Source organism: Micromonospora vulcania (genome assembly GCF_042658605.1).
Lineage (GTDB): Bacteria > Actinomycetota > Actinomycetes > Mycobacteriales > Micromonosporaceae > Micromonospora > Micromonospora vulcania.
This window is the reverse complement of the sequence record NZ_JBHSQS010000007.1, coordinates 286,244-343,914: the sequence shown is the minus strand read 5'-3', so window position 1 is coordinate 343,914 and position 57,671 is coordinate 286,244. Positions and strand designations below refer to the sequence as shown.

Below are 57,671 nucleotides of genomic sequence, written 5' to 3'. Positions count from 1 at the left end.
CTCGTCGCCGTCGGTACGGATGCACACCTCGGTGGCCACGTCCCCGAACAACGCCAACGCGTACGCCCCGTCGACGAGGTTCCCCGCGTAGTGGGCGTGCGAGTACGGCACATACCGCCGGTGCCGCACCGTCAACCCGAGCCTGGAGTCGGTCATGCCGTCGCCTTTCGTTGTGTGATCAGGGCGTGCACCAGGTAGCTGGCCACCTCACCCGGCGTGGTGCCCCGGCCGAAGATCCGGTCCACACCCAACTCGTCGGTCATCGTCTCGTCGAACCGGGGACCACCGACGATCAGCAGCGGTCGCCGTCCCGCCGGCATCGCCTCACGGAACGCCGCGGACATCTCCCGGGTGTTGTGCAGGTGCGCGTCGCGTTGGGTGACGACCTGCGACACGAGCACCGCATCGGCCTTCTCCACCCGGGCGGCCTCCACCAGCTCCGGCACGCTGACCTGCGCACCCAGGTTGACGACCTTCAACTCCCGGTAGTACTCCAGGCCCTTCTCCCCCGCGATGCCCTTGACGTTGAGGATCGCGTCGATGCCCACGGTGTGCGCGTCGGTGCCGATGCACGCGCCGACCACCGACAGCTTGCGGCGCAGCCGCTGCTTGACGACCGTGTTGACCTCCCTGGCCGACAGCAGCGCGAAGTCCCGCTCCACCACCTGCACCGCGTTCAGGTCGACCAGGTGGTTGACCCGCCCGTACACGACGAAGAACGTGAACTCGTCGCCCATCGGTTTGGCGTGCACCACCATCGCCGGGTCGATGCCCATCCGGTTGGCCAACTGCACGGCCGCGCCCTCGGCCCGCTTGTCGTGCGACACCGGCAGGGTGAACGACACCTGCACCATCCCGTCGCCGGTGGTGTCCCCGTACGGCCGCACGATCGCCTTCTCGCTCACGCCGCCGCCTCCAGGATCTCGGTGGCCGGGTTGTAGTAGTCGGCCTCGTGCGCGGCGACCCCGTCGAGGCCCTTGCCGCGGTCCGCCGGCCGCTTCATGATCCCGAAGGTGCCCTCGGCGATCGCCGTCAGCAGCGTCTGCTCACCGATGCGCTCCAGCAGATCCAACGCCTCACCGAGGACCTGGTTGGCGCGGCGCCGGATGAACCCGCCCGCCGCCGGCACGAAGTCCTCGTGCAGTCCACCGGCCGCGCCCAGCACGTACCGCACGTTCTGCAGGGCGATGTCCCGATCGGACAGCCACGGCGTCACCACCGCCTCGGTCATCATCCCCACCAGCAGAATGCCCTGCCCGGTCAGCGCGCCCGCCAGGTTGAAGAACCCGTCGAGCAGGTTGCCCCGGAACACGTCACCGGTCATGTGCTTGGTCGGCGGCATCCACTTCAGCGGCGCGTCCGGGAACAACTCCCGGGCCAGCAACGCGTGCGCCAACTCCAACCGGAACGACTCGGGCACCTCCGGGTTGATCTCGAACGCGTGCCCCAGCCCCAACTGCCAGTCGGCCAACCCCGCCTCGTGCGCGAAGAACTCGTTGAGCAACTGCGACACCGTCACCGTGTGCGCCTCGTCGACCGCGTCGGCGGTGGTCAGGTAGTTGTCCTCACCGGTGTTGATGATGATTCCCGCGCGGGCGTGGACCTGCCGGGAGAACCGCTGGTCGACGAACGTGCGGATCGGGTTGATGTCGCGGAACAGAATCCCGTACATCGAGTCGTTCAACATCATGTCGAGGCGTTCCAACCCGGCCAGGGTCGCCATCTCCGGCATGCACAGCCCGGACGCGTAGTTCGTCAACCGCACGTAGCGGCCCAACTCCTTCGACGAGTCGTCCAACGCCGCGCGCATCAGCCGGAAGTTCTCCTGCGTGGCGTACGTCCCGGCGAACCCCTCACGGGTCGCGCCCTCGGGCACGTAGTCCAGCAGCGACTGCCCGGTGGAGCGGATCACCGCGATCACATCCGCGCCGGCCCGCGCCGCCGCCTGCGCCTGCGGAATGTCCTCGTAGATGTCCCCGGTCGCCACGATCAGATAGATCCACGGCCGCTGCGCCGGATCACCGTGCCGCTTGACCAGGCGCTCACGTTCGGCCCGCCGACGGTCGATCCGCCGTACCCCCGCGGCGACCGCCCTGCGCGCCGCGGACCGTGCCGCCGTGGCCGCCCTGCCGGTGGGCGCAGTGAACCGCACCGACCCGGCGGCGGCCTTCTGCGCCAGCAACGTCAGGTCCGTGCCGCCCTCACGCGCCAGCGCGTCGAACACCGGCGCCGCCACCCCGTGACCCAACCCCACGTCCGCGACGACCGCGTCGACGAGCCGGTTCACCCACGGAATGCCGTCCGGGTCGGCGCCGGTGACCCCGGCCAGGCGCAGCACCGCCCGCTCCACCGACACCGTGGTGTGGCTGCGCGCCAGGTCCACCACCGGCTGCCCGGCCCGACGCGCCAACTCGCGCGCCCGCGCCACCAGCACCGGATCAAGATCAAGCTTTCCGGTCACGCCGTCGCCCCTGCCCCACCGATGATCCGACCGCTGCCGTGCCAGCCGGTTCGCTCGCTCCGCTCGCTCACGACGACCCTTCCTGATAGATGACCTCACCGCGCAGCACCAGACGCCGGCACACCGGCAGCGGCGTCGGATCCTGCGGACCCCGCAGCTCCGGATCCTCGGCCAGCAGCACCGGCAGACCCCGCTCCACCCCGGCGGGCGTCGACCACACCGCGAACGTCGCCGGCGCACCCAACGCCAACACCCCCTCGACGTCCTGGTGCACCGCCCGCCACCCGCCACGGGTGTGCGCGGCGAACGCCGCCCGCACACTCATACGCTGCACCGGGTTGTGGTGCGCCGCGGCCGCCCGCACCGACCCCCACGGATCCAACGGCGTCACCGGCGAATCCGAACCGAACGCCAACGCCACACCCACCCCGTGCATCGCGCCCATCGGGTTCGACTCCAACGACCGGTCCAGACCCAGCCGCGACTCGTACATCTGACCCGCGCCACCCCACAACCGGTCGAACGCCGGCTGCATGCTCGCCACGATCCCGTACTCCACGAACCCCGCGATCAGCCGCTTGTTCATGATCTCCGCGTGCTCGATGCGGTGCCGGCCGGCGCGCAACCGCTCCACGCCCAACGTCCGTGCCGCCCCCGCGAAACCCTCCAGCACCGTCCCGATCGCCGCGTCACCGATCGCGTGGAACCCGCCCTGCATGCCGTGCGCCGCACAGTCCAGCAGATGCTCACGCACCTGCTGGGCCGACAGGTACCCGTGCCCACAGCCGTCACCGTCGCCGTACGGCTGCGACACGTGCGCCGTACGCGAACCCAACGCCCCGTCGGCGAACAGGTCACCACCGGCACCCACCGCGCCCAGCTCCCGGGCCCGCGCCGCGCCACCCAACTCGCCCCAGTACCCGTACACCTCCGGCAGGCCGCCACCGGAGATACCCAGCAGACCGGTGAAGTCCTGCTCGTCGGAAATGTCCGGACCACCGCACTCGTGCACCGCCGCGATCCCCAGCGACGCCGCATGCGCCAGCGCCACCCGCTGCGCCGCGACCCGCTGCGCCCGGCTCACCGACCCCTGCGCCGCCGCCCGCACCACATGATGCGCGTCGCGCCGCAACCACCCCGACGCGTCGAAGCCAGCCTCCGTCGCCGCCTGCGGGCACTGGGCCAGCAACGCCGTCGACACCAACGCCGAATGAATCGACGCCTGCGACAGGTACACCCGCCGGCCACCGGCCGCCCGATCCAACGCCGCCGCGTCCGGCACCGCCGGATCCGACCACGTCGACTCGTCCCAGCCATGCCCCAGCACCACCGCGTCGCCCGGCAGACCCGCCGCGAACGCCGCCACCGCGTCCAACAACTGCGCCGCCGACCGCACCCCGGACAACTCCAGCCCGGACAACGCCAACCCGGTGTCGGTGGCGTGCACGTGCGCGTCCACGAACGCCGGCGTCACCAGCGCACCACCCAGATCCACCACCCGGTCGGCGGCCGGCGCGTCACGATCGGTCCCCAACCAGGCAATCCGCCCATCGGAGACCAACAACGCCGTCGCGCTCGGATCGGCAGGACAGTGCAGCACACCGCCGCGGTACAACGTCGAGGGGTTCGTCATGACCTCAGTCTGCCGCCACCCGCGCCGCGAACAGCCGACGCACCCCCGGCTCGGTGCGCAGCAGCCCCAACGCCAACTCCGCGTGCCCCGGCACGTACCCGTTGCCCACCAGCATCGTCACGTCCGCGGCCAACCCCTCCGCGCCCAACGCCGCCGCCGCGAAGCTCGTCGCCATCGAGAAGAAGATCACCGTGCCGCCGTCCGCGGTGGCCAACACCGCCCCGTGCTCACAACCCGGCACGTCCACGCAGACCACCGTGACATCCGCCGGCGCACCCAACGCGGTCGTCACCGCCGTGGACACCCCCACCGGATCCCGCGCATCGGCCAACGCCACCACCGACGCCAGACCAGCGGCCGTCAGCGCGTCGCGCTCCGCCGCCACCGGCACCACCCCGACGGTACGCGCGGCGCCCGCCCGCCGCGCCGCGGCCAGCGACAGCGAGCCGCTCTTACCCGCCCCACCGATCACCGCCACCCGCACCGGCGTCGCATCACCCGCCCGGCGACGATCCTCGACATAGCGCGACACCACCCGCGTGGTCAACGCCGGCGCCCCACAGACGTCCAGCACCGCCAGGGACAACTGCGGATCCTCGTCGTCCGGCAGCACCGCGGCGATCGACCGCGCGAACAGGATCGCCCACCCGTCACACGGCACCTGCTCACTGAGCCCGTCCCAGCGGGCCAACCCGTCGGTCACCACCAGCGGAGTCAGCGTCAACGACACCAGCGACGCCACCCGCTCACCCGGCTTGAGCCCGAGCGGGGACCGCCGGCCCGCCTCCTCGACCGTGCCGATCAACATCCCACCGGAACCGGTCACCGGGTTCTGCATCTTCCCCCGCGCCGAAATGATCTCCAGTACCTCGGCGCGCACCGCGGTGCCGTCCCCGCCGTGCTTCTCCGACAACTGTCGGAAACTCGCCGCATCCAGGTTGAGCCGCTGCACCCGGATCCGCACCTCGTTCGGCGCGATCGCCGCGGACGCGTCCAGCCGCCAGGCCGCCTGCGGCAGCACCCCCGCCGGTTGCACGACACGGTGCAGTCCCACCGGTGACGTCACGCCGACCTCCCCTGTCCAGCCGCCCGAAGCCCCGGTTGGGGGATCGCGTCGCGGGAAAACTTCCGGCAGACTAATTTCTTCACCGAATATTTTCCAGTAGCCTTCGGGTCCGTTGATCAGCCGCAGCACCAAGGAGGGGCCGTGACCCAGACCCAACCGGTTGAGACCATCGCTCAACCCCGTCACGCCCCGGTCGCCGCACCGACCGCCGGGCAGCCCTACGAATACCGCCGCCACCCCCTGGTCGAACCCGACTGGACCCGCTTCCCCGGCTGGCGCCACGTCACCCGCGACCAATGGGAATCCGCCCAGTGGCAACGCGTCAACTGCGTCAAGAACATCAAGCAGCTACGCGCCGTCTTCGGCGACCTCATCGACGACACCTTCTACGCCGACCTCGAGGCCGACCAGAAGGCCCTGGCCACCATGTCGATGCTGGTACCACCACAAATGATCAACACGATGGTGCCGTTCGCGACCCCCACCACCGACGCGCTACTCGCCGACCCCATCCGGCGCTACATGATCCCCGTCGCCTCCGACCGACGCACCGACTGGCCCTCACACCCCTACGCCAGCCGCGACAGCCTCCACGAACACGACATGTGGGTCGCCGAAGGACTCACCCACCGCTACCCCACCAAAGTCCTCGCCGAACTGCTCTCCACCTGCCCCCAGTACTGCGGGCACTGCACCCGCATGGACCTGGTCGGCAACTCCACCCCCGCCGTCGACAAACTCAAACTCACCCTCAAGCCCGTCGACCGCTACGACGCCCACATCAGCTACCTCAAAGCCCACCCCGGCGTCCGCGACGTCGTCGTCTCCGGCGGCGACGTGGCCAACGTCCCCTGGCGCAACCTCGAGTCGTACCTCATGCGGCTGCTGGAACTGGAGACGGTCCGCGACATCCGGCTCGCCACCAAAGCCCTCATGGGCCTGCCCCAACACTGGCTGCAACCCGACGTCGTCGAGGGCCTGGAGCGGGTGGCCCGCACCGCCGCCCGCCGCGGCGTCAACCTCGCCATCCACACCCACGTCAACCACGCCCAGTCGCTCACCCCACTGGTCGCCAAAGCAGCCCAGACCGCCCTCGACGTCGGCGTCCGCGACGTCCGCAACCAGGGCGTCCTCATGCGCGGCGTCAACGCCACCACACCCGAACTGCTCGACCTCTGCTTCGCCCTACAAGGCGAAGCCGGCATCCTGCCGTACTACTTCTACATGTGCGACATGATCCCCAACGCCGAACACTGGCGAGTCCCCGTCTGGCACGCCCAACAACTCCAGCACGACATCATGGGCTACCTACCCGGCTACGCCACCCCCCGCATCGTCTGCGACGTCCCGTTCGTCGGCAAACGCTGGGTCCACATGCTCACCGACTACGACCGCGACCGCGGCATCTCCTACTGGACCAAGAACTACCGCACCTCCATCGAGTCCGCCGACCTGGAGGCGCTCAACAAGCGCTACGCCTACTACGACCCGATCGACACCCTGCCCGACAGCGGCCAACAATGGTGGGCCGAGCACCACGACGACTGACCCACCACCCACGACACCCCCGGCGAATCACCAACCCGGGGGTGTCGCGCCATCCGCACGACTAGCGTCCACCACCATGGGACACCCACGCCCGGAGCCCGACACCAGCCCCGCCGAACGGGTCACCCCCATCGAAGTCTTCTTCGACGTGGTCTTCGTCCTCACCATCACCCAGCTCACCGGCATCCTCGAAGAACACCTCAGCTGGGCCAACTTCGGCCGCGCCGTACTCATCTTCGCGCTGCTCTGGTACCTCTACACCGGCTACGCCTGGCTCACCAACCACGTACCACCCCGACAGACCACCACCAAACTGTTCCTCCTCGCCGGCATGGCCGGCTTCCTGCTCACCGCCGTCGCCCTACCCGACGCCCTCGCCGACACCGGCCTCATCTTCGCCATCGGCTACCTCGTGGTCGTCGTCGTACACCTCACCCTGTTCCTGCACTCCGACGTCCGCGCCGGCGTACACCGACTCGCCCCCTACAACCTCGGCGCCGCCCTGCTCGTCCTCACCGCCGCCGCCTTCACCGGCCCCGCCGTACCCGCCCTCTGGGCCGCCGCCGTGATCACCCAGGCCGCCCTGCCCTACCTCTTCCCCCGGCACTCCTGGATCGGCATCGCCGACACCTTCCACCCACGCCCGGCGCACTTCGTCGAACGACACGGCCTGATCGTCATCGTCGCCCTCGGCGAATCCGTCGTCGCCACCGGCATGAGCGTCCCCACCGACCACCTCACCGCCGGCACCGCCAGCGCCATCGTGCTGGCCCTCGCCCTACCCGCCGCCCTCTGGTGGACCTACTTCACCGACCTGCGACCCGCCCAGACAGCCCTGAACAACGCCGCCCCCGCCGCCCGCAGCCGCAGAAGCGAAGGGGCCTACGTCCTCCCCCACTTCCTGCTGCTCCTCGGGGTCATCGCCACCGTCGCCGGCGTCCACGCCGCCGTCGCACACCCCGGCCAGCCCGCCCACCCCGGCGCCGCCCTGGCCCTCAGCGGCGGCGTCGCACTCTTCCTCACCGGCGTCACCGCCACCCGCCGCGCCCTGCGCCTACCCATCCCCCGCAGCCGGCTCCCCGCCGCGCTCGCCGTACTGGCCACCATCGCCGTCGGCGTCACCCTCCCCGCCACGGTCCAGCTCGTCACCGTCACCGTCGTGCTGGTGCTGATGCTGCTGACCGACGCCCGGCACGCCGACCGGTCCGGCCGGGAGACTGCATAGTCGCTCAGGCGGCGGCCAGCACCTCGGACAGCGGCGCCGGCACCAGGCCCCGCTCCCGCAACCCGGCCAGGATGTACGGCAACGCCTCATCGGTCATCGCGGCGTTCGCCTCGGTCACATGCATGATCACAACCGAACCCGGGCGTACGTGCTCCAGCACCGCCCGCACGATCGGCTTCCACGCGGTCGCGAAAGGATCACCACTGACCACGTCCCCGTCGACCACCGTCACACCCAACGGCGCGAGCGCGTCCAACGCCGCCTCGTCGTGACAGAGCCCCGGGAACCGGAAGTACCGCGTCTGCCGACCCCCGTACGGCTCGATGACCCGGAACGTCCTCGCCACGTCCTCGGTCATCCCACCCGCCGCCACCCGGGGCAGGTCGTAGCAGTCGCCGGTGAACGCCAGATGCCCGTACGTGTGATTGGCCAACTCGAAGCGCGGATTCCCGGCGATCCTGCGGGTGAGATCCGGATACCGCTGCACCCACTTGCCGGTCAGGAAGAACGTCGCCGGAACCTGCTCGCGCTCCAACCGATCCAGAATGCGCAGGTTCGCGTACGACTTCACCCGGCCGGTACGCAGGTTGTTCAACATCCCGTCGGTCATGTCCGCGTCGAAGGTCAGCGCGACCCGATCACCGACCCGCGGCCCGTGATCCACCACCGGCGGTCGGCTCCCCAGCAGCGTCGCCCCCGGAAGCGTCGCCGGCGACTCCGGCGGCGCGGCACTACCCGACGAGCCCGCCGTCGCAACCGGTTGGCCAGACGGGCCAGGAATCGGCGGCACGGCCTGCGGCTGAGCCCGGGAAGGCGGGGTCGCACACCCGGCGGCGCCCAGCACGGCCGCCACCACCAGCACGCCGACCAGCGCGCGAAGCCGACATCGGATCACGCCGCCGATCATGGCAGACGTGAGGGCTCCTCACTGCCCCGTGGGCGGCGCCCTCCGGTTCAGCAAGATCCGCCACAACAACCAGGTTGTAGTGGCCTCGGGCGTGCGTGAGGCCACTACAACCTGGAAACTGCGCGGGTCCCGAGCCGCCCACACGGCGCTACGTGCGCGGGGCGTACATGATGACCGCGACACCGAGCAGGCACAGCGCCGCTCCGGTCAGGTCCCACCGGTCCGGGCGGAACCCGTCCACGAGCATCGCCCAGCCCAGCGAGCCCGCCACGAACACCCCGCCGTACGCGGCCAGAATCCGACCGAAGTGCGCGTCCGGCTGGAACGTCGCCACGAAGCCGTAGCACCCCAGCGCCACCACCCCGGCGGCGATCCACCACAGGCCCCGGTGCTCCCGCCAGCCCTGCCAGACCAGCCAGGCACCACCGATCTCGGCCACCGCGGCCAGCGCGAACAACACCAGGGAACGCAGCACGGTCACCCCGCGACCCTAGCCGGAACACACGACGGGTCCCCGGGCGAACGGTGCGCCCGGGGACCCGTGGACCGCTCAGGTCACTTCGTGAAGGAGTCCTTCACGTTGCGGCCCGCGTCCTTGACGTTCTGACCGGCCTGCTTGGCGCGCGCGTCGCTCTGCTGGCTGGCGCCCGCACCACGCATCCGCTCGTTGTCCGTCACGTCGCCGATCCGCTCTCTGGCAGCACCGGCAACCTGCTCGACCTTGTTCCGTGCCTTCTCGGTGAAGCTCATGGCGCCTCCTCCGTCTGGCGAGTGTCCCGGCTTGCTTGCCCGGCTGGCCGGGGCCGAAACGTGTGCTGCGGAGCGCACACCGCGTACAGCGTCCTAGGACAATAGTTTGGAAGGGTGGGCCGGTCGGCGCGGGGCGTCACACCCGCTAGAGCGTCCTAGGAAGATAGGTTGTGTGGTTTGCCGGGCAGCCCCGAATGCCGCCTGCTCCGCAATGGTTAACTGGCCGCATGGGAGAGCTCCTGCTGATCCGGCACGGCGAGACCACCTGGAGCGCCAGCCTGCAGCACACCTCGTACACCGATCTGGAGCTGACCTCCGCCGGCGAGCGACAGGCCCGCACCCTCGCCGCGTTCCTGGCCGACCGGCGGTTCGGCACCGTGCTCGCCAGCCCCCGCTCCCGGGCACTGCGCACCGCGCAACTCGCCGGGCTCACCGTCGACGCCGTCGACGAGGACCTCAGCGAGTGGGACTACGGCGAATACGAGGGAATCACCACCGCCGACATCCACCAGGACCGACCGGACTGGAACATCTGGACCGACGGCTGCCCCGGCGGAGAGTCACCCGACGAGGTGGGCGAACGGCTCGACCGGGTGCTGGCCCGGGTCACCCCACTGCTCGACCAGGGCAACGTGGCGCTGGTCGGCCACGCCCACAGCCTGCGTGTGCTCGGCGCCCGCTGGATCGGACTGCCGCCGTCCGGCGGCGGGCGACTGCGGCTGGACACGGCCACGGTCAGCGCGCTCGGTCACGAGCACGGACGACAGGTCATCCTGCGGTGGAACCAGCCGGCTCCTCCGGCACCCGGGACCGCGACCGACTCGGCGGCGCGGCACTGATCTTCGGCGGCCGGTTCTCGTACGGGGTGGACAGCACCACCGTGGTCCGGGTCGTCACGTTCGCCGACGTACGGATCTCCTGTAGTACCCGCTCCAGGTCGGCCGGGCTGGCCACCCGCACCAGCAACAGGTAGAAGTCCTCCCCCGCCACCGAGTAGCAGGAGTCGATCTCGGGCAGGTGGGCCAGCCGCTCCGGCGCGTCGTCCGGCTGCGACGGGTCGAACGGCCGGATCGCCACGAACGCCGTCAGCGGCAGGTCGAGAGCCTCGAAGGACACCCGGGCGGCGTACCCCTTGATCACCCCGCGCTGCTCCAGCCGGCGCACCCGCTGGTGCACCGCGGACACCGACAGCCCCACCCTCTCGGCCAGGTCGGTGTACGACAGCCGGCCGTCAGCGGTCAGCGCGGCGACGATGGCCTGGTCGATCTCCTCCACGGCGAGCAACCTACCGGGAAAAACGCGCGACGGCGACGACGTGCCCACGGCACGGCGCGGCCGGCGGCCACGATGGACCCACCGCAGCCGCGCCGCCACGCACCGTCGACGCCGCTCAGCCCTTCGCCAGCGCCCGGGAGATGACCAACCGCTGGATCTGGTTGGTGCCCTCCACGATCTGCAACACCTTGGCCTCGCGCATGTACCGCTCGACCGGGTGGTCCGAGACGTAGCCCGCGCCGCCGAGCACCTGCACCGCGTCGGTCGTCACCCGCATGGCCATGTCGGTGGCGAAGAGCTTCGCCTTCGCCGCCTCGATCGAGTACGGCCGGCCGGCGTCGCGCAGCCGCGCCGCCGCGAGGGTCAGCGCGCGGGCGGCGGAGATCTGCGTGGCCGCGTCGGCGAGGGTGAACCCCAACCCCTGGAAGTCGATGATCGCCCGACCGAACTGCTGCCGCTCCCGGGCGTACCCGATCGCGTAGTCCAGCGCGGCCTGGGCCAGCCCGACCGCGCAGGCCGCGATGCCCAGCCGGCCGGAGTCCAGCGCCGACATCGCGATGGTGAAGCCGGCCCCCTCCCCGCCGATCAGCCGATCGGCCGGCACCCGCGCCTCGTCGAAGGCGATCTGCGCGACCGGCGAGGACCGCAGGCCCATAGTCCGCTCGGCCGCCTGCGGGGTGATGCCGGCGGTGCCGGCGTCGGCGAGCAGGCAGGAGATGCCCTTCGGGCCGGGCCCGCCGGTGCGGCAGAAGACGTTGTAGAAGTCCGCCGTCCGGGCGTGGGTGATCCACGCCTTGGTGCCGGAGACGAGGTACGCGTCGCCGTCGCGGACCGCCCGGGTGTCCAGCGCCGCGGCGTCCGAGCCGCCCTGCGGCTCGGAGAGGCAGTATGCGCCGAGCAGCTCGCCGCCGAGCAGGTCCGGGAGAAGCTTGCGCTGCTCGTCGCTGCCGAACGCGGCCACCGGGTAGCAGGACAGGGTGTGCACGCTCACCGCCTCGGCCACCGCGAGCCAGCGGCTGGCCAGGATCTCCAACACCTGGAGGTAGACCTCGTACGGCTGGGCCGCGCCGCCGTGCTCCTCGGGGTACGGCAGGCCGAGCAGGCCGGACCGACCGAGGGTACGCAGCACGTCGCGGGGGAACTCGGCGCGCTCTTCGAAGTCGGCGGCCTTCGGCGCGAGCTCGCGGTCGGCGAGCTCGGTGGCGAGGTCCAGCAGGTCGTGGGCCTCGTCGGTGGGGAGGATCCGGTCGACAGTCATAGCGCGATGAGCTCCGTGGGGGTGGTGTTGAGCCGCTGCACGCCGTCCGTGGTGCAGACGACGATGTCCTCGATACGGGCGCCGTGCCGGCCCGCCAGGTAGATGCCCGGTTCGATGGAGAACGCCATCCCGGGCTCCAGTGGCCGGTCGTTGCCGGCCACCACGTAGGGCTCCTCGTGACCGTCCAGGCCGATGCCGTGCCCGGTGCGGTGCAGGAACGCCGGGCCGTAGCCGGCGGCGGCGATCGGCTCCCGGGCGGCGGCGTCGACGGCCGCGCCGGTGATGCCGGGCCGCACCGCCGCCACCGAGGCGCGCTGGGCGTCGTGCAGCACCGCGTAGTAGTCCACGAACTCGGCCGGGGCCGGGCCGCCGGCGACGTAGGTGCGGGTGCAGTCCGAGCGGTAGCCCGACGGCATCGTGCCGCCGATGTCCACGACCACCGGTTCGCCGACGCCGATCGGCCGGTCCGAGGTGCCGTGGTGCGGACTGGCCCCGTTCGGGCCGGCGGCCACGATGACGAAGTCGACGGTGACGTGCCCGGCGGCCCGGATCGCCGCGGCGATGTCGGTGGCCACCTCGGCCTCGGTGCGCCCGGGGCGCAGCCACTGCCCCATCCGTCGGTGCACCTCGTCGATCGCCGCGCCGGCCTCGGCGAGCGCCGCGACCTCGGCCGGGGACTTACGGATCCGCAGCTCGCGCAGCACCTCGCCGGCGAGCCGCTGTGCCGCTCCGGGCAGCGCGGCGCGCAGCGCGAGGACCTGCTCGGCCCACATCCGGTCGGCGAGGCCGACCGCCGCGAGCGGGCCGTCCAGGGCGGCCACGACCAGGGGGTACGGGTCGGTGCCGTCGGGGTGGTCGACGATGCGTACCCCGGTGGCCGGTGCGGGTGACGCTTCGGCGGCGGGGCGCTCCAACCTCGGCACGATCAGCGTCGGTGCGCCCTGCGCGGGCAGCACCAGGCAGGTCAGCCGCTCCCCCGCGTGGGCGTCGTAGCCGGTCAGGTAGCGCAGGTCTGAGCCGGGGGTGAGCAGCAGGGCGTCCAGGCCGGCGGCGGCGGTGGCGCGCTGCGCGGCGGCCAGCCGGTCCGGCGGGTACAGCTCGTCGATTCCCACCCGGCCAGCTTAACGGTCGTTTGGGGATCGCCGGGAGTGGGCGCCGCTCCGGATCATCGACGCACCGGCCTGCGAGGCGATCTGGGGAAATTCATCGGTGTTGATTGACGCGGACAGTTAACACTCTTTAAGATTTGGCTGCCTCGAGGCCCACCCGTCCCTGCGTCCCCGCACCGCCCGCCCGCGAGAACCCTGCGCGGACGGCGTCGTCCCCCGCCCACGGGAAGGCCTTCCGATGTCCTCTCCACTGCGCCGCGCCCTCGCCGCCGGCACACTCGCGCTGGCCACGGCCACCGCCACCCTCACCCTCGCCCCCACCGCCGCGCAGGCCGTGGTGCTGCCGAACAACTTCAAGAGCGTCGGCTACATGCCCTCCTGGGCCGGCAACATCAACACCATCCAGTACGGCAAGCTGACGCACATCAACTACGCCTTCATCCTGCCCAACGGCGACGGCAGCCTGCAGGGCGTGGACGGTGGCCGGCTCTCCTCGCTGGTCTCGCAGGGGCACGCCAACAACGTCAAGGTGTCGATCGCGGTCGGCGGCTGGAACGACGGCAACGACTCCGCCTTCGAGGCGCTGGCCGGCAACGCCGGCAGCCGCACCAACTTCGTCAACAACCTGGTCAACTTCGTCAACCAGTACAACCTGGACGGCGTCGACATGGACTGGGAGTACCCGGACCCGGGCACCTCGGCCAACAACTACACCGCGCTCATGACGCAGCTGAGCAGCGCCCTGCACAGCCGTGGCAAGCTGCTCACCGCCGCCGTGGTCTCCGAGGGCGGCACCATGCAGGGCGTGCAGACGGCCGTGTTCGCGCAGGTCGACTGGCTCAACATCATGGCGTACGACGGCGGCAACCCGCACTCCAACTACGACTGGTCGATCAACAGCGTCAACCTGTGGAAGGCCCGGGGCCTGCCGGCCAGCAAGGCGGTGCTCGGCATCCCGTTCTACAGCCGCCCCGTCTACTACAACTACTCGTACCTGGTCGGGTTGGACCCGGCAAACGCCAACCGGGACTGTGCCAATGTCGGCGGGTCGCAGCAGTGCTGGAACGGCATTCCGACGGTCAAGCGCAAGACGCAGTGGGCGCTGACCAACGCCGGCGGCGTCATGAACTGGGAGCTGTCCCAGGACACCTCCGGCTCGACCTCGCTGCTCAGCGCGATGTACGACACCATCATGGGCGGCACCACCCCGCCGCCGACCGGTCGTACCGGCCCGATCACCGGGATCGCCGGCAAGTGCGTCGACGTGGCCTCGGCGAGCACCGCCAACGGCGCCGCCATCCAGCTGTGGACCTGTAACGGCACCAACGCGCAGACCTGGACCGTGTCCAGCGACAGCACGCTGCGCGCCCTCGGCAAGTGCGCCGACATCACCAGCGGCTCCACCGTCAACGGCGCCAAGGTCCAACTGTGGGACTGCAACGGCAGCGGCGCCCAGGTCTGGCAGGCACAGTCCAACGGCACGCTGCGCAACCCGCAGTCCAACAAGTGCCTGGACGCCACCGGCAACAGCTCCGCCGACGGCACCCGACTGCAGATCTGGGACTGCTTCGCCGGCGCGAACCAGCGCTGGACCCTCCCGGCCTGAGACACCCGCGCGGAGGGGCCCCGGGAGCGGCCCCTCCGCGCGTCGGCCGTTCAGACCGACTGGCGCTCGCGGACCAGGTCGAGCATCTCGGTCACCGAACCGGCCGGATCGGTGACCGGGAACTGCACGGCTCGGATCACCGCCGTCGGGTCGATGAGCAGGGTCAGCCGCTTGAACCGGGTCATCCCACCGGCCCGGAAGACCGGCAGCAGCAGCCCCGCGCCGAGCCGGCCGTCCTGGTCGGACAGCAGCGGGAAGGGCAGCTCCGCGTACGCGGAGAAGTCGGCGAGCTGGTCCGGCCGCTGGGTGCTGATCCCGTAGACCCTTACACCGGCCGCTCGGAAGTCCGGGTATCGGGTGGCGTAGGTGGTCGATTCCAGGGTGCAACCCCGGGCACCGGGGATCTCCGCCCAGCCCGGCGGGTAGGCGTTTGCCTGCGGCGCGTACGCCCCGGGGAAGAGGTAGAGGACGCTCCACGCGTCCGTCGCGGCCACCGCGACCGGCTGACCGTCGGGGCCGGGCAGGACGATCTCGGGCAGCCGCCGCCCGACCAGCTCGTGCACCCGGCGCGCCTCGGCAGAGTCGGCGTCGGCGGTCGCGGTCAGCTCACCGTCACTCATCAGATGCCTCGTTCCCCAGTCCTGTAGTGCGATCAGCACCGGCAGCAGCCCCGCACCCTTGGCCGTGAGCAGGTAGTCGAAGCGCGGTGGGCGCTGGGAGTACGCCCGACGCTCCAGCACACCGTGCTCGACCAGCGCGGCGAGGCGTTCGGTCAGCGCCCGCCGGCTGACACCCAGCTCGCGCTGCAACGCGTCGAAGCGGGTCGTCCCGCCAGCGACGTCACGCACGATGAGGAACGTCCACCAGTCCCCCAGTACGCCGAGCGCCTGCGCTATGCCGCAGTCCGCATCGGCAAGATCCTCTCGCCGCACCCGCTTCCTCCGTCCTTCCCCGCACGACTATAGTCCGTTCCAGTTTGGAACGCACTGGCACGGCGAACGGGGGCAGGCGACATGAACGTCGGTGAGCGGGCCGGGGTGTTCTGGCGGTGGTGGACCGCCGGCACGACCAGCATGGTCGGGTCGGCGGTCGGCGCGGTGGCCCTGCCACTCACCGCGCTCACCGTGCTCGACGCCACGGCCTTCCAGATGGGTCTGATCGCCGCGGCCAGCTACGTCGCGTGGATCGTGATCGGCCTGCCCGCCGGCGTCATCGTGCAGCGCCTGCCGCTGCGCGGCACCCAGGTGGGCGCCGACCTGGCCCGTGCCCTCGCCGTGGCGTCCATCCCGCTGGCCTGGTGGTGGGGCCACCTCACGGTCACCCACCTGGTCATCGCGGCGCTCGTGGTCAGCTTCGCCAACGTGCTGTTCGACGTGGCCAACTCGACCTTCCTGCCCAGCATCGTCGAACGCGAGCAGTTGCAGTCGCGCAACAGCCTCACCTCGGCCACCCACGCCGCCACCCTGCTCAGCGGCCCGTCCCTCGGCGGCCTCGCCGTGCAGGCACTCGGCGCGGTGCCCACCCTGCTCGTGGACTCGGCCAGCTACCTCGTGTCGGCGGCGCTGCTGCGTACGCTCCCCGCGAGCCGCGTCGACACGCCGGACCGCTGGCCCCCGATCGGTGACCTGATCCGCGAGGGCTGGCGCTTCGTGACACGCCACCCGGTGATGGGACCGAGCATGTGGGCCGCGACGGCGATGAACTTCGTCTGCGGCGCACAGTTCGCGCTGCACCCGCTCTACCTGGTCCGCGACCTGCACGCTCCGGCCGGACTGGTCGGAATGCTGCTCGCCGTCGAGGGCGTCGGCGCGTTGGTCGGCGCGGCGCTCACCAACCGGATCACCGCCCGGATCGGCACCGCCCGCGCGCTGGTCGCCGCCGGGTTCACCACGGTCGCCGGAGCGTTCCTGATCCCGTGGGGCACCGGCTGGTTGGCGTACGCCGCATTCGCCACCGGCAGCATCGTCTTCTCCCTCGGCACGGTCGTGCTCAGCGTGACCACCCGCACCTACCGGCAGATCGCCAGCCCGCCCGACCTGCTGTCCCGGGTGATGGCGACCGTCCGCTTCGTCTCCTGGGGCGCCATCCCGGTCGGCGGGCTGGTCGCCGGCACGCTGGGCGGCCCGCTCGGTGCCCGCGCCACCCTGTTCGTCTTCGCGGCGACCCTGGTGAGCGCCCCGCTGGTGCTGCTCCTCTCCCCCGTCCGGCACCTGCACGACCTCACCGACCACGACCGGGACGAGCCGACGCGGTCGGCCGCGCCACCGGTCACCGTCGGCGGTCGGTGACCGCGCCACCGGACCAGACGCTGTCGGCCACCCGGCCGACGAGGGCCAGGCCGCTGCGTACGTCGCGCCGGCCGGGCGTACCACTGATCGTCGGAGGGCTGTGCCAGGCTGTCGGGCGTGGCACACCGATCCCCGATCCTGCTGATCGACGCACCCAGCCTCTACTTCCGGGCCTACTTCGGCATTCCGGAGTCCGCCGCCCGTGCCGAGGACGGCACCCCGGTCAACGCGGTACGCGGCTTCCTCGACATGATCGCCACCCTGATCCGCGGGCGCGGCGCGGACCGGATGATCTGCGCGATGGACTACGACTGGCGCCCGGCGTGGCGGGTCGAGCTGCTGCCGTCGTACAAGGCGCACCGGGTGGCCCCGCAGGGTGGCGAGGTCGTTCCGGACACGCTCTCCCCGCAGGTGCCCATGCTCCTGGAGGTGCTGGCCGCGGTCGGCATCACCGTCGTCGGCGCGACCGGCTACGAGGCCGACGACGTGCTCGGCACTCTGTCGGTGACCCAGCCCGGCCCGGTCGAGGTGGTCTCCGGCGACCGCGACCTGTTCCAGCTCATCGACGACGCCCGACCCGTCCGGCTGCTCTATGTCGGGCGTGGCGTCTCCAAGCTCGACGACTGCGACGACGCCGCGGTACGGGCCCGCTACGGCGTGCCGGCCGACCGGTACGCCGACTTCGCCGCGCTGCGCGGCGACCCCAGCGACGGCCTGCCGGGAGTGCCCGGGGTCGGCGAGAAGACGGCCGCCCGGCTCATCGAGCGTTACGGCAGCATCGCCGGCATCCTGGCCGCGCTGGACGACTCGGACTCGTCCTTCGCGCCGGGGCTGCGGGCCAAGCTGGCGGGCGCCCGCGACTACCTGGCCGTCGCGCCGACGGTCGTCCGGGTCGCCCTGGACGTACCGCTGCCGGAGCTGCCCACGGCGCTGCCGACCGCCCCGGTCGACCCGGACCGGCTGCTCGAACTCGCCGGGACGTGGAACCTGGCCGGCTCGGCCCGCCGCCTGGTGGACGCGCTCGCCGCCCGCGCCGACGCCTGAGCATCCCTCGGCCGCGCCCCGCTAGCGTTCGGTTGGCTTGGCGGGGGCCCCGCGCCCGGGCAGGTATTCGATCGGCGAGCCGGTCCGGCCGAGGCCGGCCTTGCGGATGCGCAGCGACCGGTGCCGGAACTGGGATCGGTACGCCGACGCGCTCAGTCCGTAGTGGGCCTTGAACCGCCGGGCGAAGTAGTTCTGGTCCGGCCAGCCCACCGACTCACCGATGCGGTGGATCGGGTCGTCGGTGTGCAGCAGCCGGGTCGCGGCGACCTCGACGCGGTGCCGGGACAGGTAGGCCATCGGTGGCAGCCCGGTCGCGTTCTTGAACAGCCGGATCAGGTAGCCGGGTGCGAGGTGCAGGGCGGCGGCCAGCTCGGTGAGGGTCCACTGGTGTTCCGGGCGAGCCTCCATCATCCGCATCGCGTCCAGCACGGCGGCGTGCGTCTGGCCCTGACCCGGGGTGGTGTCCTGGGCGACGGCCCGGGCCAGGCTGCTGAGGAACAGGGCCAGCCGGCCGACGATGTCGCCGTGGTGGGTGCTGACCGGCCGGTTGCGCAGTGCCTCCAACTCGTCGAGGTGGCTGGTGCACTCGGCCAGCGCCTCCGCGCCGAGGTGCGCGGTCAGGATGCCGCGCCGCTGCTGGGCGTACGGGCCGGCCCAGAGCAGGTAACCCAGCAGCGGATCCTGGCGCGTCCAGCCCAGCTCGTTCTGGAGCAACTCGGTGGCGAAGCAGCAGTTGTACATGTCCAGGCGCCGGCAGTCCTCGTAGCCGTGCCACACCCCCGGCCGTAGCAGCAGGACGTCGCCCACGGCCAGCTGCTGCCGACCGGCGAGGCTGTGGTGCACCCCGGTGCCACCGCACATCACCGCGACCTCGACGAAGCTGTGCGTGTGCGTCAGGTGCACGCCCTCGTGCAGGTAGTGGCCCGCGAAGGCGACCACGCCGTCGGCGAAGTGGACCAGCTCCCGGGTGTTCTCGACCGGCAATTCGAGCATCGGCTCACCCTAGGGCTGTGGTGAGTTTCGTGCTACCACGAGTGCACTTCGGGCTATGGCCTGACCTGCCCCGGCCGCAGGATCGGTGGGACAGGCGAAACCTTCTGGCCATGACTTCGAAACAAACGTCCCACCCCCCGTTCACGCCGGCTTTTGAATCGTTTCACGATGAGGAGTGTCATGCCCCGCGCCGCCGCACCCACCGGCCTCCGCTTCGAGCACGGCCCCGCCTTCGGCATCGGCGTCCCCGCTCCGCGCCTGTCCTGGCAGGTGCCCGACGCCGACCCGGGCTTCGAACAGTCCGCGTACCAGGTCGAGATCGACGGCGAGGCGGTCACGGTCGAGTCCGCCGAACAGATCCTGGTGCCCTGGCCGGTGGCCCCACTGCTGTCCCGGCAGCGCCGCACCGTGCGGGTCCGGGTACGCGGCGGCGACGACTGGAGCCCGTGGAGCGACGCGGTGGTGGTCGAGGCGGGGTTGCTGTCCCCCGACGACTGGACGGCCCGCTTCGTCAGCCCACGCGAGATCGGCGGGTACGGCGACCCGGCGCCGCTGCTCGGCGGCACGATCGACCTGCCGGCCGGCGCGGTCCGCGCCCGCCTCTACACCACCGCGCACGGGATCTACGTCGCCCACCTCAACGGCCGGCGGGTCGGCACCGAGCACCTCGCACCCGGTTGGACGGCGTACCGGCACCGGCTGCGCTACCAGACGCACGACGTGACCGACCTGCTGGTGGCCGGCGAGAACCGGCTCGACATCCTGCTCGGCAACGGCTGGCACCGCGGACGGCTCGGTTTCCAGGGGCAGCACGCGGTCTACGGCGACCGGTTGGCGGCGCTCGCCCAGCTCGAGGTGACGACCGCCGACGGGACGACCCGCGTGCTGGCCACCGACGGCTCCTGGACCGCCCGGGAGAGCGAGATCGTCGCCGACGACCTCTACGACGGACAGCGCACCGACCTGCGCCGCTCCTCCGGCGCACGGTGCCCGGTCGACGTGCTCGACGCCGACCTGGGCCTGCTGGTCGCGCCGGACGGCCCGCCGGTGCGGGTGACCGACGTCCTGCCCGCCGTGGCCGTGACGACCTCGCCAGCGGGCCGGACCCTGGTGGACTTCGGACAGAACGTGGTCGGCCGGGTCCGGCTGCGGGTGCGGGGCGCCGCCGCCGGCGACGAGGTGGTGGTCCGTCACGCGGAGGTGCTCGAGGACGGCGAGCTGGGCGTACGCCCACTGCGCACGGCCAGGGCCACCGACGCGTATGTGCTGGCCGGACCGGAGGAGGTGACGCTGGAGTCGGAGCTGACCTTCCACGGCTTCCGGTACGCCGAGGTCACCGGCGTACCGGATCTGCGGGCCGAGGATCTCGAGGCCGTGGTGATCGGCTCGGACCTGCGCCGGACCGGTTGGTTCGAGTCATCGCACCCGCTGCTCGACCGGTTCCACGAGAACGTCGTGTGGGGCATGCGGGGCAACTTCGTCGACGTGCCGACCGACTGCCCGCAGCGCGACGAACGACTCGGCTGGACCGGCGACATCCAGGTCTTCTCGCCGACCGCGAGCTTCCTGTTCGACAGCGCCGGCCTGCTCACCGGCTGGCTCGCCGACCTCGCCGCCGAACAGCAGAAGGACGGCTCGGTGCCGTACGTCATCCCGGACGTACTTCGCCAGCCGGGGCCGGCGACCGCAGCCTGGGGCGACGCCGCCACCATCGTCCCGTGGGTGCTCTACCAGCGCTTCGGCGACCGCGGGCTGCTGCACCGCCAACTGCCGAGCATGCGGGCCTGGGTGGACCGGATGGCCGCCCTGGCCGGCGACGACCTGCTCTGGGCGGGTGGCTTCCAGTTCGGCGACTGGCTCGACCCGACCGCGCCACCCGAGGACCCGTTCCGGGCCAAGGCCGACCCGGACGTCATCGCGACCGCCCACCTGGCCCGCTCGGCGGAGATCGTCGCCCGGGCCGCCGAGGTGGTCGGCGACGACGAACGCGCCCGCGAGTACGCCGACCTGGCCGAACGCGTCCGCGCGGCGTTCGCCCGCGAGTACACGACCCCGGGCGGACGGGTGCTCGGCGACGCCCCCACCACGTACGCCCTGGCCCTGCAGTGGGCGCTGCTGCCCGACGAGCGGCAGCGGCGGCGGGCCGGTCGTCGACTGGCCGACCTGGTCCGCATCGCGGGCTTTCGGATCAGCACCGGCTTCGTCGGTACGCCGCTGATGACCGACGCGCTCACCGACGCCGGCGAGCCCGAGCTGGCGTACCGGCTGCTGTTGCAGACCGGCTGCCCGTCCTGGCTCTACCCGGTGACCATGGGCGCCACCACGGTCTGGGAGCGCTGGGACAGCATGCTGCCAGACGGGACGATCAACCCCGGCGAGATGACCTCGTTCAACCACTACGCCCTCGGCGCGGTCGCCGACTGGCTGCACCGGCGGGTCGCCGGACTGGCCCCGGCCGCACCGGCCTACCGGCGCATCGAGGTCCGACCGCTGCCGAACGCCCGGTTGACCCGCGCCGCGGCGCGGCACCTCACCCCGTACGGCGAGGCCGCGGTGGCCTGGGAACGCGCGGACGGCAGGCTGCGCCTGGAGGTCCGGGTGCCGGTCGGCGCGACGGCGGTCGTGCACGTGCCGGGCGACGGCGAACCCGTCGAGGTACGCCACGGGCGGCACGAGTGGACGGTGGACGACGCGTACGCCCAGGAAGCCCCGCTGCCCGCGGAGCCGACCATCCGGCAGGTGATGGACCACCAGAGCACCTGGGACCTGATCGTGGCCGCCGGCCGCAGCGCGGGCGTCGCGGCCGACGAGGCCGCGATCGCCGCCCGCCTTGAGCGCTACCTCGACGCGCCGGCGAGCGACCTCGTGGACGCCGTCACCGCCGGCGGTTTCATCCCGGGCGCCGAAGCCCTGCGCGCCCAACTGCCCTCCCTCCGATGATCCCGACAAGGAGTTCCTCGATGCGAAAACTAGCGATAGCACCGGCCGTCCTGGCCACCGCCGCGCTCCTGCTCGCTGGTTGCAGTGCCGGCAGCCTGGGCTCCAGTGACGACTCCGGCGGCAAGGTGGCCCTGTCGTTCCTGGTCGACAACACCCCGCAGACGGTCAAGACCGGCGAGCAACTGGCCAAGGACTTCACCGCCAAGAACCCGGACATCACCGTCAAGGTGGAGACCCGTCCGGCCGGCACCGACGGCGACAACATCGTCAAGACGCGGCTCTCCACCGGCGACATGACCGACGTGTTCATGTACAACACCGGCTCGCTGTTCCAGGCGATCGCGCCGCAGAAGAACCTGGTCCCACTCAGCGACCAGCCCTACATCGGCCAGCTGGACCAGAACTTCGTGACGACGGTGACCTCCGCCGACAAGGTCTACGGAGCGCCGTGGGGCGGCTTCATGGGCGGCGGCGTGCTCTACAGCCGGCCCGTCTACAGCAAGCTCAGCCTCCAGGTGCCGAAGACCTGGAGCGAGTTCATGGCGAACAACGCCCGGATCAGGGCTGCCGGGACCGACCCGGTGATCCAGACCTACCAGGAGACCTGGACCTCGCAGCTGCTCATCCTCGCCGACTTCCACAACGTCTCGGCAACCGAGCCGGACTTCGCCGCCAAATACACGAAGAACCAGGCCAAGTACGCCACCTCGGCGGCCGCCCGGCAGGGCTTCGAGCACCTCCAGGCGATCCACGACGCCGGCTACCTGAACAAGGACTTCGCCTCGGCGAAGCTGACCGACGGCCTGCGCCAGCTCGCCCAGGGCACCGGCGCGCACTACCCGACCCTGTCGTCGACCCTCGCCCAACTGCTCGCCGACAACCCGGGCAAGGAGAACGACATCGGCATGTTCGCCATCCCGGGCACCGACGCCAGCAAGAACGGCCTGACCGTGTGGTCGCCGGCCGGCGTCTACATCCCGACCACCACCACCGGCGCCAAGCTGGACGCGGCCAAGAAGTTCGTGGCGTACGTCGCCAGCCCGGACGGCTGCGCCTCGCAGACCACCGCCTCCACCCCCACCGGCCCGTACGCGGTCAAGGGCTGCACCCTGCCGGCCAGCGTGCCGCAGGCGGTCAAGGACATGCAGACCTACATCGACGGCGGCCAGTCCAGCCTGGCGCTCGAGTTCCTCTCCCCGGTCAAGGGCCCGGCACTGGAGCAGATCTGCGTCGAGGTCGGCTCCGGCATCCGCAAGGCCGGCCCCGCCGCCGCCCTCTACGACGAGGACGTCAAGAAGCAGGCCCAGCAGCTCGGACTCGAGGGCTGGTAGGCACCGTGGCCACGACCTCGGTCCACGCCCCCGCCCGACGGAGCACGGCCCCGGCGGCGACCGCCGCCGGGCGCCGGGCCCACAGCCCCTACTCGAACTGGTTCTACCTGCCGGCCGCCCTGATCTACGGCGTGCTCTTCGCCATCCCGACCCTCACGTCGTTCTACTTCAGCCTCACCCGCTGGAGCATCTTCGACTCACGGTTCATCGGGCTGGACAACTACGTCACGTTCTTCCGCGAGCCGGCGCTGATCTCGGGCCTGACCCACACGCTCATCTACGCGGTGGTCACCTCGGGGCTCAAGGTCGTCCTCGGGCTGCTGCTGGCGGTGCTGCTGACCTCGCAGATCGTCGCCCGCGGCTACCTGCGCTCGGTGGTCTTCTTCCCGGTGCTGGTCAGCACCATCGGCGTCGGCCTGACCTTCACCGTGCTGATGAACCCCGAGCGGGGCCTCATCAACCAGGCGTTGAGCGTGCTCGGCGTGGACGGGCCGGGCTGGTTGACCGACCCCCGGTACGCACTGCTGTCGGTCGCCCTGGTCGACGTCTGGAAGGGCGTCGGCCTGGCCACCCTGATCTTCATCGCCGGCATCGTCTCCATCCCGCAGGAGTACTTCGAGGCCGCCAAGGTCGATGGTGCGAGCTCCTGGGACACCTTCCGGCGGATCGTGCTCCCGCTGGCCCGGCCGGCGACGGCGACCGTGATCCTGCTGTCGCTGATCGGCGGGCTGCGCTCGTTCGACCTGATCTGGGCGATGACCCGCGGAGGGCCGGGCTTCACCACCGACGTCATCGCCTCGGTCATCTACAAGCAGTACCAGGCCGGGTTCTACGGCCTGTCGACCGCCGGCAACGTGGTGCTGTTCCTCGTGGTGACCGCGATCGTGGTGCCACTGTCGCGCTTTCTGAACCGTAAGGAGGTCGAGCTGTGAGCGCCGCACACGCCGTCCGGCGCCGGCCCCGGCGCAACCTCACCCTGAGCGTGCTCGCGATCCTGTTCTCCACGGTCGTCTTCGTCGTACCGTTCGCGTTCGTCCTGTTGACCGCCGTCAAGGACCAGCAGCAGTCCTCGCTGCTGGACTTCTCCTGGCCGCGCCACTTCCAGGGCGTGCAGAACTTCGTCGACGTGGTCGAGGCCCGCGACTACATGCTGATCATCGCGTTCATCAACAGCACCATCCTCACGGTGTGCAGCGTGGCCGGGATGGTCATCCTCGCCGCCATGGTGGCCTTCGTCCTGCAACGCCGACGCAGCCGGTGGAACGGCCTCGTCACCATGCTGGTGCTCTCCGGGCTGATCATCCCGCCCGCCGTGGTGCCGACGATCTGGGTGCTGCAGAAGCTCGGTCTGTTCCGCACCATGCCGGGGCTCATCCTCGTCGAGATCGCCTTCGGCCTGTCGTTCTGCGTGCTGCTGTTCCGGGCGTTCATCGCGACGATTCCGCGTGAACTCGACGAGGCGGCGGTCATCGACGGCGCCGGCCCGCTGCGGTTGTTCTTCCGGGTGATCTTCCCGCTGCTCAAGCCGGTCGTGGTGACCGCCGTCGTGGTCCAGTCGGTCTTCGTGTTCAACGACTTCACGTACCCGCTGTACTTCCTGCCCGGCGACCAGAACGCGACCGTGCAGCTCACACTGTTCAACTTCTCCAGTCAGTTCAGCACGCAGTACAACCTGCTGTTCATGAACATCCTGCTGATCACCGTCCCGCCGCTGATCATGTTCCTGTTCTTCAACCGCCAGATCGTGGCGGGCATGACCTCGGGCGCCGTGAAGGGCTGACCCCGCGGGCGCCCCGACATCCGAGGCGCCCGCGGGAACAGGGCCCGGGCTCACCGTCCGACCGGGGCCGCGCGCCTCCTCGGCGGCGGTGGCAGGGCCGCTCGGTCGACCTTGCCGTGCCGCGTGGTGGGGATCTGCGCCAATCCGACGATCCGCGACGGCACCATGTGCTCGGGCAGCCGCTCGGCGAGGTACGCGCGCAACGCCGACTCGTCGACCTCCTGCCGGGGGCCGGCCGCCAGGACCACGTACGCCACCAGGGACCGCGCGTCGCGCAGCACGACGACGGCGTTGTCGACCAGGGGATGCCGCCGCAGCGTCGACTCGATCTCACCCAGCTCCACGCGCTGACCTCGGATTTTCACCTGGGTGTCGATCCGACCCAGATAGTCCAGGTATCCCTCGGCCGACCAACGGACCAGGTCACCGGTGCGGTAGACCCGCTCCCGGTGGCCCGCCACCTCGGTCTGGACGAAGCGCTCCGCGGTGAACTCGGGACGCCCGGCGTACCCCCTGGCCAGGCATGCTCCACCGAGCAGCAGCTCGCCCGCGACGCCCGGAGCGACCAACTCGCCCTGCTCGTCGACGACGTAGGCGGACACGTTCGACAGCGGACGCCCGATCGGGACCGTGTCCCCCAGCTCCGGACGGCGGCACTCCCAGGCGGTGACGTCGATGGTCGCCTCGGCCGGACCGTACATGTTGTAGACCGACGCCTGCGGCAGGACGGCGGTCAACGTGTTCACCAGTTTCGGTGGCAACGCCTCACCGCCGCAGAGAACCACCCGCAGTGATGCGCACCGTCCGACGTCCGGCTCGGTCACGAACAACGCGAGCATGGACGGCACGAAGTGCACCATGGTCACACCGTGGCGGACGATCAGCTCCACCAGCGCCTGCGGGTCGCGGTGCGCCTGCGGCGGCGCGACGACCAGGCTGCCGCCCGCCAGGAAAGCCAGCAGCAGCTCCCACATCGACACGTCGAAGGTGTACGGCGTCTTGTGCAGCAGCACGTCGCCGGGGCCGACCCGGTGCACGTCGAGCATCCCGACCAACCGGTTGGCCAGACCCGCGTGGGTCACCTCGACACCCTTGGGCTCCCCGGTCGAGCCGGAGGTGAAGATGACACAACACAACCCGTCCCGCACGTCCGACCCGGCCACGTACCGACGCCAGTCGACCGGCGCCGCCGGCGGGGCCCCGGTGCCGCCGATCGACGCGCCGGCGAGGGAGCGAACCGGCGTCGGATGCCCATCCGGTGGTGACTCGGCGCCGTCGACCAGGAGCAGGGCGGCGTGCGCCGACTCCAGCATCGCGCGTTGCCGGTGCGCCGGGTGCTGTGGGTCGACCGGCAGGTACGCCGCTCCGGACAGGAGCACCCCCAGCACCGCGACCACCAGCTTCGCCCCGCGCGGCGCGCACAGCCCCACCACCGCACCCGGCCCGACGCCGTCCGCCGCGAGTCGTCCGGCGACCAACGCCGCGGCGTCCAACAGCTCCCGATAGGTCAGCACCGTCCCGCCACTGCGCACGGCGATGGCATCCGGCGTGCGCAGCGCCTGGTGACAGATGAGTTCGTGCACCGGTACGGGTCGCTGCGGCGTCGGGTCGGGGTTGAAGCCGAGCAGCGTCTCACGGTCACGTCGGCTGATCCGTTGGCTCACTGGTCCACCACCTGCGCCGCGATGGCCGCCGGGGTCGGCGCCTCGGCGAGTTCGGCCATCGCCACCGAGACACCGAACCGGCGCTGCACCTGGGAGAGCATGCGGATGAACAGCAGCGACTGACCGCCGAGCATGAAGAAGTCGGAGTCGGCGTCGACCGTGTCCACCCCGAGCAGGGACCGCCAGATGTCGATGACCTGCCGGAGTACGTCGTCCTGACCGTGCTCCGGGTCGACCGGTCCGTCCGGCTCGCGTACCGGGTCGGCCTGTGCCGGAGCGTCCAGCCAGTGCCGTTCGGGCGCGAAGGGGTAGGTCGGCAGCGGCACCCGGACCGCCTCGGTACCGGCCCGCACACCGACCCAGTCCACCTCGACCCCGGTTGCCCAGAGCGCGCCGACGCCGCCGAGCAGGTCACCGCGCCGGGGCTGCAACGCCACCATGGCCGCCTGCCGCGCCGGTGGGATCTGTCGGACGCTGCCGATCAGCCCCGTGCCCGGCCCGACCTCGACGAAGACCACGTGTGGACGACTCATCGCGGACTCCACGGCGGCCTGGAAGCGGACCGGGCTGCGCAGTTGGTCGGCCCAGTAGCCGGGTGGACGTCGTGCGCCCCGGGGCAGCAACCGGCCGCTGACACTGCTGAACACGTCGAGCGTGGCCGCGCGCGGCTCGATGGTCGCGGCCATCGCGTCGAGTCGCTCGGCCGCCGCGTCCATCATCCGTGAGTGGAAGGCGCGCTGCGCCGGCAGCACCCGATGCAGGACACCGGACCCGTCCAGCCGTTCCCGCAGCCGGGTCACCGACTCGACCGGCCCGGAGGCCACGATCACCTCGGGCGCGTTCACCGCGGCGATGTCGAGGCCGTCGAGGTCGGCGAGGTGGCGGCGTACCACGGGCTCTGCGGCGAGTACGGCGACCATGGCGCCCTCCGGAGCCTCCTGCATCCGTGCCCCCCGCTCCACCACCAGCCGCAGCATCGTCGCAAGGTCGAACTCCTCGGCGAGGCAGGCCGCGGCGAACTCCCCGACCGAGTGGCCGATCAGGGCGGCCGGCCGAACCCCCCAGGACAGCAGCAGCCGACCGAGGGCGTACTCGTGCAGCACCAGGGCCGGCTGGGTGAGGTCGGTCCGGTGGACGAGCCCCTGCGGGTCAGCGCCGATCAGCAGCTCCCGCAGATCGACGCCGAGCAGGTCCCGCACGATGGCAGAGCCCTCGTCGATGTCGGCCGCGAAGGACGGGTACCGCCGGTAGGGCCACGCGGCCATCCCGGGAGCCTCCGCGCCCTGGCCGGGAAGGAGGAACACCAGGGCCGGCCGGCGCAGCGCCGTACGACCGGGGGTGACCGCGAGGGCCCGTGCCACGCCGTCCGCGTCCTGAGCCGCCACGGCGAGGCGGTGGGTGAAGTGGCGGCGGTGTTCCCGCGTGGTCGTCGCGACGTCCGACAGCCGGAGGTCGGGTCGGTCCCGCAGGTGCGCGGCGAGACGGTCGGCCGCGGCCCGCAAACCCTCGGCGGTACGCGCCGAGACCACCACGACCTCCGGCCCCGCGGCCGTACGCGCCGGCTCGGGCCGCGCGGCCTCGGCCAGGACCACGTGCACGTTGGTGCCACCGAGCCCGAACGAGCTCACCGCCGCGCGGCGAGGCTGCCCGGGGGTCGCGGTCCAGTCGCGGGCGACGCTGTCCACGGTGAACGGCGTCGAGGAGTCGAGCAACTCCTGCCTCGGCTGCTTGAGCCCGGCCAGCGGTGGGATCTGCCGGGTACGCAGCGCGAGCACCGCCTTGATCAGACCGGCCACGCCGGCGGCGGCCGACAGGTGCCCGATGTTGGCCTTGGCGGACCCGAGTGAGCAGTGCGCCTGGCCGTCGCCGAACACCTCGCGCAGCGCGGCCAGCTCGATCGCGTCACCCACCTCGGTCGCCGTCCCGTGCGCTTCGAGGTAGCCGATCGTCGAGGGATCGACGCCGGCCGCCCCGTACGCGCGGGCGAGCACGTCGACCTGGCCGGCGACACCGGGCGCCGTGTAGCCCACCTTCACCGCGCCGTCGTTGTTGATCGCCGAACCCGAGATCACCGCGTGGATCAGGTCGCCGTCACGGCGGGCGTCGTCGAGGCGCTTGAGCGCGACCATGCCGACCCCGCTGCCTGGCACCGTTCCGTTGGCGGTGGTATCGAACGGCCGGCAGAACCCGTCCGGCGACATGATGCCCTTGGGTTCGTAGAGGTAGCCGGACTCCTGGGGGAACCCGACGTACGCGCCGCCCGCCAGGGCCAGGTCCGAGTCCCCGGCCCGCAGGCTCTGGCAGGCCAGGTGTACGGCGACCAGGGACGTCGAGCACGCCGTCTGGACCGTGATCGCCGGCCCGGTCAACCCGAGCCGGTAGGCGATCCTGGTGGCGAGGTGGTCCTTCTCGTTGCCCAGCACCACCGAGAGCAGTCCGTGCTCGCGCAGGATCTCCGGGGTGGCCAGCACCTGTTGTTGCAGGTAGTAGTTGAAGCCCGCCCCGGCGAACACGCCGACGCGGCCCATCGGCCCGTTCGTGACGAGGCCGCCGGCCTCCAGAGCCTCCCAGGCGGTCTGGAGCAGCAGCCGCTGCTGCGGGTCCATGATGTCCGCCTCCCGGGGAGGGATCCCGAAGAAGGCGGCGTCGAAGAGGTCCGGGTCGGCGAGCACGCCACGGACCGGTACGTAGGCCGGGTCGTCCAGCTCGCCGGCCGGCACACCGGCCGCGATCAGCTCACCGCGGGACAGCTGACTGACGGTGACCCGCCCGGCCACGATGTTGGACCAGTACTCGTCGAGGTCGGCCGCCCCGGGGAACCGGCCGGCCATTCCGACGATCGCGATCTCCGGTGTCATCTCGACATCACCGCCACCGTCGTGCGCAGGTGCGTGGCCAGAGCCTGCACGGTGGGGAACCGGTACAGGTCGGTCAACGCGATCGGCCGGCCACCGAGGTGTTCCTGCAGGCGCCTGCGGACCAGGGCGACGGCGAGGGAGTCGCCCCCGACGTCGAAGAACCCCTCGTCGAACCCGAAGTCGTCCGTCCCGAGCACCTCGACCCAGGCGTCCGAGATCAGCTTCTCGAGATCGACCGTGGCCGGTGCGGCGGCGCGCGGTGGCTCGTGCTCCCGCAGGTGGGGCGGTGGGGCGGCCAGCGAGCCCAACGCGCGCAGGTCGACCTTCCCGTTGCGGTCCAGGGGGAATTCGTCCACGGTGAGCCAGCGCTGCGGACGCTCGTACGACGCGAGCACCGGCTCCACCGCGGCCCGAACCTCCGCCAGAACACCGTCCTTCGCCTTGACCGCCGCGCACAGCCGGTCCCCGGCCAGGAACACGACGGCGTCGAGCACCCCGGCCCGCTCCCTGATCCGGCGTTCGACATCGACCAGCTCGACGCGGTGCCCGGCGATCTTCACCTGCCGGTCGACGCGACCGAGGAACCGCAGCCGCCCGTCCGCCCCCCAGCGGACCAGGTCACCGGTGCGGTACTCCCGCTCGCCGCAGCGCGCGGTGAACGACAGGGCGGTCCGCTCCGCGTCGCCCAGGTACCCGTCGGCCAGTCCCCAGCCGGTGGTACGCAGCTCACCGACGGCGCCCGGCGGCACCAGCCGATCGCCCTCGTCCACGACCCACACCCCGGTGCCGCGTACCGGGGTGCCGATCGGTATCGGGTCGGGAACCTCGTACGCCCCGTCGGCGTGGAACACCGTGGTGAAGGTCGTGTTCTCGGTGGGGCCGTACCCATTGGTGACCCGCAGCCCGTGGCAGCGCTGAAGCACTCGCCGCACGTGCGCGGGTGACACCACGCCGCCGCCGGTGAACACCTGCCGGAGGCCGCTGAACGCCTCCGGGCGGTGGTCGGCGACGAGGTGGAACAGGCCGGCGGTCAACCAGGCGTGGGTCGTACCCGAGGAGCGCAGGAAGTCGGCGAGACCGTTCGGGGTCGGTTCGCCCGGCGGGTGCACGACGACCGTTGTGCCGTTCGCCAGCGGCACCAGCAGTTCCAGCGTCGACGCGTCGAAGGCCAACGGGGAGAGACGGAGCATCCGCAGGCCGGCCCGATCGGCGAACAGGTTCTCGTCGTCGGCCAGGCGCAGCACCGCCCGGTGTGCGACGACGACCCCCTTGGGAACGCCGGTGGTGCCGGACGTGAAGGAGATGTAGGCCGCTTCGGCGGGGCCGGCACCGCGGGGCGCCGGTTCGGCGCCCTGGTCATGACGATCGCGGCCCAGCTCGATCGGCGGGCACTGCGCGACGCCCGCGAAGACCGGGTCGTCCGGGGCCCCTCCGATCCGGGCCGCCGGCGCCACCGCGTCCCGGATCTGGGTCCGCCAGCTCGCCGGGGAGGCGGGGTCCACCGCGACGTAGGTCGCGGGCACACCCAGGATCCCCAGCACGGCCACCGCCTCCGCCGCCGACCGCGCGATCTCCAGGATGACCCGGTCGCCCGCCCGCACACCGCACCCGCGCAACGCCTCGGCCTGTGCCACCGAGTGAGCCCGCAGCTCGCGGTAGGTCAACGTCACTCCGGCGGTGGTGTCGACCACCGCCACCGCGTCCGGCTCCTGGTCGGCCTGGCGTACGAACCGGCTCCAGAGGTCGTCACCGGTGTCGAACTCCGCGCCGAGACCGACCGCGCGCAGGTGCCGCCGCTGGCCGTCGGACAGCCCGGCGACCTGACCGAGGTCGGCGTCCGGGTGATCCGCGAATTCCTCCAAGACGGCCTGGAAGGACTCGGCCAGCTCGCCGATGTCCGACGCGGTCTGCGCCGAGGTCGCGTACTCGATGGCAAGCCGGGGCTGTGCGGACCAGGACTGGACGAACAGCAGGGCATCGAAGACCGAACCGTGGCAGTGCCCCTCGTGCACCTGCCATGCCCCGTCGGCCGAGTCGAACTCGTCGGGGACCAGCTCGTGGTGTGCGGCGAAACCGATCTGCGCCACCGGGTTGTGGCTCGCGTCCAGCGTCTCGGCGAGCCCCGTCACCACCCGCGCGAACGGGAGGTCCGCGTCGGCCACCGCCTCGGCGAGCGCGCCCGCGGTGGCGTGGACGTACTCGCCGACCTGACGGCCGTCCTCGATCCGGAGACGCACCGGGACGATCCGCGTGCACAACCCGATGATGTCCTCCATCCCCGTTTCGAAGCGGCCCGCCGCCGCAACGCCGAGCACGAGGTCGACCGACCCGACCCGCCGGGCGACGGCGAGGGCCCAGGCCGACAAGAGCACCGACGTCACCGTGGTCCGGCACCGCCGCGCGAGCCGGTCCACACCCTCGGCGACCGGGGTCGGCAACCCGAACACCACGCGCGCACCCCGCCCGTCGGCCTCGTCGGCCCGGCGCAGATCGGTGGGCAACGTCGCCACCAGCGGCGCGCCGTCGAGGCGGTCCGTCACGCGGGCCAGCGCCGCATCGAGCACACCGGAGGCTTCCCGGGCGGCGAGCCGATGGCCGATCCAGTCCGGCGACGGCCCCTCGGCGGTCAGGCCGCCCGGCCCGTCCCCGCAGAGCCGCGCGAACTCGCGCCACAGCACGCCGACGCTCCATCCGTCGACCAGCGCGTGGTGCACGAGCACCGTCACCAGGGTTTCCTCGCCGACGCAGGTCCGGACGAACACCACGGGTGGCTGCTCGAAGGGACGCAGCAGCTCCGGCGCGCGGTGGCCGTACAGCTCGTGCACCGCCCGTACCGCGTCCACGCCGACCGGCAGGGACTGGTGCAGGAGCCGCGGTGGATGCGAGGGCGGCAGCACGACCCGTCGTACCGTCTGCTGTTCCTCGCTGAACATGGTGCGCAGCGACTCGTGCCGGGCCGTGAGCGCCCGCACCGCGGCCGCCGTCTGGTCGGCGCCGAGCGCGGTCGGCGGCCGGACCGTGAACATCAGGTGGTACGACTGGTCGCGGCCTGCGAGATGCGCCGCGAGCATCGCCTTCTGGCCGGGCAGCAGGTCCCGCGACGCCGGGCCGGCGGCGGGATCGGCCGGCTCCGGCGCGCTGCGCACGAAGTCCGGCGCTCCGGAGAGGGCCTGCGCCAGCGGGACCGCCGCGAGCAGTCGCGCGACGTCGACGTCGAGGGCCAACACCCGCTGGCCGTACGCGGACAGCGCGATCGCCTGCAGGGACGTCCCACCCAGCGCGGTGAACGACTCCTGCGCGCAGCGCGCGCCGGCCTCCTCGACGGGGAGACCGAGCACCTCGGCGATCAGCGGCGTCCAGTCGACGAGTCGGTTGACGGTCATCGGTGCCCGCCCGCGGCAGCAGCCTCGCCCACCCGCTCCGGCGGAGCCTGCCGCGCGATGGCCAGCAGGTCGCCGTACCTGGAATTCTCCAGCACGTGCTTCAGCTCGACGGCCAGGTTGAGCTCCTGGCGGATCAACGTGCTCAGCCGCAGGGCGCTGAGGGAGTGGCCGCCGAGGTCGAAGAAGTCGTCGTCCTCATGGACCGTCTCCACGCCGAGCACCTCGATCCAGAGCTGCTCGAACTCGGCGACCCATGACTCGCCCGGGTGATCGCTCATCACAGATGCCTCTCCTTCGCTGCGGTGGGGATGTCGAGATAGTGGCGAGTGGGGGTGAACGGGTAGCCCGGCACGGGTAACCGGCCACGACCGAGATCCAGTTGCTCGTCCCACGGGTCACCGATGCCCATCTCCCACAGCAGGCCGACGGTGCCCAGCATCTTGTCGAGTCCGTTGGACATCGGCGGGGGCTCGACGTCCGGGTGCGGAAGGACCTGGGTGCCGATCTCCAGCCAGGCGGCGGGGGCGGGATCGATCGCGGGTGGGGCGTACTCCTGGTCGTGCGACTCGTCGAACCTCGCCGCCCAGTAGTCGAGGTCGGTGGCCTGCCCGGTGGTGATCGGCGTGCCGTCGCGGCCGTAGAGGGGCACCTCGGGGGCGGCCAGCGGGACACCGGACGGCGGCCGCCGCATCGCGAGGTCGATCCCGTCCGCGAAGGACAGCACTCCCGCCCCGCAGGCCGAGGCGACGGCGCCGGCGCCCTGCCCGACCATCGCCACCGGGCGGACGCCTCGACGGCGCAGGGTGTCGATCCAGGCCAGCGCGAGGGCGAATCGGCCGGCCCGCTCGCGGGTGTCGTGGTCGGGATGGTCGACCCGGGCCCGGACCTCGGCATAGCCCTGATCGACGATCCTGCGGAAGTGGGGATCGACGTTGTAGGTGTGCGGGCTGCCCGGCAGTCGCCCTCCGCTGCTGAAGAAGTAGGCGACACCCCGCTCGGCGGCCTGGGCGCTCGCCCTGCGTACCGGTCGCAGTGGTTTCAGGTCCTCGTCCGGGGTCCGGATGAGGAAGCCTCGCCAGGGAAATTGGACCCGGCCGGTACGCAGGGTGAAAGCGACGTCGGCGAGGTCCTCCGGCGGCGTCTCGGCGATGAAGTCGTTCACCCGCGTCAGACTCTCGGTGGCCGCCTGCTCGGTCTTGGCCGAGACGAGGATCAGCTCACTGATGGGTCGGCGCCGCCGCCCGGTCCGTACCTTCGGCGGCGCCTCCTCGACCACGACGTGCGCGTTCGTGCCGCCGATCCCGAAGGAGCTCACCCCGGCGCGGCGCACCCCGTCGATGGCCGGCCACTCGGTCGCGGTGGTCGGCACGTAGAACACCGACTTCTCCAGCTCCAGGGCGGGATTCGCCTCGGTGAAGCGCGCCACGGGCGGGATCGTGCGGTGTCGCAGGGCGAGCACCGTCTTGATGAGACCGACCACGCCGGCCGCGGTGTCGAGGTGCCCCATGATCGACTTGAGGGCGCCCAGCGCACACGGGGGTGTGTCGCCCCGGTCGGTGCCGAACACCGACCGCAGCGCGGACACCTCGATCGGATCGCCGAGGATGGTTCCGGTGCCGTGCGCCTCGATCAGCCCGATGGTGTCCGGGTCGACGCCGGCGACCGCGAGCGCGGACCTGATGGCCGCCGCCTGCCCCTCCGGCCCCGGCGCGGTGTAACCGGCCTTGCGGGCCCCGTCGTTGGTGGCCGCGGTCCCGGCGATCACCGCGTGGATGGTGTCGTTGTCGCGTACCGCGTCCTCGAGACGTTTCAGCACGAGGACGCCCGCCCCGTCGGCGGCCACCGTCCCCTGGGCCGAGCTGTCGAAGGTCCGGCACCGGCCGTCCGACGAGAAGATGCCGCCCGGCTCGTGCAGGTGCCCGCGCCTGGTCGGTGGCGCGACCGTGGCCGCGCCGGCCAGGGCGACGTCCGCCTCGTAGGTCAGCAGGCTCTGCACCGCGAGGTGTACGGCGACCAGCGAGGTGGAGCACGCCGTCTGCACGGTGAACGCCGTCCCCTGCAGGTTCAGCTTGTACGCGATGCGGGTCGCGGCGTAGTCCTTGTCACTGGAGATGAGGAGTTGCAGACCTCCGGCGGACTTCACCGCACGGGCGTTGGGCCACAGGATGTCGAGCAGATACACGTTCAGCCCCGTGCCGACGTGCACGGCGATCCGGTTGCCGTCCGGCGCGATCGGTGCATACCCGGCGTGCTCCAGCGCGCCCCACGCGCATTCCAGCAGGACCCGCTGCTGCGGGTCCATGAGGACCGAGTCCTGGGGCGAGTAGCCGAACAACCGGCCGTCGAAGCGGTCGTAGTCGTCCAGGACCGAGCGGGCCGGGACGAAGTCCGGATGGTCCACGGCCTCCTCGGGAACGCCCCAGCTGAGCAGCTGGTCACGCTCGAAGAAGGTCATCGCCTCGACGCCGTTCTCGACGTTGTGCCAGAAGCGGTCCAGATCCCGCCCCGCGCCAGGAAGCCTGATTCCCATCCCGACGATGGCGATCCGGTCCTGCCCCTGCTCGTCAGGCATGCTCTCCCCCTCTGCTGATTCGCCGACGTCGGGCGAGGTCGTCTCGGGCGCGCTTACGTTGCGCGGCCCGGTCGTCGACGAGCGGGGTCTCCGCCCGCCGGAAGTACGCGGCGCAGTCCGCCACCGTGCCGAACCGGAAGAGATCGGTCACCGAGATGTCCAGCCCGATCTCCGCCATCCGTTGCTGCACGGTGATCAGCGCGAAGCTGTGCCCGCCCACGTCGAAGAAGTTGTCGGTCGGTTCGATGTCGGGCCGGCGCAGGACGTCGGCCCAGATGGTCCGGATCCGCGCCGAGAGGGAGTCCCGTACGGGGGTGTCGACCGCCGTCCGTGGCGCGGACGCGGCCGACCTGCTCTCGGCGACCAGCCGACGCGTGTCGACCTTGCCGTTGGCGTTGAGCGGGATCTCCGCAACGACGTGGATCCGGGACGGCACCATGTAGCCGGGCAGCTCGTCGCGTACCGCTGCCCGCAGGTCCCGCTCGCCTCCCGCCGCCGGGCCACACCGCACGAACGCCACCAACTCGTCGGACTCCGCCACGGCGACGCACGCCAGGACGTCGGTCTGGCGGAGGAGGGCGGCCTCGATCTCGGCGAGCTCGACCCGGAAGCCACGCACCTTCACCTGCGCGTCCTCCCGGCCCAGGTAGATCAATTTCCCGTCACCGGCCCAGCTGACGATGTCGCCCGTGCGGTAGAGGACGCCGGGGCCGTAGGGGTCCGGACCGAAACGCGCCGAGGTCAGCTCGGGCGCGCCGACGTACCCCGCCGCGACCAGTTCGCCGCTGACGTAGAGCTCGCCGGGCACGTGCACCCCGGTGGGCCGCAACTGGTCATCGAGCACGTAGCACCGGGCCGAGGGCAGCGGCACCCCGATGTCGCCCTCCCGCACCCCGGTCAGTTCGGCCGCCGGCACCTGGACGATCGTGACGTGGATGGTTCCCTCGGTGATCCCGTACATGTTCACGAACACCGCCGGCATCCGCGCGGGGTCGACCAACGCGGCCACCCGGGACCAGCTCAGCGCCTCCCCGGCCAGCACCACGTACCGCACCGAGGACCGCTCGCGGTCGAGTGTGTCGAAGAACGGCGGCAGCACCCGGTACAGGGCGCCGGGGGTCAGGCTCAGGACCGTCACCTCCTCGGCGTGGATCAGCCGGGCGAGGCGCTGCGGATCGACCAGGTCGGCCTGGTCGGCGATGACCAGCCGGCCGCCCGAGGTGAGGGCACCCCACATCTCCCACACGGAGACGTCGAAGGAGAAGGAGTGGGCGCCCAACCACCGGTCGGTCTCGTCGACGTCCAGGCCGGCCGGGCGCGGATCGCACAGGGCGTTCAGGCCCCGATGCCGGACCTGCACGCCCTTGGGTACCCCGGTCGAGCCGGACGTGTAGATGAGGTAGGCGAGATCGTCCTGCTCCGGGTATGTCGTCGGCACCGCGGGGTCGCCGTCGACCTCGTACGCGTCGAGCAGGGCGATGCCGCGCGGGCCGGCCAACTGCCGCGCCAGGCCGACGGTGTCGGACTCCACGAGCATCGTGCCCGGCTCGGCGCTGTCCACGATCAGATCGAGGCGGTGCCGTGGATACTCCGGGTCGAGCGGCACGTAGACCCCGCCGACCTTCCAGACACCGAGGATCGCGGCGAGCACGGCCGGTGAGCGCCCCAGGAGCAGCCCGACCCGCCCGCCGCCGCCCACGCCGACATCGGAGAGTCCGGCGGCGATCCGGTTCGACCACTGGTCGAGCTCCTGGTAGGTGAGCTCGCGACCACGATGGCGGACCGCGACCGCGTCCGGCGATCGGGTGGCGTGCGCGCAGAACGAGCGCAGCACGGACGGGTGGTCGACCGGCTCGGTGTGGATCGGCGGGTTCCACGTCTCGGTGAGCAACCTGCGTTCGTCGGGATCGACCATGCTCGGCTCACCGTCCGGCTCGGACACGACCGACTTGAGCAGCGCGTGGTAATGCGCCAGCATCCCCGCGACGGTCGTCTCCTCGAAGAGTTCGGTGCTGAACTCCGCCCGCAGGAACGGCGATCGCGTCGAGACGTCGAGCGTCATCGCCACGTCGAACTTCGCGGCGTCGATCTCGACGTCCACCTCGTGCACCTTGAGCCCACCGAAGTCCGGCACGCTGAAGGTGAAGTTCTGCACCGTCAGCATGGTCTGGAACAGCGGCGCGTGACTGAGCTGCCGCTGTTCACCCAGGGCCTGCACGATCTGTTCGAACGGCACGTCCTGATGACCGAGCGCGGTCAGCGCGGTCCGCCACGTCCGCTTGACCAGATCGGTGAAGCTCGGCTGACCGGAGAGGTCGACCCGGATCGGCAGCGTGTTGACCAGGCATCCGACCAGTCGTTCCTCGGCCTCGTCCAACCGGTTCGCCGCCGGGATCCCGATCACCACCTCGGGCTGGCGCGCGTGCCGCGACAACACCCAGGCGTACGCGGTGAGGGCGACCGCGAACAGGGTCACACCCCGGGCCTTCGCCCACTCGGTGAGCCGACGGATCAGTTCGGGGTCCACCGGGCGACGCAGCACCGAGCCCCGGAAGCTCAGCACGGTCGGCCGGGGGTGGTCGGTGTGCAGGGCCAACTGTGGCGCTCCGGCCAGCGCCTGCCGCCAGTGGTCGAGCCTCTTCGTGTTCCGCGACCACATGGCCCGCTGGGCCTCGGCGTACTCCAGATAGGACAGACCGGTCGCGTTGCTGCCCCCGGTGTTGTATTCCTCGGCGAGATCGTCCAGCAGCAGGCCGACCGACCATCCGTCGCAGGCGATGTGGTGCACCAACACCACCAGCGCGTGTTGGTCGGCGTCCCAGGAGGTGATCCAGGCACGCAGGACCGGGCCGGCCTCCAGGGAGAACGGGCGACGGGCCTCGGCGGCCACCAGCTCACGCAGCTGGCGATCCTGGGTGCTCTGATCCACCGGCGCGCTGTCGACCATCGTGATCGCCGGCTCTCCCGCGTCGGAGACCTGTTGCGTCAGCTCGCCGCCCACGATGGCGAAGCAGGTGCGCAGGGCATCATGCTTGGCGACCACCGCGCGCAGGGCCCGGGCCAGTGCCTCCCGGTCGAGAGAGCCCTCCATCCGCAGGGCGAACGCCACGACGTACGCGGGGTTTCCCGGCTGGAGTTCGTTGAGGAAATAGAAGCGCTCCTGCGTGAACGAGGCTCTACCGGTCCGAGTCATGCCGTCCCCCGCACGTCCGCGACGGGCTGCGGTTCCGCGGGCGCGGCGAGCGCCTCGGCGCTGCGTCGGGCGGCCGGGACGACCAGCCAGGCCGCCGCGAGCAGCACCACTGCGAGCGCCGCCCAGCCCCAGAATCCCAGGGCGATGACCAGGCCGGACAGGATCACCGGCCCGACGATGTTCTGCGCCGCGTGATGCAGGTCGAAGGCCCCGAAGTATTCGCCCTCCGCGTGCTTGGGTGCCAGGCCGAAGGCCATGCCCCACGCCGAGGCCGCCTGCAGCACCTCCGCCACCGACAGGACCAGCACCGTCCCGACGATCGCCACCACGGCCAGGATCACGTTGTCCGACAGGGCGGTGACCGACACCGCCGCGCAACCGGCCACGATCCACAATCCGGCACGTCGGCCCGTCAGTGCCGCCCCGGCGACCGTCTCCGCGCCTCGGCTCGCCCGTACCTGGAACAGGATCACGAACGCCGTGTTGACCACCAGCATCAGCGGAACGAGAAACGGCGGTACGGAGGTGCGGTTGAGCGTCCACAGCGGCAGCACGACCATCAGCAGGGTGATGTGCGAGGCCAGGATCGCCGACACTCCCACCACACCCAGGAACCGCAGGTCGCGCACCGCGCCGAAGGGGCGGGGACGGTCGGCCGCCTTGCGGGGGGCGCCCACCGGCAAGCGGGTCACCAGCGCGGCCGCGAGACCCAGCAGCACCGCCGCTCCCACCGGGATCAGCACCAGCAACCGTTCGCTGAGGGCGGCGACCGCAGCGATCCCGATGCCGACACTGAAGCCGATGTTGAACACCGTCCGCATCATGGCGTTCAGCCGGACCCGCTCCCCGTCCGGAATGAGCGTCGCCACCATGGCGTTCTCGGTCGGGCCCAGACCGTAGTCGAGGAACGCGATGAGCATCACCAGGACGTAGAACTCTGTCGCGGAGTCCACCACGGAGTAGAGACCGAAACCGACGGCGATCGCCGCGAAGAGCACGAACAGCAGCGTCCGCTTCCGTACCCGGTCGGCGATCATCCCGAACAGGACCGAGGAGATCAGGCCGGCGAAGCCCGCCGCGGACAGGCCGATCCCCACCTCGGCGGCGGACAGCCCGACGTGCAGGGTGAAGTAGACGACGCTGCCGCTGAGAAAGACCCCCTTCCCCGTCGCACCGGCGAGCCGGATCGCCAACAACCTCCGGCGCAGCGGGTCGGCGGGCATCAGCCGCGTGAGAAGATCCAGCAAGGGAAACCACCTTCCGTGAGAATTGATCAGAGCCCAGCAACAATTCCCGGCATGACCAATTCAGCTCAGCCTGCCGTACGATTGATGCTGATGACTGTCAATAACTGGTCGCCCCCTGGAAAGGGAGACGACAGCAATGTCGATCACATAATCCATACCGATATCGGACTGCCCGCCAGTCCTGGAAACGACAGCGCTGTCATAAACACGCGTGCTCCGCCATGGCCGTCTCTCGACAGTCGCACAACGAGCAGTAACTCATTGTCACGAGAAATTGATGAAGGGGGCGAAACTGCGAGATCACCTCGCATTGCAACAGCTTCTCATAGGCAACTATGGATGTCCACCCTTGTTCTGTTGATCCACCAGGCGTAGCCCGCCCACTTGTCATCATTCGGACGAACGCCCACTCACGCCGCAACGTCACCCGAACCACAAAGGCCCACGGCACCGGCGCCGAGGACGCCGCCTGGCCGTCCCCGATGCGGTCGTCCGGCCCGCCCGGGACGGCGTCGCTACGGCGGAAGGCGTACCCGCGACCCGGCCGCGCCGCCCCTCCGCCACGCCGCGCCAACCAGATAAGCCCTGGTAGCCGGGCCAATGGGTCGGAGGCGAGTCATCGTCCGGCGGTCGCCAACGGCGGCCGGGGCCGAGCCCGCTGCGCCCACACCACGACCACGGGCCGCCAACCGTCGCGGCCCCTTGCCACCCATACCGTTTCGGCAGGAACCCACCGCCGCGGTATTGGATGTTACGGCCGCCTGCGACCAATGACGTGATAGTCCGCCACCAGTTCGTAACCGATGCGCGGGTACCGCCTGTTAATGGTCTGGTTTGCGAGATTGGTGAACAGTAAGAAGTGTGTCGCGAGACCTCGGACGGCAGCCCAGCTTGGCAATGCCGAAGGTGAATACAGTCCGAGCAAAGTGTGTCATGCCGGAGATGGTGCGGGTAATACCAGTCGACGATTTTGTCAAGATCAGCTCCGAGTGCCGGCTTTCCGACGAATTCGTGGCGATATGCCGACAGAAGGTCGGAGTCGTGCCCGGCCGCATCCGGTTCACCCAGTTATCTCCTACGCACCTCCGCGCAGAGGGATTGTCGGCTCGTCGACAAACAGGCCGCCCGCGGGCCGGACGCAATGAATTGCGCCGGCCTCGGTCCGGTGGCCACCGGGTGCGGAAGGATTCCGCCGCTGCCGGCGGACCTCCGTCACTCGGGTAGCGAGAGGCCCCGGCGGTGCGCGATCGCGGTGGCCTCGGTGCGGCTGGCGGCACCCAGCTTCGCGAGGATGTTGGAGACGTGGGTGCTCACGGTCTTCTGCGAGATGTAGAGCACCTCGGCGATGCGGCGGTTGCCGTAGCCCCTCGCGACCAGCCGCAGCACCTCGGACTCGCGCGGGGTCAACCCGAAGGCGGCCAGCCCGTCGGCACCCGCGTCGTCGCTCCGGTCAGCCGATGCGACGACGTCCGTCGGGCTCGGCGTTCCGGCACCGACCCGCTGCGCCAGCGTCTCGACGTCCGCGAGGAGCAGACCGGCGCCGAGCGAGGTGGCGATCTGGCGTGCGCGGGTCAGCGGATCGGCGGCCTCCTCGCGGGAACCGTTGGCGAGCAGGGCACGTCCGGCACCGAGCAGTGCGATCGCCAGCTCGTAGGGACGGTTCATCGGCTCGAAGGCCTCGACGGCGGCGGCCCACAGCTCCGGGTCGTCGGCCCCCTCGGCCCGGCTCAGCTCGGCCCGCAGCAGGCACTCGAACGCGCGCGAGATGGGGAACACCACCGTCAGCCGCGCGGCGGCGGCGCGTACGGCCGCCAGGACCTCGGCGGACGGAGTGTCCGCGGTGGACTGGCGCGCGTCGGCCTCGATCGCCGCCGCGACGTGGAGCATCGGCAGCGCGTACCGGATCGGCCCGGTCGTGAGACCGGCGGCGTCGGCGCGGAGGAACTCGGCCCGCGCCTCGCCGATCCTGCCCTGCCGCGCGGCGATCTCCATCGTGAAGTGGGCGAGGGCGACGAGGAACTGCGGCTGGAGATCCTCGGTACCGAGCAGCCCGCGGGCCAGCGCCAGCTGGTCGGAGGCCTCCGCGACGTCCCCCCGGACCAGCAGGCCGTAGGCCCGGCGTGCCACCGCGGCGGCACGGGGCTTGTACGACTTCGCCACCGCCGCCGCCTCGTCGAGGGCCGCCTCCGCCTCCGGCCAACGGCCCACCGAGAACAGTGAGAGCGACAGGTTGCAGTGCACCCACGCCTCGGCGTCGGTGAGGCCGAGCGACCGGCAGGTCTTGATGCTGTGCCGAGCCTCCGCGATCGCCTCCTCGGAGCGCCCCATCCCCTCCAGGAACGACGGCAGGTTCAGACAGACCCGACCGATGATGTCGACCAGGCCCAACTTCTCCGCCCGTTGGCGCACCTCGTACAGCTCGGCGAGGCAGCTGCCGTCGACGTCGGTCTCGATGCCCAGCCAGCAACGGGTGATGCGGGCGTGCAACTCCAGCGCCTCGGCGCCGACCTGGCTGGCGTACTCGACCGCCCGGTCGGCGGCGACGCGGCTCTCCCGCCCGGGTCGGTGCTGCGCGCCCCAGTTGGCGACGTGCGCCAGCACGTCGGCGTGCACGACGGACGAGGGGAGGTCGTCGATCAGCGCCTGCGCCGTCTGCAACTCCTTCCAGCCGTCACCGTGGTTCAGCGCCTGCACCAGCACCGCACGCCGCGTCCAGAACCAGGCCGCGCGTGACGGGTGGTGCTCGTCCTTCCCGGCCAGGATCTCCAGCGCGTCACAGGTCAGGCGCATGGCCCGGTCGAGGTCACCACCGAGTCGCGCGGCGACGGTGGCGGTGGCGAGCAGGTCCAGGTAGCCCGGCCCCGCGTGACCCGGGCGGTGTCCCCGGCGCGGATACCCCTCCGGGAGACGCAACGCGGGCAGGTCGGCGCGTACGTCCTCGGACACCCGCTCCCACAGTTGCAGCGCGCGCTCCAGCAGCCACAGCTGATCGGCGTACGCGTAGCGGTCCCGCGCCTCGTCGGCCGCGCCGACACTCATCCGGAGCGCCTTCACGTCGTCGTCCGCGGCGTACCAGTGCTGCGCGAGGCGGCCCGCCAGCTCGCCGGCCCGGGCCAGCGAGGGGTCGGTCTCCATCACTTCGGCGTACTGCCGGTTGATGAGGGCTCGCTCGCCGGGTAGGAGACTGTCGCTGACCGCCTCCCGTACGAGCGAGTGCCGGAACCGGTACTCCGACCCGTTCGGCTCGGAGACGAGAATCTGGGCGAGGACGGCCGCGCGTAAACCCTCGATCAACTCGTCCTCGGGAAGGCCCACCACGGCCTTCAGCAGCGGGTATCCGATCACGTCACCGCTCTCGGCGGCGACCCGGGCGATCCGCTGGCTGGTCTCCGGCAGCACCTCCAGCCGCTCCAGCAGCACGTCGCGAAGATCGTCCAGCCCGACCGCGGTGTGGTCGCGGTAGGCGCGGGCCAGCTCCTCGACGAAGAACGCGTTGCCGTCCGAGCGGACGAAGATCTCGTCGAGCAGGTTTGGTTCCGGCGGGGCTCCGAGCAGGCCGGTGAGCTGCTTGGTCACCTCGACCCGGTCGAACCGGCGCAGGGCGATGCGGCGTACCGACCGGAGCCGGTCCATCTCCGCCAGGACGGGGCGCAGCGGATGGCGGCGATGGATGTCGTCGGACCGGTAGGTGCCGACCAGCAGGAGCCGCCCGAGCCGCCTGCTGCGGGACAGGTATCCCAGCAGGTAGCGGGTGGAGGAGTCGGCCCAGTGCAGATCCTCGATCACCAGCACGACCAGCCGGCTCGACGCGAGACGCTCCAGGATCCGCGCGATCAGCTCGAAGAGGCGTGCCACATCGTCGTTCGGGCGCTCGACCGAAGCGGCGAGGTCCAGCTCCGGCAGGATTCGCGCCAGCAGGGTCTCCTGCCCGGCGCTCGCGGCGCGTACCTCGTCGGGCTGCTCGTGCCAGAGGGTGCGCAGCGCTGCGGAGAACGGGGCGAACGGGATTCCCTCGCCACCGACCTCGATGCAGCCGCCGACCGCCGCGAGGGCCCGATCGGGGGGCAGGGTACGGAGCAACTCCTCGACGAGTCGGGTCTTGCCCACACCCGCCTCGCCACGGACGAGCACGGCCTGGGTCTCGCCCTTCTCCGCGACTTCCGCCGCGTGCACCAGGTCGGACAGCTCCGCCTCCCGCCCGACGAACAAGGGGCTGACCGGGGCGAATTCCACGCAACCAGCATTGCATAGCGCGACTTGACGCCCTCTGGATCTGTTCCGACCCTCCCGGGATACGGGCGGACTGCCTGTGGTCGCCGTCACCATCCCGAAGCGATGGCATTCCAAGACGACTGGTCGTATCTTTATCGGGTCCGGTCGGGTGGGAGGGGTTCACGACATGGCGCGACCGAGATCGGCGGCTTCGGCCGGCACCAGACAGAGGCTGTCGGAGGCGGGGCTGGAGTTGTTCCACACGCGGGGCTACAACGGCACCAGCGTTCAGGACATCGTCACCGCCGCAGGCGCGCCGAAGGGCTCCTTCTACAACCACTTCCCGAGCAAGGAAGCTCTCGCGCTGGACTCCCTGGCCCGCTACTGCGCCGCCGTGCACCTGGAGACGCTCGGGTCGCCGGTGGGTGGCACTCCGCTGGAACGAATCACCGCGCACGTGCGACACCTCGTCGTTCTCGCCGGGGAGCGCGGAGACCGTGGCTGCCTGTTGGGCAACCTGGCGACCGAGATCCCCGCGCACAACGAGGTCCTCCGGCAGGCGGTCGCGAAGGCGTTCGCGGGGTGGATCTCGGCACTCGCCGCGACCATCGAGGAGGCCAGGGCGGCAGGGCAGTTACCGCCGGCCGAGCCCGCCGAGGATCTCGCCAGCTTCATCATCAACTCGTACCTGGGCGCGGCGGCCCGGACGAAGGTGACGGGGAGCACCGAACCGATGCAGCAGTTCGTGACCGCCACCCTCAACCGCACCCTGACCTGACTCCTCTCCCCCGGCCCGACCGGGGCCGACCGCCGACAATTCCGAGACGACCGGTCATCTCACACGATCGGCCCCGCACAACCCTGGAGGTTCGCCATGTCCTACACCGCAGTCCGTGTCGACAAGGTCGGCGATGCACTGACCACCGAGCTGACGCAGCTGGACGACCGGGAGCCGCAGGCCGGCGAGGTCGTCGTGGACGTCGAGTACTCGAACGTCAACTACAAGGACGGGCTCGCCATCGACGGCAAGTTCGGCTTCATCCAACGGTTCCCCCGTACGGCGGGCATCGACCTGGCCGGCGTCGTCTCCGCCTCCGCCGACCCGGCCATCGCCGTGGGGACCAGGGTGAGCGTGAACGGGTGGGGGCTCTCGATCACCCACGACGGCGGCTTCGCGCAGCGCGCCCACGTACCCGCCGAATGGATCACCATTCTTCCGGACGGACTCGACACGGCGACCGCCGCGGCGCTCGGCACCGCCGGTCTCGCCGCCGCGATGTCGGTCAACGCCCTGGCGGAGCACGACGTCACGCCCGACTCCGGCCCGGTGCTGGTCACCGGCGCGACCGGTGGCGCCGGCTCGATCGCCGTGCTGCTGCTGGCACACCGCGGCTACCGGGTCGCCGCCTCGACCGGCAAGCCCGCCGAGGCCGACTACCTGCGCCGACTCGGTGCCACCGACATCATCGACCGCGCGGAACTCTCCGAACCGTTGACCGGCCTGTTGAAGGGCGAGCGCTGGGCGGGCGCGGTCGACGCTGTCGGCAGCCACACCCTGGCCAACGTGCTCGCGCAGATCCAGTACGGCGGCACCGTCGCGGCATTCGGGCTGGCGCAGGGTATCGACCTGCCGGTCGCACTGACTCCGTTCATCACCCGTGGCGTCACGCTCGCCGGAATCGACACCGTCTGGGCCCGGCCCGCGGTCCGCGAGGCGGCCTGGGCCCTGCTGGACGAGGCCGTCGACCGCGCGCTGCTCGCGGAGCTGACCCGGACGATCGGCCTCGCCGAGGCTGCCGAGGCCAGCCTCGCGCTGCTCAGCGGCGCGCATCGTGGTCGCCTCGTGGTCGACGTCAACGCCTGACCAGGAGAGACCGCATCCGCCAGCGGATCCATCCGTGCGGGGTCGGCATGCGAAGCGGTGGGCGGAGAGCGGCGACGCTAGTTATCCAAGAGGTGAGAAGGAAGCGCCGCCCGGAGCCGCCCACCGCGAGCAGGATTCTATGCCACCGGGCGGCTGCCGTCCCGTGGTACCCCACCGCCCGCAGGGCCTCGGAGGTCCCTAGCTGTGGATGGTCGTCAGCGCAGGCCCGGGAGCCGCGAGCTCGCCGAGCGACATGGCGACGACGCCCGCGTCGAAACCGACGATGAGGTGACCGTCAATGAACCCGCACGACCTGGTTCGATGGTGCACCGGAACGGTGAGGACGCAGGTCGCGGTCACCGGGTCCCAGAGGCGGACCGTCCGGTCGCTGGTCGCGGCGACCAACGGCCAACCCGTGGAGGTCCGCACCGGGCAGACCCCGGTCACCTCGGCGTGGTAGTCGATCTGCCCGAGGAGCGCGGTGCTGGCGAGGTCGTGGAACCGGAGGTGCTTGTCGTACGTGCAGACGAGCAGCGTCCGGCCGTCGGGTAGCCGGAGCGTACACAGGCGTCCCACCGTCATGGCCGCCGGAAAGGTCCGCACGACCTCGCCACTGGCCGGATCCAGCAGCCGGAGCTCGGTGAGGTCGTAGCTGGAGGCGGCCAGCCAGGTGACATCACCGTCCTGAACGATCGAGTACTGGTTGCGACTCTCGGCCGGCCAGGACGAGACGACCACGCCGGCCTCCCAGTCCCACAGCACGATGTCCTTGCCGTGCGCGACCACCAGGCTGCGGCCATCCACGTCGTACGCGCCCACCAGCGCGATGTGGTCCTGCTCGTCGGCGCCGGCCAGCTCAGCTCGCAGGAGGCCGGTGGCGGGGTCGACGATCCGTACCCTGGCGTAGGTCGCGTAACTGATCAGCACGCCGGCCGAACCGCGCACCGCGACGATCGGGCCACCGAAGGCCTCCGGGGCATCGATCACTCGGACGGTACGGCCGGAGGAGACGTCGAGCACGCGGATGCGCTTCTTGGCCAGAAGAGCCAGAGCTGCGACCGACTCGTCGAGTCGGAACCAGTCGACGGAGTCCACCCGTTCCCGCATCGCGTCCGCGGTGCCGAAGTCGCTGCGGCTCGCCGGGTTCCAGAGCCGGACCAGGTGGTCGTCGTTGCTGACGGCGGCGATCAACGCGCCGGTGGGGCCGGGGATGACGCAGGCGGCCCGGAGCCAGGCCGTCCGGTCGCCCACCGACCAGGCCACCGTGGCGGTCTCCAGATTCCACAGCAGCAGCGTCCGATCGTCGTTGCTCAGGCTCACCAGGCCGTCGGCGGTGTCGCCCGGATAGGTGCAGAGGGACGAGACGCCACCGGTGTGACCGGCGAGCTGGGTGATCTCCCGACCGGTCAGCGGATCCCAGAGCCGGATGGTCCGGTCGTCGCTGGCCGAGGCGAGGACGGTGCTGCCCCGCACGGCGAGCACGACGACCGCACGGACCGCGCCGCGATGCCCCACCAGTACGCGCTGGCAGACTCCGCTGGCGGTGTCCCACAGGCGCACCGACCCGTCCCAGCCGGCGGACGCCAGCAACCCCGGGCCGCCCGAGCCGGGCACCGCGCAGAAGCCCAGAACGGGACCGGTGTGGCCACTCAACTGATGCCGCAGCCGACCCGTGGCCCCGTCCCAGATCCGCACCATGCCGGCCGCGTCCCCCGCGGCCACCCAGGTGTCGTGGCCACTGACGCAGCGAAAGTCCGCACCGGGCACGACCAGGGTCTGGATCGTCGATCCGGTCGCGCTGTCCCACACCCGCACGGTGCCGTCCGCGCCCGCAGACAGCAACTGCGCGCGTTGCTCGACGTAACGGACGTGCAGGCCCTGAACGGCCGCCTGGTGGCCCTCCCACATCTGCTCGGCCTGACCGGTGACCGGCTCCCACAGTCGGATCGTGGCGTCCCGCCCGGCGGACACCAGGGCGGTCCGCCCGCCGACGATCATCGAGCAGACCGCGTTCACCGTCCCGGTGTGCCCCTCCAGGAAGGTCCGTTCGGTCCGGGCGGGGGTGTTGGCCCAGCGAGCGTGGTACGGCGCGTCTGCATCGAGGTTGATCGGCGGTCCGATCCGTTCGAGGACCTGCGTGAGGGCCAGCATCGCCATCCGTACGGTGGGCGTGGCCTGCACGGCCTGCGGGGTGAGTTGCAGCAGCCGCGCGCGTGCCGTGCCGGCGGGTGTGTCGGTGTGGTCGACGAGCGGGACGAGCCGTCGCAGGTCGGCGCGGGCAAGGTAGCTGTCGTCCAGCAGCAGCTCGTCGAGCAGGCCCGCGCGGTCGGCGTGAAAGGCGAGGGAGCGCAGCAGGTAGGCCGGGGCCGCTGCCCAACCGGTACGGCGCCCCTCGTCGATGAAGGCGCGTGCCAGAGCACGTTCGTCGACCTGACGGTCGACGAGTTCGGCACGTACGCGCAGCAACGTGTCGTTGAGCGCCTGGTGGAACAGTCGATAGTTGCGGGTGGCATCGTCGCCGGTCGACTCGATGAGGAAGTTCGCGGCCGACGACTTCGCGAAGCGGGCCAGGTCGATGGCGCTCACCGTGACGCCGAACGCCGACAGCGCCGTGCGCCACAGCTCCAGTGACAGCCCCGGTGCCTCGGCGAAGGCCAGCACCGTGAGTGCCTGGTGGGGCGGCCCGCTGCCGACCGGGGCCAACCGGTCGATGTACTGCCGCAGCGCGATGGCGACCGAGGCGGTGGGGCCGAGGTCCGCCAGGGCGACAGGTTGCTCGTCGTACAGGCCGTGTGCCCGGGCGATCAGTCCGGCGGTCAGGAAGTTGCCCTGCGCCAGGATGGCGATCTGACCGGCGACCCGGGCGGCCACGGTGTCGTCGGCGTACGGACTGCCGGGCCGCTCGTCGCCGACGAGTTGCAGGGTGGCCTGGGCGTAGGCGGCGAGGTCGGCGATCTCGAAGTACGCGGCCGCGTCGAGGTCGATCACCCGTTCGGCGCCGGCGAAGGCGGCGAGCAGGTCGCCGCCGTCGTCCCGGCGGCGGGTGCCGACGATCACCCGCACCCCGGCGCTCGCACACGTCGTGGCGAGCGGAAGCAGGACCGCGTTGATGATCAGTCGACACTGGTCCGGGCTGGACGCCTCGTCGAGGGCGTCCACCACCACGGTGAACGGCCGGTCAACGGGGTTGGTGGTCAGTCGCTGGCGTAGGGATCCGGCGAGATCCTCGACCCGGTCCGGCAAGGCGACCGAGGCGGCCCGGGCGATCTCCACCGCGACGTCCAACGCCGTCTTGCCCTTGGCGTGCACGGCACACGCGATGCTTCCCAGCGGCGCCGTCACCCCGCCATCGTCCGAGCCCATGCTCGCGCGGATGGCGGCGTCCGCGGTGGTGATGACCCGGCCCAGCACCGCCGATTTGCCGACACCCGGTGAGCCGGTGACGACCAGGACCCGCCGGTCCGGGACGGACTGCGCCATCCAGTCCACGATCGCGGTCAGGGCCGCGCGCCGACCCCGGAACCGGTGTCCCGATTCGGCGTCCACCGAGACGCCACGTGCCCGGGGCCGCCAGTGTCGACCGGCCTCCGGGTCCACGGACAGCGACCATCCCCACGCCGACTGCGCCTGCTCGTCGGCCGCCGCCACGTTCCAGGACGCGAGATCCCGCAGGCCGACGGTGGGGAACTCGGTGTCGATGTGGTGCAGGCTCAGGGCGAGACCGTTGCCGCTGGACAGCTCGGCCTGCCCGGCGATCCCCACGACAGCCTGGAACTCGGGACACCAGATCGCGGCACCGCTGAATCCCTGGGCCAACGGATAGGTGCCGTCGGTCAGCAGCCGCACCCAGCCGTACGACAGGTCGGCGTCCACGCTGCCCGCCGTGGCGCTGCCCCACGGCTGACCGGTGGGGAATCCGAACGTCCACCATCGGCGGTCCACCAGGTCCTCGGGCGTCACGAGGCGCAGTGGCGCAGGCTCGACCTGGGCGGGAATGCTCTGCTCCAGTGTCAGAACCGCGACATCGGTGCTGGCGCCCAGGGCCGAGCTGAGCGTCGTTCGCGCGGCGACGCGGGACGTGGCCGGCAGCCCGGCCTTGGGAAAGGCCAGCCACAGTCGATCGACTCCGCGTGGAATCACGTGTGCGCAGGTCAGCACGCGGTGCTCGTCGATGACCAGCCCGGCCCCCACCGGCTGGACGTCCTCGGCGGAGGAGTGGATCGCCACCGTCCAGGTGTCACGGGGTCGAAGTCGGTCGTCGATCGTCCGCATGCTTCACTCCCAGCCCGAGCGACCGGGGTCGCACCCGTGCGTGCGCTCCGCAGGTCTGACGAGCATAGGACGGCTCGTCAAGGTAGCGCCGCGTCTCTATTCTTCAGTGCAGCGGCGACCGTGGAGGTGTCACGATGTTCGAGCGGTTCACCGACCGGGCCCGGCGCAGCGTGGTGCTCGCGCAGGAAGAGGCGCGGTCGCACAGGCACGACTACATCGGCACCGAGCACCTCCTGCTCGGGCTGATCAGTGAGGGAGCCGGGGTGGCCGCCCAGGTGCTGCAGACCCAGGTGTCCGCACTGGACGAGCTGCGACGCCGCGTCGACCACATCATCGGTTCCGGTCACACCGAGCCGGGCGGTCACATCCTCTTCACGCCGGCCACGAAGTTCAGCCTGGAACTCGCCCTGCGCAACGCTCTGCAGCTCGGTCACAGCCACATCGGCACCGAGCACCTGCTGCTCGGCCTCATCAGTGAGGGCGATGGCGTGGCCGCACAGGTGCTCTACTGGTCCGGCATCACCCTGGACGCCGTACGGGACCAGGCCGTCCGCATTCTCGCCGGCATCGACGAGGTGCAACCCGCGTGAAAGAGGTGGACGGATGCCGTCGCAGGTCGTGACGTACGCCGTGGACGACGACGAAGCCACGTTCGTGTCGTTCGAGATCGAGCCTGTGGAGGGGTTCCGGCCGGCCAGCGCAGAGAGCATCGCCGGCCAGGTGCGGCAGGCGATCGGGCCCGCGGTCGCCGCCGCGCGCCAGGTGCTGGATCGGGTACGGGAGTTGGCCCCGGACGGGGTCGAGGTCAAGTTCGGTGTGAAGGTGACCGGCACGGCGAACTGGCTGGTGGCGAAGGCGGCGACCGAGGGCAACTTCGAGGTGACGTTGTCCTGGAGCCCGCAGCGGCCCTGAGTCGGCCGACACCGCTGGCGCAACGGCGGTCGCGTGACAATACTCAGCGGACATGGAGAGGGCCCGTACCGAGTTGGGGCGGGACTTGGCGCACGCGCTGCGTACCGGCCCGTTCTCGGCGGCGCTGCACCTGGCCATCGAGGACCGTGGAATCCGCCTGGAGGAGATCCAGGAGCAGTTGTCGGCGTCCGGCGTCAGCGTCAGCCTCACCACGTTGAGCTACTGGCGGCGCGGTCGCAGCCGACCGGAACGCCCAGAGTCGATCAAGGCGGTCCGACTCCTCGAAGAGATCCTGTCGCTGCCGGCCGAATCGTTGATCGTCCAACTCGGACCGCGTCGGCCCCGGGGCCGCTGGCTGAGCCAACCACCCGGGACCATCGAGATCGACCGGCTCTTCAGCGACGGCACCAGCGTGGCCAAGATGGTCGCCGAGGTGGACCGGTGGTTGTACCACGAGCTGACCCGGCTCAGCCTGCACGACCTCTACCTGGTGGGCGACCGGCGCCAGGAGATCAGCCTGACCTGCCGGCAGGTGCTGCGGGCCAACACCGACCGGGTCTCCCGGACGGTGGGCATCTTCCGCACCGACGACCCGGGCGCCTCGACCCGGATCAACGCGGTCCGCAACTGCCGCCTCGGCCGGATCCGCTCCGACCACGAATCGGGCCTGCTGGTCGCGGAGGTCATCTTCGACCGGATGTTGGCCCAGGGCGACACCGTGGTGATCGAGTACGAGTTTCTCAGCGACTCACAGGCCCCGACCGACAACTACTACCGGGGCTTCGCCACCCCGGTCGGCGAGTACGTGCTCCAGGTGCAGTTCGACCACGACGCCGTACCGGCCCGCTGTCACCGCTTCGAGCGACGTGGCCTCAACGCGCCGGACCAGGGCGTGTGGGAGGCGTGGATCGGCTCCACCCACGGCGCGCACCTGATCGCCTCGGACGTGCCGCCGGGGATCGTGGGCATGCGCTGGGAGTGGGAGTGAGCGGCCCGCGGGGGACGCGAGCCGCTCACCCCGGTCCCGGTACGCCGATCAGCTCGCGCTGATCGTCACGTCGTCGATCACGAAGCTGGTCTGGTACGACCAGTCCTCCACTCCGTTGAACGTCAGGGTGGCGGTCTGCCCGGCGAACTGGCCGACGTTGACCACCTTCTCGACGTACCCGGTGGTCTTGTCCAGGTTCGAGTAGCTGGCCAGGGTGGTGCCGCCGAGGGTGACGGTCAGCCGGTCGTAGACCAGGTTCTCGTACTCCGCCGTGGTGATCCGGATCCAGAAGCGCAGCGTGGCGTTGGCACACCCCGCCGGAATCGTCACCGACTGCGCGATGGTGTCGGTCTGCACCGCGCCGCCGCCGTTGAGCCAGGCGTTGCGGGTCCCGGATCGGGCCGGGTACTGCGACCAGGTACCGATCACGTTCGCCGTCGCGGTCCACGGCGAGGTACCGCTCTCGAAGCTCGGGTTCCCGACGACCTGCGCCGGCGTGCAGCCGCCGCCACCGCTGGTCACCGTCCAGGTGAAGGTCGCCTGGGCGGTCCGGTTCGCCGCGTCGGTGAGGGTGACCGTCACGTTCGAGGTGCCCGCCGTGGTGGCGCTACCGGTGATCCGCCCGGTGGACGCGCCGATGGTCAGGCCTGCCGGCAACCCCGAGGCGCTCCAGGTGTACGGGGTGGTGCCGCCGCTGCCCTGCACCTGGACGTCGACCGCCTGGCCGATCGCCGAGGTCCGGTTACCCGGGTTGGTCACCGACGGGTTCCCCGGACCGGGATCGGTGCCACCGATGAACCCGGTGTAGAGCAGCACGTTCGGTGAACCCGTACCCGGGCTGGTGATCTTGCCGGTGGTGCCGTTGTTCACCAGCGCGGCCCGGACCTGGGCGGGCGTCGCGGTGGGGTTGGCACCCAGATAGAGCGCCGCGGCACCGGCCGTGTGCGGCGAGGCCATCGAGGTGCCGGTCATCGTGGCGCTGCCGGTGTTGCTGGAGTAGGACGCCGACACGATGCTCGTGCCGGGGGCGAAGATGTCCAGGCAGGAGCCGTAGTTGCTGCTGCTGTTGCGCCCGTCGGAGCTGGTGCTGTTACCGACCGTGATGGCCGCGGTGACGGCCTGCGGGCTGTAGTAGCAGGCGTCGTCCGAGGAGTTGCCGGCCGCCTGCACGAACTGCACGCCCGAGTTGATCAGGCTGGTGACGGCACTGTCCATGGCCTGGCTGGTGCACCGGCTGCCGCAGCCGATGCTGTAGTTCACCACCGCCGGCTTCTGCGCGTTGGTGCGTACCCAGTTGATCCCCGCGATCAGGTCGTCGTTGGTGCCACTGCCCTGGCAGTTGAGCACCCGTACGGAGACCACGCTGGCCTTCTTCGCGATGCCGTAGGTGGTGCCCACCGCGGTTCCGGCGACGTGCGTACCGTGCCCGTGGCAGTCCTGCGGGGTGCTGTCGTTGTCCACCATGTCGGTGCCCGGCTTCACCCGACTAGTGAACTCGGTGTGGTTGGCGTTGATGCCGGTGTCCAGGACGTAGACGGTCACCCCCTGGCCCGGGTTGGCCGGGTAGGTGAAGCTCTGGTTCAACGGTAGGTTCCGCTGGTCGATCCGGTCGTCGCCCCAGTTCGGCGGATTGTTCTGGGTGTCCTGCACGCCGATCCGCTGTGCCTGCTCGACCGACGCGACGGACGCGTCCGCGGCCAGGCGCTGCGCCTGCTTCGCCGACATGGTCGCCGAGAAGCCGGGCAGCGCCGAGCCGTAGACGTGCCGGGTCCGGCCACCGAAGCGGCCGGTCAGCTCGCGGGCCTTGGCGTCGACGGCGGTGGCCGCCAGCGCGGTGCTCTTGAGCGTGACGATGTAGCGGTCGGCCACCGCGTTCGGGCCGTCCGCGTACCGGATGGTGCCGGTCGGTCCGGCCTGCGCCGGACCACCGACGCCGATGGCCCCGGCCAGCGCCATGACGAGCGCGAAGCCGGCGGCTGGGAGTCGTTGTAACACGGTCATCTCCTCCAAGGTGGGCTGCGCCGAAAGGTAGGAGAAGACGGGGCCGTTGGGACAGACCGGTTAACAACGATCGATGATTCGTACCGTCAAAACTGTTTATGACCGTCCGACGAAGATGCCGATACCGTTGGCGACCGCGCGCTCCACGCCCCCCGAGGGGTTGTTGCGGGCGGTGGCCGCCGCCTGGCCCGGCTCCCGTACGGCGACCGTGGTGGAGCCGCCGCCGTCCAGGTTCACCGCGGCGTCCGCGCCGAGCGAACGCATCAGGTCGGCGAGCTCGGCGATCGTGAAGCCGGCGCTGGCGGGTGCGAGGCCGGCCAACGCGACGAGGTAGACCGTCCTGCCGTCGGCGCTGACACCGGCCGAGGTACGCACCGCGGCGGTCTTGGTGTCCAGCCCGGCCAGCGGCGCACCCGCCCGCAGGATCGGCGCCCCGCCGATCGCGAACGTCAGCTTCGGCCTGGCGTCGGATTCGAGATTCTCGTGCACCGTCACCCGGTCACCGACGACGAGGTCGTCGAGCACGTCCGCGCCGCCCTCGCGACCGACCAGCACCTGGGCGTCGCAGGGGATCTCGCCCGCACCGGGCGCCTGGCCCACCGCGGTCACCACGCCGCGACGGACCGTCACCTCGTAGGTGTGGGTGCTGCACGGGTCGTTGCGGCTGGTGTCACTGCCGCAGGTGGAGCGCACCCGGGAGGCGGTGCCCCACGCGGCGGTGAACAGGCCGACGCCGCCGACCGGGAGCGCGTACTGGTTGAGGCCGCTGAGGGCGATCCTGCCCTTTGCGCTGCGTACCTCACCGGTCAGGCTCAGGGTGTCGACGCGGGCCTTGCCGTTCACGCCCACACCGAACACGTCCCGGGTCGAGGTGCCGGGGGCGATGCCGGGGCCGAAGCGCTGGGCGGTCGGCACCGCGAACTTCAGGTCCTGGCCGTCGGCGATCTCCGGACCCGATGCCGAGCCGGTCGGCTCGACCCCGGCGTGGGTCTCGCTGATGTTGAAGAAGTCTCCGTTCACGCCGGCGACGGCGCCCTGGTCGTTCGTCATCGCCGAGACGACCTGGCGCTGCGCCACGGTGTCGGGGTGCAGCAGGCCCACCGAGACCTTGTTCTTGCGCAGGTCGGCGGTGAGCAGGTAGCCGACGGTGGCGCCACGCGGCGTGTCGACCTGGAACGAGCCGTAGGTGACGCCCGGGGCGAGTTGCTCGGTCGAGGTGACGGTGACCGGGGCGCTCACCGTGGGCGCGGGCGTCGTCGCGGTCGCGGCCTGGGCGGTGCCGGCCGGCAGGACGAGCGTGCTCAGTCCTGCGGCGAGCAGCAGCGCCAGGCTCGGGCGTACGAGGCTCGACGGCGTCATGGCCGTTCCTTTCGTGGTGCGGATCCGGGCCCGGGTCGAAGGGGTCGGACCGGCCCGGTGATGATCTTCTCGGCCAGCCGATCACCCGAGGGTGAACAGCGGGGACGTTCGACGTGAACGGCCCCCACCGGCTAGGAACTTCTTCCCAGTCGTACCGGCAACCGGCCGCGGGCCGCAGCGCCACTCGCGGCGAAAGATGCGGAATCTTCCCGATGCCGGCGGATCTGCGGCCTGCGAGCATCGGTGGTGTCGTGCGGCAATCGCCCTTCTGCCGGTCAAGGGGGGCTACGGCAGTTGACGGCGAGGACCACGTCCCCGGGGCGTAGGGACTGGTTCCGCGCCGGGGGCCTGTTGGGGTGCGAGTCCCCCGGCGCGCTGCCGCGCGGCGAGACGGATGCCGCCCTGAAGAAACTGGAACCTCGTGATGCCCGCAACCAAGAAGCCCGGACCACCGCCGCGCGAGCTCGTCCGACCGCCGGTCGACGACCTCGGTGGCGTGCCGACGAGTGACGAGTTCCCGGTCGGGCAGTACGGCAAGCTGTTCTCGTCCTTCGGGGTCGACGCGGAGGGCCGCATCTCCACGGCCGAGCTCGGTACCCGGCTGCGGGCGTCGGGCATCTCCGAGACGGACCCACGCGTGGCGCAGGTGTGGGCCGGGTTGCGGCAGGGGACGGGCGCCGAGGGACAGGCTCGGATCGACCTCGACCGCTTCATCGACCTGTGCAAGCAGGGCGGTGGGGTGGTGGAGAAGTCCATCCGGGGTGACTTCGTCATCCCGGACTTCGCCGCGCTCCAGACCGAGATCGCCGCCATCTACCAGGGGCTCAGGAGCATCGACGGCGGGCACGTCGCCGACTACATCCCCCAGTTGGGACGCGTCGATCCGGAGAAGTTCGGGATCGCCCTGTGCACCACCGACGGGCAACGTTTCGCGGTCGGGGACGCGGACACCCTGTTCTGCGTCCAGTCGGTCTGCAAGCCGATCAACTACTGTCTGGCGCTCGAGGAGCACGGCACCGACGTCGTACACCGGCACGTGGGCAGAGAGCCCAGCGGCCGCGGCTTCAACGAGCTGACGCTCAACAGCGACGGACTCCCCCACAACCCGATGATCAATTCGGGGGCGATCATGTGCTGCTCGATGCTGCGGCCCGACTACGACATGGCCGACCGCTTCGACCACGTCGCCGAAACCTGGCGCAGGCTGGCCGGCGGCGGGGCGGTCGGCTTCAACAACGCCGTCTACCTCTCGGAACGCCGGACCGCCGACCGCAACTTCGCCCTCGGCTACTTCATGCGCGAACACCAGTCGTTCCCGGACGGCACCGACCTCACCGAGACGTTGGAGTTCTACTTCCAGTGCTGCTCGATCGAGGTCGACGCCCGGTCGCTGTCGACCGTGGCAGCCTCGCTCGCCAACGGCGGGGTCAATCCCCTCACCGGGGAGCGGATCTTCTCTGCCGACACGGTACGCAAATGCCTGTCCCTGATGTCCTCCTGCGGAATGTACGACTACTCCGGCGAGTTCGCCTTCGCGATCGGACTACCCGCCAAGAGCGGTGTCTCCGGCGGTCTCATGATCGTGGTTCCCGGCGTCATGGGCATCTGCGTCTGGTCGCCCCGCCTCGACGCGCTGGGGAACTCCGTACGCGGGGTCGCCTTCTGCAAGGAGTTGGTGAGCCGCTTCAACTTCCACGTCTACGACTCCTTCGCCGCCGGTGAGGTCTCCGGCAAGCGCGACCCCCGCCGGGGCAAGAACGAGGAGGAGGTGGCGTCGACGATGCGGTTGCTGTGGGCCGCCAGCCAGGGCGACCTGGACTACGTCCGGATGTCGCTGGCCACGGGCAAGGACCCGAACTCCACCGACTACGACCGCAGGACCGCGCTGCACCTGGCCGCCTCGGAGGGACACCTCGAGGTGGTCCGGTACCT

At 71.1% G+C, this 57,671-nt stretch carries 40 protein-coding genes and 1 pseudogene (2 of these 41 running past the window's edge); 16 read left to right on the top strand and 25 right to left on the bottom strand.

Annotated elements, in window-relative coordinates; translation table 11 throughout:
• From kal to kdd, 5 genes are all read right to left on the bottom strand, one after another.
• Positions 1–156, bottom strand: partial view of a 3-aminobutyryl-CoA ammonia lyase gene (gene kal / locus ACFQGL_RS14595; RefSeq protein WP_377511472.1) — the 5' end (the start) only. The gene continues 252 nt to the left of window position 1, outside the view; only the first 156 of its 408 coding nucleotides appear in the window; it begins with the start codon at positions 154–156; its stop codon lies beyond the left edge, outside the window.
• The gene (kamE, locus tag ACFQGL_RS14590) at positions 153–905 is read right to left on the bottom strand and encodes a lysine 5,6-aminomutase subunit beta (RefSeq protein WP_377511469.1); all 753 of its coding nucleotides are present in this window, start codon (positions 903–905) and stop codon (positions 153–155) included. Before kamE ends, kal begins: the two co-directional genes overlap by 4 nt.
• Entirely contained in the window at positions 902–2,461 is a 1,560-nt protein-coding gene (kamD, locus tag ACFQGL_RS14585) for a lysine 5,6-aminomutase subunit alpha (RefSeq protein ID WP_377511466.1), read from the bottom strand. The genes kamE and kamD overlap by 4 nt, the downstream gene beginning before the upstream one ends.
• Before the next feature lie 67 nt (positions 2,462–2,528).
• The gene (locus ACFQGL_RS14580) at positions 2,529–4,094 is read right to left on the bottom strand and encodes an amidohydrolase (RefSeq protein WP_377511463.1); all 1,566 of its coding nucleotides are present in this window, start codon (positions 4,092–4,094) and stop codon (positions 2,529–2,531) included.
• A 4-nt stretch (positions 4,095–4,098) separates the two neighbouring features.
• Positions 4,099–5,160: an L-erythro-3,5-diaminohexanoate dehydrogenase gene (kdd, locus tag ACFQGL_RS14575; protein WP_465263527.1), complete on the bottom strand. Its 1,062-nt coding sequence runs from the start codon at positions 5,158–5,160 to the stop codon at positions 4,099–4,101.
• Between the two features lie 141 nt (positions 5,161–5,301).
• Between kdd and ACFQGL_RS14570 the strand changes: the two genes are divergently transcribed.
• The gene (locus ACFQGL_RS14570; protein ID WP_377511460.1) at positions 5,302–6,708 is read left to right on the top strand and encodes a KamA family radical SAM protein; all 1,407 of its coding nucleotides are present in this window, start codon (positions 5,302–5,304) and stop codon (positions 6,706–6,708) included.
• A 76-nt stretch (positions 6,709–6,784) separates the two neighbouring features.
• Positions 6,785–7,933, top strand: coding sequence for a low temperature requirement protein A (locus tag ACFQGL_RS14565; protein WP_377511457.1), 1,149 nt, complete (start codon positions 6,785–6,787; stop codon positions 7,931–7,933).
• Between the two features lie 4 nt (positions 7,934–7,937).
• Here ACFQGL_RS14565 and ACFQGL_RS14560 read toward each other — a convergent pair whose 3' ends face one another.
• From ACFQGL_RS14560 to ACFQGL_RS14550, 3 genes are all read right to left on the bottom strand, one after another.
• A complete protein-coding gene (locus ACFQGL_RS14560; protein ID WP_377511453.1) occupies positions 7,938–8,600 on the bottom strand; it encodes a polysaccharide deacetylase family protein in 663 nt (220 codons plus the stop codon).
• Between the two features lie 388 nt (positions 8,601–8,988).
• Positions 8,989–9,321 (bottom strand): YnfA family protein, encoded by a 333-nt coding sequence (locus ACFQGL_RS14555; protein WP_377511450.1) that lies wholly within the window; start codon positions 9,319–9,321, stop codon positions 8,989–8,991.
• A gap of 74 nt (positions 9,322–9,395) precedes the next feature.
• Complete coding sequence (locus tag ACFQGL_RS14550) at positions 9,396–9,590, bottom strand: CsbD family protein (RefSeq protein WP_377511447.1); 195 nt, start codon at positions 9,588–9,590, stop codon at positions 9,396–9,398.
• Between the two features lie 227 nt (positions 9,591–9,817).
• On the opposite strand from ACFQGL_RS14550, the gene ACFQGL_RS14545 reads away from it, so the two are divergent.
• Positions 9,818–10,429 carry a histidine phosphatase family protein gene (locus ACFQGL_RS14545; RefSeq protein WP_377511444.1) on the top strand — a complete coding sequence of 204 codons (612 nt, stop codon included), beginning with the start codon at positions 9,818–9,820 and terminating at the stop codon, positions 10,427–10,429.
• On the opposite strand, the gene ACFQGL_RS14540 is transcribed toward ACFQGL_RS14545, so the two are convergent.
• The 3 genes from ACFQGL_RS14540 to ACFQGL_RS14530 all read right to left on the bottom strand — a co-directional run bounded on the left by ACFQGL_RS14540 (position 10,359) and on the right by ACFQGL_RS14530 (position 13,235).
• On the bottom strand, positions 10,359–10,865 hold the full coding sequence (locus ACFQGL_RS14540; protein ID WP_377511441.1) for an Lrp/AsnC family transcriptional regulator: 507 nt from the start codon (positions 10,863–10,865) through the stop codon (positions 10,359–10,361). The genes ACFQGL_RS14545 and ACFQGL_RS14540 overlap by 71 nt on opposite strands.
• 115 nt (positions 10,866–10,980) lie before the next feature.
• Positions 10,981–12,123 (bottom strand): acyl-CoA dehydrogenase family protein, encoded by a 1,143-nt coding sequence (locus ACFQGL_RS14535; protein WP_377511438.1) that lies wholly within the window; start codon positions 12,121–12,123, stop codon positions 10,981–10,983.
• A complete protein-coding gene (locus ACFQGL_RS14530; protein ID WP_377511435.1) occupies positions 12,120–13,235 on the bottom strand; it encodes a M24 family metallopeptidase in 1,116 nt (371 codons plus the stop codon). Before ACFQGL_RS14530 ends, ACFQGL_RS14535 begins: the two co-directional genes overlap by 4 nt.
• Before the next feature lie 235 nt (positions 13,236–13,470).
• Here ACFQGL_RS14530 and ACFQGL_RS14525 point away from each other — a divergent pair, with 235 nt between their 5' ends.
• Complete coding sequence (locus ACFQGL_RS14525) at positions 13,471–14,838, top strand: glycosyl hydrolase family 18 protein (protein WP_377511432.1); 1,368 nt, start codon at positions 13,471–13,473, stop codon at positions 14,836–14,838.
• A gap of 50 nt (positions 14,839–14,888) precedes the next feature.
• Here ACFQGL_RS14525 and ACFQGL_RS14520 read toward each other — a convergent pair whose 3' ends face one another.
• Positions 14,889–15,770: a winged helix-turn-helix transcriptional regulator gene (locus tag ACFQGL_RS14520; protein ID WP_377511429.1), complete on the bottom strand. Its 882-nt coding sequence runs from the start codon at positions 15,768–15,770 to the stop codon at positions 14,889–14,891.
• Positions 15,771–15,851: 81 nt separating this feature from the next.
• Here ACFQGL_RS14520 and ACFQGL_RS14515 point away from each other — a divergent pair, with 81 nt between their 5' ends.
• Positions 15,852–17,126, top strand: a complete 1,275-nt coding sequence (locus tag ACFQGL_RS14515) for an MFS transporter (protein ID WP_377511426.1) — start codon at positions 15,852–15,854, stop codon at positions 17,124–17,126.
• Here ACFQGL_RS14515 and ACFQGL_RS14510 read toward each other — a convergent pair.
• On the bottom strand, positions 17,107–17,250 hold the full coding sequence (locus ACFQGL_RS14510) for a hypothetical protein (protein WP_377511424.1): 144 nt from the start codon (positions 17,248–17,250) through the stop codon (positions 17,107–17,109). The two genes, ACFQGL_RS14515 and ACFQGL_RS14510, sit on opposite strands and share 20 nt — an antisense overlap.
• On the opposite strand from ACFQGL_RS14510, the gene ACFQGL_RS14505 reads away from it, so the two are divergent.
• Positions 17,244–18,170 (top strand): 5'-3' exonuclease, encoded by a 927-nt coding sequence (locus ACFQGL_RS14505; protein WP_377511421.1) that lies wholly within the window; start codon positions 17,244–17,246, stop codon positions 18,168–18,170. The genes ACFQGL_RS14510 and ACFQGL_RS14505 overlap by 7 nt on opposite strands.
• A gap of 21 nt (positions 18,171–18,191) precedes the next feature.
• Here the strand turns inward: ACFQGL_RS14505 and ACFQGL_RS14500 are convergent, their stop codons facing one another.
• Positions 18,192–19,163 carry a helix-turn-helix domain-containing protein gene (locus tag ACFQGL_RS14500; protein WP_377511418.1) on the bottom strand — a complete coding sequence of 324 codons (972 nt, stop codon included), beginning with the start codon at positions 19,161–19,163 and terminating at the stop codon, positions 18,192–18,194.
• Between the two features lie 168 nt (positions 19,164–19,331).
• On the opposite strand from ACFQGL_RS14500, the gene ACFQGL_RS14495 reads away from it, so the two are divergent.
• The 4 genes from ACFQGL_RS14495 to ACFQGL_RS14480 are packed head-to-tail and all read left to right on the top strand — an operon-like array spanning position 19,332 to position 25,214.
• Positions 19,332–22,103, top strand: coding sequence for a family 78 glycoside hydrolase catalytic domain (locus ACFQGL_RS14495; protein WP_377511415.1), 2,772 nt, complete (start codon positions 19,332–19,334; stop codon positions 22,101–22,103).
• Between the two features lie 20 nt (positions 22,104–22,123).
• On the top strand, positions 22,124–23,434 hold the full coding sequence (locus ACFQGL_RS14490) for an ABC transporter substrate-binding protein (protein ID WP_377511412.1): 1,311 nt from the start codon (positions 22,124–22,126) through the stop codon (positions 23,432–23,434).
• A gap of 5 nt (positions 23,435–23,439) precedes the next feature.
• Positions 23,440–24,366: a carbohydrate ABC transporter permease gene (locus ACFQGL_RS14485; RefSeq protein WP_377511409.1), complete on the top strand. Its 927-nt coding sequence runs from the start codon at positions 23,440–23,442 to the stop codon at positions 24,364–24,366.
• On the top strand, positions 24,363–25,214 hold the full coding sequence (locus ACFQGL_RS14480; protein WP_377511406.1) for a carbohydrate ABC transporter permease: 852 nt from the start codon (positions 24,363–24,365) through the stop codon (positions 25,212–25,214). Before ACFQGL_RS14485 ends, ACFQGL_RS14480 begins: the two co-directional genes overlap by 4 nt.
• Before the next feature lie 50 nt (positions 25,215–25,264).
• On the opposite strand, the gene ACFQGL_RS14475 is transcribed toward ACFQGL_RS14480, so the two are convergent.
• The 8 genes from ACFQGL_RS14475 to ACFQGL_RS14440 all read right to left on the bottom strand — a co-directional run bounded on the left by ACFQGL_RS14475 (position 25,265) and on the right by ACFQGL_RS14440 (position 44,364).
• On the bottom strand, positions 25,265–26,878 hold the full coding sequence (locus ACFQGL_RS14475) for an amino acid adenylation domain-containing protein (RefSeq protein ID WP_377511403.1): 1,614 nt from the start codon (positions 26,876–26,878) through the stop codon (positions 25,265–25,267).
• On the bottom strand, positions 26,875–29,736 hold the full coding sequence (locus ACFQGL_RS14470; RefSeq protein WP_377511400.1) for a type I polyketide synthase: 2,862 nt from the start codon (positions 29,734–29,736) through the stop codon (positions 26,875–26,877). The genes ACFQGL_RS14475 and ACFQGL_RS14470 overlap by 4 nt, the downstream gene beginning before the upstream one ends.
• On the bottom strand, positions 29,733–33,119 hold the full coding sequence (locus ACFQGL_RS14465) for a non-ribosomal peptide synthetase (RefSeq protein ID WP_377511397.1): 3,387 nt from the start codon (positions 33,117–33,119) through the stop codon (positions 29,733–29,735). The genes ACFQGL_RS14470 and ACFQGL_RS14465 overlap by 4 nt, the downstream gene beginning before the upstream one ends.
• Positions 33,116–33,397: a phosphopantetheine-binding protein gene (locus ACFQGL_RS14460; RefSeq protein ID WP_377511394.1), complete on the bottom strand. Its 282-nt coding sequence runs from the start codon at positions 33,395–33,397 to the stop codon at positions 33,116–33,118. The genes ACFQGL_RS14465 and ACFQGL_RS14460 overlap by 4 nt, the downstream gene beginning before the upstream one ends.
• On the bottom strand, positions 33,397–35,691 hold the full coding sequence (locus ACFQGL_RS14455) for a type I polyketide synthase (protein WP_377511391.1): 2,295 nt from the start codon (positions 35,689–35,691) through the stop codon (positions 33,397–33,399). Before ACFQGL_RS14455 ends, ACFQGL_RS14460 begins: the two co-directional genes overlap by 1 nt.
• Positions 35,684–38,884, bottom strand: a complete 3,201-nt coding sequence (locus ACFQGL_RS14450; RefSeq protein WP_377511388.1) for a non-ribosomal peptide synthetase — start codon at positions 38,882–38,884, stop codon at positions 35,684–35,686. The genes ACFQGL_RS14455 and ACFQGL_RS14450 overlap by 8 nt, the downstream gene beginning before the upstream one ends.
• On the bottom strand, positions 38,881–40,131 hold the full coding sequence (locus tag ACFQGL_RS14445) for an MFS transporter (protein WP_377511385.1): 1,251 nt from the start codon (positions 40,129–40,131) through the stop codon (positions 38,881–38,883). Before ACFQGL_RS14445 ends, ACFQGL_RS14450 begins: the two co-directional genes overlap by 4 nt.
• 1,212 nt (positions 40,132–41,343) lie before the next feature.
• Entirely contained in the window at positions 41,344–44,364 is a 3,021-nt protein-coding gene (locus tag ACFQGL_RS14440) for a helix-turn-helix transcriptional regulator (RefSeq protein WP_377511382.1), read from the bottom strand.
• A 166-nt stretch (positions 44,365–44,530) separates the two neighbouring features.
• Between ACFQGL_RS14440 and ACFQGL_RS14435 the strand changes: the two genes are divergently transcribed.
• Together ACFQGL_RS14435 and ACFQGL_RS14430 are read left to right on the top strand one after the other, a co-directional pair.
• The gene (locus ACFQGL_RS14435; RefSeq protein ID WP_377511380.1) at positions 44,531–45,121 is read left to right on the top strand and encodes a TetR/AcrR family transcriptional regulator; all 591 of its coding nucleotides are present in this window, start codon (positions 44,531–44,533) and stop codon (positions 45,119–45,121) included.
• 96 nt (positions 45,122–45,217) lie between these two features.
• Complete coding sequence (locus tag ACFQGL_RS14430; RefSeq protein WP_377511377.1) at positions 45,218–46,207, top strand: acrylyl-CoA reductase family protein; 990 nt, start codon at positions 45,218–45,220, stop codon at positions 46,205–46,207.
• Positions 46,208–46,405: 198 nt separating this feature from the next.
• On the opposite strand, the gene ACFQGL_RS14425 is transcribed toward ACFQGL_RS14430, so the two are convergent.
• Positions 46,406–50,479 (bottom strand): trypsin-like peptidase domain-containing protein, encoded by a 4,074-nt coding sequence (locus tag ACFQGL_RS14425; RefSeq protein WP_377511374.1) that lies wholly within the window; start codon positions 50,477–50,479, stop codon positions 46,406–46,408.
• Positions 50,480–50,613: 134 nt separating this feature from the next.
• Here ACFQGL_RS14425 and ACFQGL_RS14420 point away from each other — a divergent pair.
• The 3 genes and pseudogenes from ACFQGL_RS14420 to ACFQGL_RS14410 all read left to right on the top strand — a co-directional run.
• Positions 50,614–51,066: pseudogene (locus tag ACFQGL_RS14420) on the top strand (Clp protease N-terminal domain-containing protein); the annotation flags it as partial.
• A gap of 16 nt (positions 51,067–51,082) precedes the next feature.
• Positions 51,083–51,391: a CU044_2847 family protein gene (locus ACFQGL_RS14415; RefSeq protein ID WP_377511371.1), complete on the top strand. Its 309-nt coding sequence runs from the start codon at positions 51,083–51,085 to the stop codon at positions 51,389–51,391.
• A 52-nt stretch (positions 51,392–51,443) separates the two neighbouring features.
• Positions 51,444–52,379, top strand: a complete 936-nt coding sequence (locus ACFQGL_RS14410) for a hypothetical protein (RefSeq protein WP_377511368.1) — start codon at positions 51,444–51,446, stop codon at positions 52,377–52,379.
• 48 nt (positions 52,380–52,427) lie between these two features.
• Here the strand turns inward: ACFQGL_RS14410 and ACFQGL_RS14405 are convergent, their stop codons facing one another.
• Positions 52,428–54,374, bottom strand: coding sequence for a S8 family peptidase (locus tag ACFQGL_RS14405; RefSeq protein WP_377511365.1), 1,947 nt, complete (start codon positions 54,372–54,374; stop codon positions 52,428–52,430).
• Positions 54,375–54,476: 102 nt separating this feature from the next.
• Positions 54,477–55,739, bottom strand: a complete 1,263-nt coding sequence (locus ACFQGL_RS14400; protein ID WP_377511362.1) for a phosphodiester glycosidase family protein — start codon at positions 55,737–55,739, stop codon at positions 54,477–54,479.
• A 424-nt stretch (positions 55,740–56,163) separates the two neighbouring features.
• Between ACFQGL_RS14400 and glsA the strand changes: the two genes are divergently transcribed.
• Positions 56,164–57,671, top strand: partial view of a glutaminase A gene (gene glsA / locus ACFQGL_RS14395; protein WP_377511359.1) — the 5' portion only. 127 nt of this gene lie beyond the right edge of the window; the window shows 1,508 of its 1,635 coding nt (coding positions 1–1,508); it begins with the start codon at positions 56,164–56,166; its stop codon lies beyond the right edge, outside the window.

Excerpts from the sequence above, each read along its gene's own strand:
- ACFQGL_RS14500 (WP_377511418.1), bottom strand. The coding sequence starts at position 19,163 with ATGCTCGAATTGCCGGTCGAGAACACCCGGGAGCTGGTCCACTTCGCC.
- ACFQGL_RS14435 (WP_377511380.1), top strand. The coding sequence starts at position 44,531 with ATGGCGCGACCGAGATCGGCGGCTTCGGCCGGCACCAGACAGAGGCTG.
- ACFQGL_RS14545 (WP_377511444.1), top strand. The coding sequence starts at position 9,818 with ATGGGAGAGCTCCTGCTGATCCGGCACGGCGAGACCACCTGGAGCGCC.
- ACFQGL_RS14495 (WP_377511415.1), top strand. The coding sequence starts at position 19,332 with ATGAGGAGTGTCATGCCCCGCGCCGCCGCACCCACCGGCCTCCGCTTC.
- ACFQGL_RS14455 (WP_377511391.1), bottom strand. The coding sequence starts at position 35,691 with ATGCCTGACGAGCAGGGGCAGGACCGGATCGCCATCGTCGGGATGGGA.
- ACFQGL_RS14580 (WP_377511463.1), bottom strand. The coding sequence starts at position 4,094 with ATGACGAACCCCTCGACGTTGTACCGCGGCGGTGTGCTGCACTGTCCT.
- ACFQGL_RS14460 (WP_377511394.1), bottom strand. The coding sequence starts at position 33,397 with ATGAGCGATCACCCGGGCGAGTCATGGGTCGCCGAGTTCGAGCAGCTC.
- ACFQGL_RS14415 (WP_377511371.1), top strand. The coding sequence starts at position 51,083 with ATGCCGTCGCAGGTCGTGACGTACGCCGTGGACGACGACGAAGCCACG.
- ACFQGL_RS14450 (WP_377511388.1), bottom strand. The coding sequence starts at position 38,884 with ATGACTCGGACCGGTAGAGCCTCGTTCACGCAGGAGCGCTTCTATTTC.
- ACFQGL_RS14490 (WP_377511412.1), top strand. The coding sequence starts at position 22,124 with ATGCGAAAACTAGCGATAGCACCGGCCGTCCTGGCCACCGCCGCGCTC.
- ACFQGL_RS14535 (WP_377511438.1), bottom strand. The coding sequence starts at position 12,123 with ATGACTGTCGACCGGATCCTCCCCACCGACGAGGCCCACGACCTGCTG.
- ACFQGL_RS14515 (WP_377511426.1), top strand. The coding sequence starts at position 15,852 with ATGAACGTCGGTGAGCGGGCCGGGGTGTTCTGGCGGTGGTGGACCGCC.
- ACFQGL_RS14425 (WP_377511374.1), bottom strand. The coding sequence starts at position 50,479 with ATGCGGACGATCGACGACCGACTTCGACCCCGTGACACCTGGACGGTG.
- ACFQGL_RS14565 (WP_377511457.1), top strand. The coding sequence starts at position 6,785 with ATGGGACACCCACGCCCGGAGCCCGACACCAGCCCCGCCGAACGGGTC.
- ACFQGL_RS14550 (WP_377511447.1), bottom strand. The coding sequence starts at position 9,590 with ATGAGCTTCACCGAGAAGGCACGGAACAAGGTCGAGCAGGTTGCCGGT.
- ACFQGL_RS14430 (WP_377511377.1), top strand. The coding sequence starts at position 45,218 with ATGTCCTACACCGCAGTCCGTGTCGACAAGGTCGGCGATGCACTGACC.
- ACFQGL_RS14525 (WP_377511432.1), top strand. The coding sequence starts at position 13,471 with ATGTCCTCTCCACTGCGCCGCGCCCTCGCCGCCGGCACACTCGCGCTG.
- ACFQGL_RS14470 (WP_377511400.1), bottom strand. The coding sequence starts at position 29,736 with ATGACACCGGAGATCGCGATCGTCGGAATGGCCGGCCGGTTCCCCGGG.
- ACFQGL_RS14410 (WP_377511368.1), top strand. The coding sequence starts at position 51,444 with ATGGAGAGGGCCCGTACCGAGTTGGGGCGGGACTTGGCGCACGCGCTG.
- ACFQGL_RS14400 (WP_377511362.1), bottom strand. The coding sequence starts at position 55,739 with ATGACGCCGTCGAGCCTCGTACGCCCGAGCCTGGCGCTGCTGCTCGCC.
- ACFQGL_RS14465 (WP_377511397.1), bottom strand. The coding sequence starts at position 33,119 with ATGACCGTCAACCGACTCGTCGACTGGACGCCGCTGATCGCCGAGGTG.